The organism is Marilutibacter chinensis (assembly GCF_021725675.1).
GTDB lineage: Bacteria > Pseudomonadota > Gammaproteobacteria > Xanthomonadales > Xanthomonadaceae > Marilutibacter > Marilutibacter chinensis.
The window spans coordinates 915,861-973,531 of sequence record NZ_JAKJPO010000001.1; the positions used below are offsets into that span (position 1 = coordinate 915,861).

The 57,671-nt window shown below is 65.0% G+C and carries 43 protein-coding genes, 3 tRNA genes and 1 pseudogene (1 of these 47 only partly in view); 12 read left to right on the forward strand and 35 right to left on the reverse strand.

Annotated elements, in window-relative coordinates; genetic code table 11:
* A protein-coding gene (locus L3V18_RS03975; RefSeq protein ID WP_237053295.1) for a non-ribosomal peptide synthetase crosses the window boundary here: on the reverse strand, window positions 1-1,085 show its 5' portion. 4,006 nt of this gene lie to the left of the window's left edge; 1,085 of the gene's 5,091 nt are visible here — the first part of the coding sequence; the start codon lies at window positions 1,083-1,085; its stop codon lies beyond the left edge, outside the window.
* The gene (locus L3V18_RS03980) at window positions 1,082-8,527 is read right to left on the reverse strand and encodes a polyketide synthase (RefSeq protein WP_237053296.1); all 7,446 of its coding nucleotides are present in this window, start codon (window positions 8,525-8,527) and stop codon (window positions 1,082-1,084) included. The genes L3V18_RS03975 and L3V18_RS03980 overlap by 4 nt, the downstream gene beginning before the upstream one ends.
* 304 nt (window positions 8,528-8,831) lie before the next feature.
* On the opposite strand from L3V18_RS03980, the gene L3V18_RS03985 reads away from it, so the two are divergent.
* Window positions 8,832-9,446 (forward strand): J domain-containing protein, encoded by a 615-nt coding sequence (locus L3V18_RS03985; RefSeq protein WP_237053297.1) that lies wholly within the window; start codon window positions 8,832-8,834, stop codon window positions 9,444-9,446.
* On the opposite strand, the gene L3V18_RS03990 is transcribed toward L3V18_RS03985, so the two are convergent.
* Window positions 9,364-10,758 (reverse strand): TIGR03013 family XrtA/PEP-CTERM system glycosyltransferase, encoded by a 1,395-nt coding sequence (locus L3V18_RS03990; RefSeq protein ID WP_237053298.1) that lies wholly within the window; start codon window positions 10,756-10,758, stop codon window positions 9,364-9,366. The genes L3V18_RS03985 and L3V18_RS03990 overlap by 83 nt on opposite strands.
* A gap of 409 nt (window positions 10,759-11,167) precedes the next feature.
* On the opposite strand from L3V18_RS03990, the gene L3V18_RS03995 reads away from it, so the two are divergent.
* The 3 genes from L3V18_RS03995 to L3V18_RS04005 all read left to right on the forward strand — a co-directional run bounded on the left by L3V18_RS03995 (window position 11,168) and on the right by L3V18_RS04005 (window position 14,009).
* On the forward strand, window positions 11,168-12,103 hold the full coding sequence (locus tag L3V18_RS03995; RefSeq protein ID WP_237053299.1) for a methyltransferase, TIGR04325 family: 936 nt from the start codon (window positions 11,168-11,170) through the stop codon (window positions 12,101-12,103).
* Between the two features lie 9 nt (window positions 12,104-12,112).
* Window positions 12,113-13,324: an acyltransferase family protein gene (locus L3V18_RS04000; RefSeq protein ID WP_237053300.1), complete on the forward strand. Its 1,212-nt coding sequence runs from the start codon at window positions 12,113-12,115 to the stop codon at window positions 13,322-13,324.
* A gap of 106 nt (window positions 13,325-13,430) precedes the next feature.
* Window positions 13,431-14,009: a serine O-acetyltransferase gene (locus L3V18_RS04005; RefSeq protein ID WP_237053301.1), complete on the forward strand. Its 579-nt coding sequence runs from the start codon at window positions 13,431-13,433 to the stop codon at window positions 14,007-14,009.
* Between the two features lie 173 nt (window positions 14,010-14,182).
* Here L3V18_RS04005 and L3V18_RS04010 read toward each other — a convergent pair.
* The 10 genes from L3V18_RS04010 to L3V18_RS04055 all read right to left on the reverse strand — a co-directional run bounded on the left by L3V18_RS04010 (window position 14,183) and on the right by L3V18_RS04055 (window position 24,284).
* Window positions 14,183-14,259 (reverse strand) — tRNA-Arg (locus L3V18_RS04010).
* 303 nt (window positions 14,260-14,562) lie between these two features.
* Window positions 14,563-14,655, reverse strand: a tRNA-Ser gene (locus tag L3V18_RS04015).
* A gap of 64 nt (window positions 14,656-14,719) precedes the next feature.
* The gene (csrA, locus tag L3V18_RS04020; RefSeq protein WP_237053302.1) at window positions 14,720-14,920 is read right to left on the reverse strand and encodes a carbon storage regulator CsrA; all 201 of its coding nucleotides are present in this window, start codon (window positions 14,918-14,920) and stop codon (window positions 14,720-14,722) included.
* Between the two features lie 146 nt (window positions 14,921-15,066).
* On the reverse strand, window positions 15,067-17,727 hold the full coding sequence (gene alaS / locus L3V18_RS04025; RefSeq protein ID WP_237053303.1) for an alanine--tRNA ligase: 2,661 nt from the start codon (window positions 17,725-17,727) through the stop codon (window positions 15,067-15,069).
* 320 nt (window positions 17,728-18,047) lie between these two features.
* Entirely contained in the window at window positions 18,048-18,572 is a 525-nt protein-coding gene (locus tag L3V18_RS04030) for a regulatory protein RecX (protein ID WP_237053304.1), read from the reverse strand.
* A 103-nt stretch (window positions 18,573-18,675) separates the two neighbouring features.
* Complete coding sequence (gene recA, locus L3V18_RS04035; protein WP_237053305.1) at window positions 18,676-19,716, reverse strand: recombinase RecA; 1,041 nt, start codon at window positions 19,714-19,716, stop codon at window positions 18,676-18,678.
* A 46-nt stretch (window positions 19,717-19,762) separates the two neighbouring features.
* Window positions 19,763-19,963 carry a hypothetical protein gene (locus L3V18_RS04040; RefSeq protein WP_237053306.1) on the reverse strand — a complete coding sequence of 67 codons (201 nt, stop codon included), beginning with the start codon at window positions 19,961-19,963 and terminating at the stop codon, window positions 19,763-19,765.
* Window positions 19,963-20,619 carry a transcriptional repressor LexA gene (lexA, locus tag L3V18_RS04045; RefSeq protein WP_237053307.1) on the reverse strand — a complete coding sequence of 219 codons (657 nt, stop codon included), beginning with the start codon at window positions 20,617-20,619 and terminating at the stop codon, window positions 19,963-19,965. The genes L3V18_RS04040 and lexA overlap by 1 nt, the downstream gene beginning before the upstream one ends.
* Window positions 20,620-20,801: 182 nt before the next feature.
* Complete coding sequence (locus tag L3V18_RS04050) at window positions 20,802-21,302, reverse strand: CinA family protein (RefSeq protein ID WP_237053308.1); 501 nt, start codon at window positions 21,300-21,302, stop codon at window positions 20,802-20,804.
* 327 nt (window positions 21,303-21,629) lie between these two features.
* The gene (locus L3V18_RS04055) at window positions 21,630-24,284 is read right to left on the reverse strand and encodes a TonB-dependent receptor (RefSeq protein WP_237053309.1); all 2,655 of its coding nucleotides are present in this window, start codon (window positions 24,282-24,284) and stop codon (window positions 21,630-21,632) included.
* Window positions 24,285-24,716: 432 nt separating this feature from the next.
* Here L3V18_RS04055 and L3V18_RS04060 point away from each other — a divergent pair, with 432 nt between their 5' ends.
* On the forward strand, window positions 24,717-26,339 hold the full coding sequence (locus L3V18_RS04060) for a SulP family inorganic anion transporter (RefSeq protein WP_237053310.1): 1,623 nt from the start codon (window positions 24,717-24,719) through the stop codon (window positions 26,337-26,339).
* 9 nt (window positions 26,340-26,348) lie between these two features.
* Window positions 26,349-27,212, forward strand: a complete 864-nt coding sequence (locus tag L3V18_RS04065; protein ID WP_237053311.1) for a universal stress protein — start codon at window positions 26,349-26,351, stop codon at window positions 27,210-27,212.
* Between the two features lies 1 nt (window position 27,213).
* Here the strand turns inward: L3V18_RS04065 and arsJ are convergent, their stop codons facing one another.
* From arsJ to L3V18_RS04080, 3 genes are all read right to left on the reverse strand, one after another.
* The gene (arsJ, locus tag L3V18_RS04070; protein ID WP_237053312.1) at window positions 27,214-28,425 is read right to left on the reverse strand and encodes an organoarsenical effux MFS transporter ArsJ; all 1,212 of its coding nucleotides are present in this window, start codon (window positions 28,423-28,425) and stop codon (window positions 27,214-27,216) included.
* Window positions 28,422-29,441, reverse strand: a complete 1,020-nt coding sequence (locus L3V18_RS04075) for an ArsJ-associated glyceraldehyde-3-phosphate dehydrogenase (RefSeq protein WP_237053313.1) — start codon at window positions 29,439-29,441, stop codon at window positions 28,422-28,424. The genes arsJ and L3V18_RS04075 overlap by 4 nt, the downstream gene beginning before the upstream one ends.
* A gap of 169 nt (window positions 29,442-29,610) precedes the next feature.
* The gene (locus tag L3V18_RS04080; protein WP_237053314.1) at window positions 29,611-29,931 is read right to left on the reverse strand and encodes an ArsR/SmtB family transcription factor; all 321 of its coding nucleotides are present in this window, start codon (window positions 29,929-29,931) and stop codon (window positions 29,611-29,613) included.
* Window positions 29,932-29,973: 42 nt separating this feature from the next.
* Between L3V18_RS04080 and arsH the strand changes: the two genes are divergently transcribed.
* Window positions 29,974-30,762, forward strand: coding sequence for an arsenical resistance protein ArsH (arsH, locus tag L3V18_RS04085; protein ID WP_237053315.1), 789 nt, complete (start codon window positions 29,974-29,976; stop codon window positions 30,760-30,762).
* A 347-nt stretch (window positions 30,763-31,109) separates the two neighbouring features.
* On the opposite strand, the gene L3V18_RS04090 is transcribed toward arsH, so the two are convergent.
* Window positions 31,110-31,913, reverse strand: coding sequence for a M15 family metallopeptidase (locus L3V18_RS04090; protein ID WP_237053316.1), 804 nt, complete (start codon window positions 31,911-31,913; stop codon window positions 31,110-31,112).
* Between the two features lie 258 nt (window positions 31,914-32,171).
* On the opposite strand from L3V18_RS04090, the gene L3V18_RS04095 reads away from it, so the two are divergent.
* Window positions 32,172-34,127, forward strand: a complete 1,956-nt coding sequence (locus tag L3V18_RS04095; RefSeq protein WP_237053317.1) for a YadA-like family protein — start codon at window positions 32,172-32,174, stop codon at window positions 34,125-34,127.
* A 499-nt stretch (window positions 34,128-34,626) separates the two neighbouring features.
* On the opposite strand, the gene L3V18_RS04100 is transcribed toward L3V18_RS04095, so the two are convergent.
* Entirely contained in the window at window positions 34,627-35,271 is a 645-nt protein-coding gene (locus L3V18_RS04100) for an ankyrin repeat domain-containing protein (protein ID WP_237053318.1), read from the reverse strand.
* A 62-nt stretch (window positions 35,272-35,333) separates the two neighbouring features.
* Here L3V18_RS04100 and L3V18_RS04105 point away from each other — a divergent pair, with 62 nt between their 5' ends.
* Window positions 35,334-35,789 carry a GIY-YIG nuclease family protein gene (locus L3V18_RS04105; protein ID WP_237053319.1) on the forward strand — a complete coding sequence of 152 codons (456 nt, stop codon included), beginning with the start codon at window positions 35,334-35,336 and terminating at the stop codon, window positions 35,787-35,789.
* Here the strand turns inward: L3V18_RS04105 and mobF are convergent.
* The 11 genes from mobF to L3V18_RS04160 all read right to left on the reverse strand — a co-directional run bounded on the left by mobF (window position 35,779) and on the right by L3V18_RS04160 (window position 48,595).
* Window positions 35,779-38,607, reverse strand: a complete 2,829-nt coding sequence (gene mobF, locus L3V18_RS04110; RefSeq protein WP_237053320.1) for a MobF family relaxase — start codon at window positions 38,605-38,607, stop codon at window positions 35,779-35,781. The two genes, L3V18_RS04105 and mobF, sit on opposite strands and share 11 nt — an antisense overlap.
* 61 nt (window positions 38,608-38,668) lie before the next feature.
* Window positions 38,669-40,540, reverse strand: a complete 1,872-nt coding sequence (locus L3V18_RS04115; RefSeq protein WP_237053321.1) for a type IV secretion system DNA-binding domain-containing protein — start codon at window positions 40,538-40,540, stop codon at window positions 38,669-38,671.
* Window positions 40,518-41,282 (reverse strand): ankyrin repeat domain-containing protein, encoded by a 765-nt coding sequence (locus L3V18_RS04120; RefSeq protein ID WP_237053322.1) that lies wholly within the window; start codon window positions 41,280-41,282, stop codon window positions 40,518-40,520. Before L3V18_RS04120 ends, L3V18_RS04115 begins: the two co-directional genes overlap by 23 nt.
* Before the next feature lie 124 nt (window positions 41,283-41,406).
* Window positions 41,407-41,493 (reverse strand) — tRNA-Tyr (locus L3V18_RS04125).
* Between the two features lie 172 nt (window positions 41,494-41,665).
* Window positions 41,666-41,863: a hypothetical protein gene (locus L3V18_RS04130; protein WP_237053323.1), complete on the reverse strand. Its 198-nt coding sequence runs from the start codon at window positions 41,861-41,863 to the stop codon at window positions 41,666-41,668.
* Window positions 41,864-42,009: 146 nt separating this feature from the next.
* Entirely contained in the window at window positions 42,010-42,582 is a 573-nt protein-coding gene (locus tag L3V18_RS04135; protein WP_237053324.1) for a hypothetical protein, read from the reverse strand.
* Window positions 42,583-42,661: 79 nt separating this feature from the next.
* The gene (locus L3V18_RS04140) at window positions 42,662-45,592 is read right to left on the reverse strand and encodes a type IV secretory system conjugative DNA transfer family protein (protein WP_237053325.1); all 2,931 of its coding nucleotides are present in this window, start codon (window positions 45,590-45,592) and stop codon (window positions 42,662-42,664) included.
* A gap of 10 nt (window positions 45,593-45,602) precedes the next feature.
* On the reverse strand, window positions 45,603-46,178 hold the full coding sequence (locus L3V18_RS04145; RefSeq protein ID WP_237053326.1) for a hypothetical protein: 576 nt from the start codon (window positions 46,176-46,178) through the stop codon (window positions 45,603-45,605).
* A 66-nt stretch (window positions 46,179-46,244) separates the two neighbouring features.
* On the reverse strand, window positions 46,245-47,456 hold the full coding sequence (locus L3V18_RS04150) for a hypothetical protein (RefSeq protein ID WP_237053327.1): 1,212 nt from the start codon (window positions 47,454-47,456) through the stop codon (window positions 46,245-46,247).
* Between the two features lie 59 nt (window positions 47,457-47,515).
* A complete protein-coding gene (locus L3V18_RS04155; protein WP_237053328.1) occupies window positions 47,516-48,160 on the reverse strand; it encodes a hypothetical protein in 645 nt (214 codons plus the stop codon).
* A 33-nt stretch (window positions 48,161-48,193) separates the two neighbouring features.
* Window positions 48,194-48,595, reverse strand: coding sequence for a hypothetical protein (locus L3V18_RS04160; protein WP_237053329.1), 402 nt, complete (start codon window positions 48,593-48,595; stop codon window positions 48,194-48,196).
* Between the two features lie 769 nt (window positions 48,596-49,364).
* On the opposite strand from L3V18_RS04160, the gene L3V18_RS04165 reads away from it, so the two are divergent.
* Window positions 49,365-50,420: a hypothetical protein gene (locus tag L3V18_RS04165; protein ID WP_237053330.1), complete on the forward strand. Its 1,056-nt coding sequence runs from the start codon at window positions 49,365-49,367 to the stop codon at window positions 50,418-50,420.
* Window positions 50,421-50,422: 2 nt separating this feature from the next.
* Here L3V18_RS04165 and L3V18_RS04170 read toward each other — a convergent pair whose 3' ends face one another.
* From L3V18_RS04170 to L3V18_RS04185, 4 genes are all read right to left on the reverse strand, one after another.
* The gene (locus L3V18_RS04170) at window positions 50,423-51,622 is read right to left on the reverse strand and encodes an AlbA family DNA-binding domain-containing protein (RefSeq protein ID WP_237053331.1); all 1,200 of its coding nucleotides are present in this window, start codon (window positions 51,620-51,622) and stop codon (window positions 50,423-50,425) included.
* A gap of 17 nt (window positions 51,623-51,639) precedes the next feature.
* Window positions 51,640-52,209, reverse strand: coding sequence for a hypothetical protein (locus L3V18_RS04175; RefSeq protein ID WP_237053332.1), 570 nt, complete (start codon window positions 52,207-52,209; stop codon window positions 51,640-51,642).
* Window positions 52,210-52,244: 35 nt separating this feature from the next.
* On the reverse strand, window positions 52,245-52,841 hold the full coding sequence (locus L3V18_RS04180) for a ParA family protein (protein ID WP_237053333.1): 597 nt from the start codon (window positions 52,839-52,841) through the stop codon (window positions 52,245-52,247).
* Between the two features lie 98 nt (window positions 52,842-52,939).
* Window positions 52,940-53,458 (reverse strand): hypothetical protein, encoded by a 519-nt coding sequence (locus L3V18_RS04185; RefSeq protein WP_237053334.1) that lies wholly within the window; start codon window positions 53,456-53,458, stop codon window positions 52,940-52,942.
* Between the two features lie 440 nt (window positions 53,459-53,898).
* On the opposite strand from L3V18_RS04185, the pseudogene L3V18_RS19385 reads away from it, so the two are divergent.
* Together L3V18_RS19385 and L3V18_RS04190 are read left to right on the forward strand one after the other, a co-directional pair.
* Window positions 53,899-54,369, forward strand: a pseudogene (locus L3V18_RS19385) (type 4 pilus major pilin); the annotation flags it as partial.
* A gap of 996 nt (window positions 54,370-55,365) precedes the next feature.
* Window positions 55,366-55,986 carry a hypothetical protein gene (locus L3V18_RS04190; RefSeq protein ID WP_237053335.1) on the forward strand — a complete coding sequence of 207 codons (621 nt, stop codon included), beginning with the start codon at window positions 55,366-55,368 and terminating at the stop codon, window positions 55,984-55,986.
* Here the strand turns inward: L3V18_RS04190 and L3V18_RS04195 are convergent.
* On the reverse strand, window positions 55,967-56,743 hold the full coding sequence (locus tag L3V18_RS04195; protein WP_237053336.1) for an AbiU2 domain-containing protein: 777 nt from the start codon (window positions 56,741-56,743) through the stop codon (window positions 55,967-55,969). The two genes, L3V18_RS04190 and L3V18_RS04195, sit on opposite strands and share 20 nt — an antisense overlap.
* The gene (locus L3V18_RS04200; protein WP_237053337.1) at window positions 56,740-57,657 is read right to left on the reverse strand and encodes a hypothetical protein; all 918 of its coding nucleotides are present in this window, start codon (window positions 57,655-57,657) and stop codon (window positions 56,740-56,742) included. Before L3V18_RS04200 ends, L3V18_RS04195 begins: the two co-directional genes overlap by 4 nt.
* Between the last annotated feature and the right edge of the window lie 14 nt (window positions 57,658-57,671).

A 57,671-nucleotide genomic window follows, 5' to 3' on the forward strand; every position in this document is an offset into this window, starting at 1 on the left:
CGCGGAATCGCGAGCTTCCTGAGCAGGGTGCCGAAGGTATAGCGCTGGTGCTCGAACGCGTCCAGCAGGGTCTCCGCAGTCAGCTCCAGAGTCGTGGAAAACGCAGTGCCGCGCTCGACGTCCAGCCGCACCGGCAGGATGTTCACGCAATGCCCGACCAGCTCGTCGTGGCCGCCGTTGGCCTGCCCGGCCGCGGCGATGCCGACCACCAGGTCGGTCTGGCCGCCGAGCCGTCGCAGCAGGGTCGAGAATCCTGTCAGCAGCGTCGAGAACAGACTGGCGCCGTGGCGCGCGCCGAGCTTGCGCACCGCCGCCACGAGCCCTGCATCGAGCACGACATCCTCGCGTGCGGCGACGAACGTGCGGTGGCGGGGACGCGGACGGTCCAGCGGCAGGTCGAGAGTCGGCAACGGATCGCCCAGGCGGCCCAACCAGTACTGCTCGTCCTGCCGGCTCTGCGCGGACTGCATCCACGCCGCCTGCTCGGCGGCATACTCGGCGAAGGACTGCGCCGGCGCGAGGGCACGGTCGCGCTCCCCTGCGACGAGACGCCGGTAGCCTGAGGCGATGTCGCGCGCGATCACGCCGAACGACCAGCCATCGCAGACGATGTGATGCGCGGTCATGACCAGCAGATGGTCCCGGTCGTCGATACGGAAGATGTCGGCACGGAACAGAGGCCCCTGCTCCAGGTCGAACGGCGTCTCGACGGCAGTCTTGAGGTAATCCGCGATGCGGGTCTCGCGCACCTCGACATCCATGCCGCCCAGGTCGTGCGTGCCGACCTCGATCTCCATCCGCTCGGCGATGTAGAGTTCGTCGCCATCGGGGCCGACCGTCGCCCGCAACGATTCGTGCCGCTGCACCAGTTCCTGCACCGCCTGGCGCAGCGCTTCGGGGTCCAATGGGCCACGCAGCCGCAGCGACACCGATTCGTTGTAGGCCAGCGATCCCTCCCGCCCGAGCTTGTCCGCCAGCCAGACCTCACGCTGCGGCTCGGTGACCGGCACCACCCGCTCGAGCGCGGTCTGGGCGAACGGATCGTAGTCGACGGTTTCGAAGCTCGCCGATTCCTGGCTGTTCATGCACTCACCTTCAGGAACTTGCCCGGCGTGGCGGGATCGCGGACGAACCAGGCGGGTTTTCCGCTGGGGTCGCGTCCCAGGCGCGCGCCGGGGACGGGCGGATTGCCGGCGTCGAAGACGGCTTCGGGCTCCCGGCGCCGCGGAATGAATTCGGCCTCCTGCAGCTCGAGAACGGACTCCCTGAATGCATCCACGACCTTGGCGAAGTCCGTCTCCGAATGCGCCGTCGTGAAGAAACACGGAAAGTTGTCGAGAATGTGGACACCGCGGCTGCGCATCATCGCGAACAGCAGGTCCTGCAGCGGATGGTCCTCGGCGAACGCCACCTTCCAGAACGAGGTGTAGTGCTTGATCGCGATCGGCGCGCCGACCTCCTCGCAGAAGGCGTTCATCTCCTCGGCCATCGCGGCGGTTCGCGCGTTCAGCAGTTGCTGCAGCGACGGCCCGGCGTCGCGCAGGTGTTCAAGCACCGCTTTCGCCGCCGCCAACGCCAGCGGATGGCGGACGAAGGTGCCGGCGAAGTAGGTCACGCCGACGGTCGGGATCGAGTCGTCGCCGAACTGCCAGTAACCGCCGTCGAGCGCATCCATGTACTCGCGCTTGCCCGCTATCACGCCGATCGGGAAGCCGCCGCCGACCACCTTGCCGTAGCTGACCAGGTCGGCGTCGATGCCGAACATCTCCTGCGCGCCGCGGGCATGGGCGCGGAAGCCGGTCACCACCTCGTCGAAGATCAGCAGGGCCCCCGACCGTGCGGTGACCTCGCGCAGCTCCTTGAGGAACCCGCCGGGCTGGAAGTCCGGCCGCCGGCTCTGCACCGGCTCCACCAGCACCGCTGCGATCTCGTGCGCCCGCTCGCGGATGATGTCCAGGGTTTCCGGCGTGCCGTAGTCGAGGACGAGCACGTTCTCGGCGGTATTGCGCAGGATGCCCGGCGCCGCCGGAACTGATTTGAGCTTCTTGGTGCCGCGGACGATGACCTCGTCGAAGATGCCGTGGTACGAGCCGGTGAAGATGACCAGGGTGTTGCGGCCGGTCACCGTGCGGGCGATGCGTATCGTGCCCATCACCGCCTCCGAACCGGTGTTGCACAACGCCGCGCGCGCCGAACCGGTGACCTCGCAGACAAGTTTGGCGACCTCGCCGGCCAGCGGATGCTGCGGGCCGATCTCGTATCCCAGCTCGAGCTGCTGACGGACCGCATCGAGCACGAACTCCGGCTGCCAGCCGAACAGGTTCATGCCGAAGCCGTTGAGCGCGTCGACGTACTCGTTGCCGTCCAGGTCCCACACCCTCGCCCCCTGCGAGCGGCACACGACGATCTGGTAGGTGATCTCCTTCAGCAGCGGGCGGAAGCCGTTGACGACGCGCGGATCGGCCAGATGCGGGCGATGCGCCTGGGTGTACTCCTTCGAACGCTGCGTACGCGCGGTGTAGCGGCGGATGAAGGCGTCGAGGCGGGCCCGCTGGCGTCCGGTCAACTCGTCGGCGGAGTTGTGGATCCGCGCGATCGCACCGAATGCCTTCTTCACGTCGTAGCGGGTGTGCGCGAGCGCGACTTCCTCGTCGACGCCTTCGGCATCGGCGACAGCCGGCGGCGACGGCGCGACCTGAGCCGCCGGTCGCGATTCACCCGCGGACGCCTCGGTGACCGGCACCGGCGTCGCAGCGATCGCCGGAGCCTGCACGCCCAGCAGCGCCAGCTGCTGGGCCATCAGCTGCATCTGTTGTGCGATCACGTCACGGACAAGACCACTGCCAGAGGCGCCATCCGTCGACAGCATCGCCCGCGCCTGCGCCGGTACCTGCACGGACACCGGAACCGCTGACGGCATGGCGGCCGCTGATCCGCCCGGCATCGGCACCGGGATGTCGGCAGGCGCAGGCATCGGCGCCGGCTCGGCTTCCGGTGGCAGCAACGCGTCGAGAATCGCCGACAGCCGCGAGAGGCTGGAGCCCTCGCCCATCAGCTGACGGAACGCGATCTGCACCGAGAATGTCTTCTGCAGCTGCAACGCAACCTGGGTCAGCATCAGGCTGTCGAGACCCAGCTCCATGAAGTTGTCGTCGGGGTCGGCGTCGGACAGGTCGAAACCGGCGACATCCTCGATCAGCTCGCTCAGCCGCGTCCGCAGGCGCAGCGCGCGTGGCGGCGGCGCGCTTGCGGCGCTGCCGGTGGGCGTGATGGACACTTGCGTCTCCGTGGCCGCGGTCGCGGCGGTCGATGGCGTTTCCGCCGGGATTGGCATGGACGGATGGGGCAACGGCGGATCCGGCCGGCCAGGGTCACCGACCTCGTCGCGCCCGCCGGTCGGCGGTGCAGGCTCGGCAATCGCCGCTTCGATCCAGAAGCGCCTGCGCTGGAACGGATAGGTCGGCAGTCGCAGCCGCTGCCTGCGCCGGCGATGGTCGAAACCGGCCGGGTCGAGATTCACGCCGGAGCACCACAGCTGGCCGGCTGCGTGGAGGACAGCGTGGACCTCGGCCGCCGGATCGTCGGCCAGGCTCTCCACCGTGCGAAGGCCGCTCTCGCGTACTGCCGGATGCTGTCGGGCCAGACCGCTCAGGGTCCTGCGCGGCCCCGCTTCGAGCAGCACCCTGCCGGGCGCGGACGCGATCGTCTCCAGTGCCGCCGCGAACCGCACCGGCTCGCGCAGATGTCGCGACCAGTAGCGGCTCGATGTCGCCTCTTCATCGGCGAGCAGCGTCGCGGTAACGGTCGACACGATCGGCAGCGACGGCGGCGACAATGCGATTGCCGAGACTTCGGCCTCGAATGGCGCAACCACCGGATCCATCATCGCCGAGTGGAACGCATGCGAGGTGCGCAGCTCCCGGCACACCACGGCGTCGCCTTCGAGTTCGCTCCGGAGTCCGGCGATCGCGTCGTGCGGACCCGCGACCACGCAGGTGCCGGGGGCATTCTCGGCGGCGATCTGCAGCCCCGGTGGCAACCTCGCCGCGACGGCGTCGACGGACAGCCGGATCGAAAGCATTCCGCCGGACGGCTGTGCCTGCATCAACGCACCGCGCCGCGCGACCAGCCGCAGAGCGTCTTCCAGTGCGAACACTCCGGCCAGGGTGGCAGCGACGAACTCGCCGACGCTGTGACCGATCATCGCGACCGGCGTCAAGCCCTGCGCCATCCACATCCGAGCCAGCGCGTACTCGATCGCGAACGTCGCCGGCTGCATGACCGCGGTCGGCAGCAGGGCTTCGGGATCGTCGCCGAACATCTTCTCGCGCAGATCGAAGCCGAGACTTTCCGACAGCGCCCGCGCGCAACGGTCGATCGCGTCGCGGAACACCGGCTCGACCGCATGCAGCGCACGGCCCATCCCCGCATAGGTCGCGCCCTGTCCCGGGAACATGAACACCACGTCCGGCTCGCGCGCGGGCTTGCCGCGTGCGATCGCCGACTCCAGCTCCCTGCCGCGCAACTGCGCGACGGCATCGCCGGCGTCGCGACAGACCACTGCGGTGCGATGGGAAAAAGTCTTGCGACCGCGCGCCAGCGTCCATGCCACATCGGCCAGATTGATCTCCGGATTGCTTTCCAGGTGCTCCGCGAGCCGCGCGCACGACGCCTGCAATGCATCGGGCGAGCGTGCCGACAGCACGATCAGCTGCGGGCCGTCGGCGGGCTCGGCCGGCTCCGGCCGGGGCGCTTCCTCGAGTACGACATGGGCATTGGTGCCGCCGACGCCGAAGGAGCTGACACCCGCGCGGCGCGGTCCCGCCGATTCCCTCCAATCGTACGGCGCATCGTTGACCACGAACGGCGAGCCGGCGAATGCGATGTCGGGATTCGCCGTCCGGAAATGCAGGCTGGCCGGGATCCGTCGCTCGCTCAGCGCCAGCGCGGTCTTGATCACGCTGGCCGCGCCCGCGGCGATCACCATGTGGCCGACATTGCTCTTGAGCGACCCCACGCGGCAGAAGCCGCTATCGCCGGTGGTGCGCCGGAACGCACGGGTCAGGCCTTCGATCTCGATAGGATCGCCGAGCGGCGTCGCGGTTCCGTGCGTCTCGACATAGCCGACGCTGCGGGCATCGATGCCGGCATCGTCGTGCGCCATCGCGATCACCGCCGCCTGTCCCTCGCTGCTCGGCGCGGTGAAGCTGGCCTTGTGTCCGCCGTCGTTGTTGACGCCGATGCCTCTCACCAGCGCGTAGACGCGATTGCCGTCCGCGCGCGCGGCCGACAACCGCTTCAGCAGCACCACCGCGGCACCGTCGCTGAACACCGTGCCCCGGGCCTGCGCATCGAAGGTGCGGGTGCGGGCGTCCGGGGACAGCATCGCACCCTCCTGGTACATATAGCCGCTGTTGGGCGGACAGGTCACCGACACCCCGCCGGCGAGCGCCATCTCGCACTGCCCGGAGCGGATCGCCTGCACCGCCTGGCAGACCGCCACCAGCGAGGTCGAGCATGCGGTGTGCACGCTCACCGCGGGGCCGGTCAGGTTGAGCTTGTTGGCCGCACGCGTCGCGATGTAGTCCTTCTCGTTGCCGAGCATCACCTGGAACGCGCCGATCGTTCCCACCAGGTCCTGGCGCGGCGCGACGTGGCGCTGGTAATAGGTCCCGTTGTACATCCCCGCGAACACGCCGACCCTGCCGCCCGCGTCGTCGGGAACATGCCCTGCCCGCTCCAGGCATTCCCAGCACATTTCCAGGAATATCCGCTGCTGCGGATCCATCAGCTCCGCCTCGCGGACACCGATTCCGAAGAACGCGGCGTCGAACCGGTCGACACCGTCGATCACGCCGCGTGCGCGGACGTAGCGCGGATCCTCGCGCTCCGCTCGTGCAATCGACGGATCGAGCCGATCCGGTGCGAAGAACGTGATGGTGTCGCGGCCCTCGCACAGGTTGTCCCAGAACGCCTCGACATCCGCCGCTCCGGGAAAGCGCCCGGCCATCGCGACGATCGCGACCGGGTCGTCGGCATCCTTCCCCGCACCCGCCCCGGCGCTCTCATGCGCCGCGTGCGCGGGTTGCGCGGGTCTCGTTCCCGCGGTCCCGTGCCGGTCGCACCGGGCAGCCAGTGCAGCGGCCAGCCGGTGTGGCGTCGGGTGGCTGAACACCTTGGTGGTGGCGACGCTGCAGGTCGGTGCGTCCGGCGATTCGGGGGGATGGTCCGGCAGCGACCGGGTCAGCGTCTCGGCCAGGCGCACGGCCAGCAGCGAGCTGCCGCCGAGCTCGAAGAAGTTGTCGTGGCGACCGACGCCCTCGATTCCAAGAACCGCGCCGAACGCATCGCAGATCGCGTTCTCCACCGCGCCGACCGGGGGCTCGTAGGCGTTGGCGAGGTCCGGGCGCCGCGGATCCGGATCGGGCAGCCGTCGGCGATCGAGCTTGCCGTTCGGCGTCAGCGGCCATTCGTCGAGCGTGATGTAGCGAACCGGCAACATGAACTCCGGCAGGCTGCCGGCAAGGAATTCCCTCAGTTGCGACGGTGCTGCCGGCCGCTCCGACGGCAGCACATAGGCCAGCAGACGTTTCTCGCCGGATACGCCCGCCCGCGCCTCGACCGCGCAGGAGCGCACACCCGGATGCCGGGCCAGGGCCGCCTCGATCTCGCCCAGCTCGATCCGGTAGCCGCGGATCTTCACCTGGGTGTCGGCGCGGCCAATGAACTCGATCACGCCGTCCGCCCGCGCACGCACCAGATCGCCGGTCCGGTAGAGCCGCGCGCCATCTGCAAAAGGATCCGCTACGAAGCGTTCCTCGGTCAGCTCCGGACGCTTCAGGTATCCGATCGCCAGACCGGCGCCACCGATGAACAGCTCGCCTGCCACGCCCGCCGGAAGCGGACGTCGCTGCCGGTTCAGCACGCGGATCCGGGTACCGGCGATCGGTCTGCCGATCGGGATCGACGTTGCATCGCTGGCCGATGCCGTCCCGACCGGATGCGTGCAGGCGAAGGTCGTGCACTCGGTCGGTCCATAGCCGTTGTGCAGGCGAATTCCCGGCACGGCCTGCAGCATCCGCCGCACGTGCGGCACCGACAGCGCCTCGCCGCCGGTGAACAGTTCTTTCAGGCCGGCGAGGTGACGCGGGTCGTCGTCGACCACCGTGTTGAACAGCGCAGCGGTCAGCCATGCCGTGCTCACAGCGTGCCTGTCGATCGATCGCGCAAGCCCGGCCGCGGTCGGCAACCGCTCGTCATGCACTACCACGCAGCCCCCGTTGAGCAGCGGCCCCCAGATCTCCAGGGTCGATGCATCGAAGCCCAGTGGTGCCGCGTGCAACATGCGCGTATCCGGCCCCAGCGCGATGTAGTCGACGCCGCACACCAGGCGCAGGATCGCGCGGTCTGGAATCTCAACGCCCTTCGGCGTACCGGTCGAGCCCGAGGTGTACATCACATAGGCCAGAGAATCCGCACTGCGCAGGTCGGATCGATCGCCAGCCACGTTGGCGCGTGCTTCGCCGGAAGGCTGATGCATCGCATCGGCGACGACGCGCGGGACACCTTCCATCACGCCGGGAGGACCGCCATCCGCACCGACGACGACGGCAGCGACGTCGGCGTCTTCCAGCATGAAGGCCAGACGCTCCGGCGGATACGCATCGTCGAGCGGAAGATAGGCCGCGCCTGCCTTCAGTATTCCAAGCACGGCCACGATCGCGTCGACCGAACGCCGCATCGAGACCGCAACCACCATGCCCGGGACGATTCCGGCGCCGCGCAGCCGCGCGGCCAACGCATCCGCACCGGCATCCAGCTGCGAGTAGCTGAGTGTGCAAACGCCGTCGACGACCGCGGTCGCCCCCGGCTGGCGTCCGGCGACCGCCTGGAATACGGATACCACCGAAGCGGTGCCGCCCGCTGCCGCATCCGGATCGAAACCCGGCGGTCGTTCCCAGCTGCACTCGCCCGGCGTCGCGATGTCGATCGCATCCAGCGGCTGTCCCTGCAGCAACGCTTCCAGCGCACGCATTGCCGCGGCGGCCATCGTCTCGACCGCCTGCGTCGATAGCGGCGCCCGGAACGCGATCTCGAGCGCGAGAGCTCCGCCGGCGGAGAAGCTCCAGACCGAAGCCGTCGCGAGGTCATCGCCACCGGCGCCGCATCCGTCCACGACCCACGCACACGCGCATGCCGCGTCCACGTGCGCAAGTTGCGCGATCCCGTTGCCGGCACCCTCCTGAACGGCCTCGCCCGTCGCGATCGCGATCTCGCCCTGTTCGATGCCATCCGGGCCGATCCGGGTGGCCAGGACACGCTCGACCCCGCTCAACCGCCCCTCGGCCAGCGCGAGGGCGACGACCAGCAGATCGACGCGTGCGGCCCCGTCGAGCACGCCCAGCGGCGCGCGCAGCGGCTCCGGCAGCGGGATCCGGGTGCGCTGCCAGCCGGACTCGCCGTCCGCCGGCCGTCCAGGCAGCGCATCGAGCAGCGCTGACGCCTGCGGGAAGGCGCCGGCATGCATGGCCGGCTCACCCATGGCTGCCGGCGCCCTTCGTCATGGCATCCAGCGGTGGGATTCCGGACGGCGCGAAGTCGCTCGCATCCGCGGCAGCGGCCGCAGCGATCGGACGAAGACTCAAACGACGGATGCATCCGATCTGTTGCATGGAAGACCCTTGCATGACAACGACAGCAGATCCTGCGGCTATCCTCTGACAACGGTTCCCGATGGCGGATTCGGCCAGCCCGATGGATTCCGGAGCGACGGCTCAACGGAGTAGGATGTCCGGGCAATGCCGGTTGCGGCACGCTGATCGGGGGAGCCCATGAAGGCGGATCTGGCCGACATCTATTCGCAGCTCGACCTGCGGCCCGACTGCAGCCTGGAGGAATTCCAGTACGCGTATCGGCGCCGGGTCGCCCAACTGCACCCCGATCGTCGCGGCGGAGAGCTGTCCCCCGAGATGGAACACACCCTGCGGACGCTGATTGCGCTGCACGCCAGCGTCTGCGATTTCCACCGGCGCCATGGGCGGATGCCCGGCGCCCTGCCCCAGCCCGAAGCCGAATCACCTGCGCCATCGGACATCTTCTCGCCGGCGTGGCCGCCGCAAGAACCCGAGCGCAAGCGGCCTGGCCCGGTGCGGACCACCCTCACCCTGATCGCGCTGTTCGTCGCGCTGATCGTGCTGCTGGCGTCGTGGAGCTGGCTGACCTCGCGTACCGGCACCGGCGTGGGCTTGTCCGGCCCCGCTGGACCCGGTGCCGGGCGCCACGTCGCTGCCATGCAGGCGACCGGTCCGAACGGGATCGCCCCATATCCGCCTGATCTCCGCCTGATCTCCGCGGCCCCTTCGCCTACCTCGCACCACGCCGGAACAGCACCACCTCCACCGTCTGCAGCAGGATCATCACGTCGAACAGCAGCCCCTGGTTCTTGACGTAGAACAGGTCGAAGGTGAGCTTCTTCTCGGCGTCGGCCACCGACGCGCCATAGGGATACCGCAGCTGCGCCCAGCCGGTCAGGCCCGGCTTCACGCTATGGCGCAGGTGGTAGTAGCGGATCTCGCGATTCAGCATCTCGACGAATTGCGGCCGTTCCGGGCGCGGACCGACGAAGCTCATCTCGCCCCGCAGGACGTTGAACAGCTGCGGCAGCTCATCGAGCCGGGTCACGCGGATCCAGCGCCCGACCCGGGTGCTGCGGTCGTCGCCGCGACTGGCCCAGCGGGCTACGCCGTCGGATTCGGCATCGACCCGCATGCTGCGGAACTTGACCAGTTCGAAGGTCCTGCCGTTCTCTCCGACCCGCGTCTGCCGGTACAGCACCGGCAGGCCGGACTCCAGCCAGACCGCAAGCGCGACCAGCAGCATGACCGGCCATGCAATCAGCAGCAGCGCGCTGGCGGCGACCAGATCGAACAGGCGCTTGCTCAACCGGCGTACCAGCGAATGGTCGAAGCCGCCCGAGAACACCAGCCACGACGGATCGGCGACGTCGGGCTTGACGATTCCCGCCTCACGCTCGAAGAAGGTGGAAAGATCCGAGACCGCGATGCCGCGCTGTGCGCAGGCCAGCATGCTTTCCATCGGCAGGCAGCCGCGCCGCTCGTCCGGCGCGACCACGATCTCGTCGACGCCCAGCCGTTCGGCCAGATCCACCAGGCCGTGCGGCTCGTGGATCGACAGCGCGTCGGCGACCTTCACCGGCTGGCCCGGCACGGCGACGAAGGCAGCCACCACGAACGACTGCCGGTCCGCCGCCCGCCGCAGACTGCTGTTGATCTGGGCGGCGTTGTTGCCGGCGCCGAACACCAGCACCCGGCTCTTGAAGATGTCCGTGCCGGTGAGCCGGCGCGCCAGCGAGCGCAGCGCGACCACCCCGACGAAGCCGAAACCCATCGTCATCAACAGTACGCTCCTGCCGACGTGGGTGGACGGCACGAGGTAGTACAGCACCAGCAGGCCTATCCCGCCGAACGCGAAGGACAGCGCCAGACGCAGCAGGAACTCGGATCGCCGATGGCGCAGATAGGCCTGATACAGCCCGAAGCACGACATCGCGAGCACGATGAAGACCGCCACCAGCCACAGTCGCAGCTGCCCGCGGTCGAGGAATATCCGCAGGCCGTCGGGATCGTCGAGGAACCTGAGCCACACCGCGAGCTGTGCGGCGGCGACGATCACGAGGGTCTCCAGCAACCAGAGCAGGCGTACCGCCCGGCTGGTGCGGCTCTTCGAAACGGCTGTCACCTACGCATCTCCCACCGCTGACGGGTCGCCACGTCTGCCAGGTCGCTCCCGGACTCACGGTCCCGGCCGATCGCCCGCACGGCGTCGCCTCGCCATGCACGGCAGGGGTCGCGCGGCTGCCGCCGTCACGGTGAACGTCTTCGCGGCGCCCGGTAGCAAGGGAACACCACGTCTTGACATCAACGCAATACGGCGGCGTTCCGGCCACCGCCGCCTCCCTGCCTCCAAGTCCGCCATGCGGGCTGCGGACATCCGCCCCGCGACGGCGGAATGCATCGCCTGCGAGGCGCGCGTCGCCCCTCCGGCGAAAAGGCCCGGCCGCGCATCGCATGGCTCTCGGGCCAGAAACCGGAAAACCGGAATCGCGCCCTGTCCTGACGGGGACGCGGCCGACGTTTTTCCTTGGGAGATGAACTTCCGCACAGGCAGGTCCGAAGTGCCGCACGCCACGCTCACGGAAACCCGCTCCGGGCTGCGCAGGATCGCCGCCGAAGCCGCGCAACTGCCGGGATTGCGCCGGCTGGCGCAACCCGTCTATCGCCGCATGTTCCGGCGGCCGTTCCAGGAGGAGGCGTGCTACTACGGCATCTACGACAGCTATGCCGAAGCCGCATCCGCCGCCCCGGCCACCCTGCCGAAGTCGTACGACACGACCGCATCCGGGCGGATGTACCACGACCGGCTCGACCAGGTCAGGGTCAGCGACTATCCGATGATCCATTGGCTGTCGCGCCTGCTTGCGCTCGGCAACCGCTCGGTGTTCGACCTCGGCGGACACGTCGGGATCAGCTATTACGGCTTCTCGCGCTATCTCGACTATCCGCCGGACATGCGATGGACGATCCATGACGTCAACGCGGTGGTCGTCGCCGGTCGCGAACTCGCCAGACGCAAGGACGAGCGTGGCCTGCTCCAGTTCACCGATTCGCGCAACGGCGTGGACGGCAGCGACATCATGATTTCCTGCGGTGCGCTGCAGTACCTGGACTACACCCTGGCCGAGCTCCTGAAGCCGCTGCGAAAGCGTCCGGCGCACGTGCTGATCAATCTCACGCCGATGCACAGGCGGATGAACTTCTTCACCCTGCAGAACATCGGCTTCGCCATATGTCCGTACCGGGTGCCGGCGGTACCCGACTTCATTGCGGACATGGAGCGGCTCGGCTACCGGGTGGAGGACCATTGGGAATCCTTCGAACGCAGTCTCCACGTGCCGTTCTCTCCCGAGCACGATGTGGATTGCTACCACGGTTTCTACTTCCGTCTCGCCACTCCGATCGCGATGTCCGCGCACGCGGCAGGTGCAGCGGAGCTGCCGAGGCCGGCCGTCCAGGCGATGGGCTGAGGACCGCCGATGTCCGTGCCCGTCCTTTCGCCGGATCGACCGCACGAACATGCGATGACCGGGGATGCGCCGGACGCGCGCGCGTCGGCGAAGAGGGAACGGGTCAACGAGATCGACCTGCTGCGCTTCATCGCCGCGCTCGCGGTGGTCTTCTTCCACTATGCCTTTCGCGGCTATGCCGGTGGCGACCGGACGATCATGCCCTATCCGTTGCTGGAGTCGGTCGCCAAGTACGGGTTCAAGGGCGTCGAGCTGTTCTTCATGATCAGCGGGTTCGTGATCCTGATGACCGCGTCGAACGGAAGCCTGCGCTCGTTTGCGGTTTCGCGTTTTGCGCGGCTCTATCCCGCGTTCTGGGCATGTTGCACGCTGACCTTCGTCGCGATCGTGCTGTTCGGCGGCGACCGCTTCTCGGCATCGTTCTCGCAGTATCTGGTCAACATGACGATGCTCAGCGGCTTCGTCGGCGTACCGTCCATCGACGGCGTCTACTGGTCGCTGTTCGTCGAGCTGCAGTTCTACGCAATGGTCGCCGGCGTGCTGATGATCGGCAGGATCTCCCAGGCGCAGATGTTTCTGGCGCTGTGGCTGGCGGCGACGATCCTGCTCGAACTGTTCCCGGTCGCGCCGCTGCGCTTCCTCCTGATCACCGACTACGCCGCCTATTTCATCGCAGGCGCGGCCGCCTTCCTGATCTGGTCGCGCGGCAGCTCCTGGCTCCGCTACGGGATGATCGGGATCTGCTTCATTCTGGCGCTGCGCGATTCGCTTGGTGGAATCGAGGGCTTCGAGCGCCACTTCGACACCCGGATGAACGTCATCGTCGTCGTCGCGATCATCGCATCCTACTTCGCGGTGATGCTGCTGATCGCGACCCGGCGCACCGGTGCGTTCGGCCGGCGCCGCTGGATGGTCGCGGGCGCCCTGACCTATCCGCTGTACCTGATCCACCAGAACATCGGGTACATCATCTTCAACATCGCCTACCCCGCGTTCAATCCGCACCTGGTGTTCTGGGGCACGCTGCTGCTGGTCCTGGCGGCGTCGTATCTGGTGCACGCGCAGATCGAGCGTCGGTGCGCCGGAGCCCTCAAGCGGACCTGCAACCGCGCGCTCGATGGCGCGAGCCGATGGGTTTCGCGACTACGGACACAACTCTCGCCCACCGCGCGACTGCACCGGCGATTCGGCGACGAAAGCACATCCGGCAAACCGAACTGAGCCCGCAGCCAGCAGGAACCTGCATCCGGAAACCCTCGAAACAGCCTCTCCTCATGCATGGGACCGACGTCGACTGGTCCGCCCCACCCCTTCGGCGACAACAATCATGGCGTCCATCATTGAAGCACCCGAGGGCAAGCCGGAACACGACGTCATCACCCTGATCCGCAGCGACCTGTTCCGCCATGCCGGGCGAACATCCGCATCGGCCCTGTTCCATCACCTGCTCTGTAACCGCTCCTTCAGGTACTGCTTCTGGCTGAGGGCCTGCCGATCGCCATGGACGATCGTCAGGGTGATCGCAAAGCTGATGCATCGGTACCTGTCCAACAAGTACGGCATACAGATTCCGGCACGCACACGGATCGGGCCGGGACTCTACATCGGCCACCACATGGGCATCATCGTGAACTGGACGGCGACGATCGGCAGCAACTGCAACATCGGCCAGTTCACCACGATCGGATCGAATCACGACAACGCCGCGCGGATAGGCGACCGCGTGTACATCGGTCCGGGGACCTCGATCGTCGAAGGTGTGACGATCGGCGACAACGCCACGATCGGCGCCGGAAGCATCGTGGTGAAGGACGTCCCCGCGGATGCGACGGTCGCCGGCAATCCCGCGCGGGTGATCTCGTGGAAGGCACCTGCGCGCTATGTCCAGAATCCTTGGCGGGGCTGATTCCGCAGCGGCCACGCAAAGCACGACGAGGGTGCAGGTCGACGGCCTCCGGAATCAGGTCGGCATCGCAAGCATGCGAATTCGCGCATCGATCGCGTGCGCGGCAGGACGTTCCCTGGCCCGGAAAAGCAAAAGGGCCGGCGAAATTGATCGCCGGCCCTTCTGCATCTGTATGGCGCGCCCGGAAGGATTCGAACCTCCGACCCCCAAGTTCGTAGCCTGGTGCTCTATCCAGCTGAGCTACGGGCGCGTAGTCGAAAAATTATGACGTCAGTCGCCACCTTCGTCAACAATTTTCCTTCTCTTCTTTCATCAAACACCGGCCGTCGTCGTCGATTCTCGATCGCCGGCGACGCGGCCCTTCGAACGTCATCCCGTCGAGACCGATGTCCGTCCACTCCGGTCTAGGCCCGCGAACCGGTGGTAACAGACCCCGGCCACCGCAGCTGCGGTGGCCCGGTGACGCCACGAGGTTCCGTCGTCTGCAACGGCCTGTCCGAACCGATCACCGTCGGACATGGACAAACCGGTCAGGAGCCAGGACAGGAAGAACTGGCGGAGAGTGAGGGATTCGAACCCTCGATAGAGCTTTTGACCCTATACTCCCTTAGCAGGGGAGCCCCTTCAGCCTCTCGGGCAACTCTCCGCGACACGCAAGCCTGTGCGGGCGGAAAGCATAACGGCTCACCCTTCCCGCGGCAAACTTTTTCTCAGCTCGCCGCCTTGCCAGCATCATCCGGCGCGTTTTCGCCGCGCTGGATACGCTGATAAATCTCTTCGCGGTGCACCGCCACGTCTTTCGGGGCAGTGATACCGATACGCACCTGGTTGCCCTTCACGCCGAGCACGGTGACGGTCACCGTGTCGCCGATCATCAGGGTCTCACCGACGCGACGCGTCAGGATTAGCATCGAGAAATCTCCTCATGCCGACGCTTCCGCGCCGACGATTGCATCACTGCCGTCAGGAACGGGTGATGCTTCCGGTGAAAAACACAATTCACAATTATCCTATTGCATGGGGCTCGCCACAAGCGGCAAAAACCCCCATGCCCCACTCAGCTCAGGCGCTGTTCAACCCATGCCGGCACTCCGGCCAGGGCCGACGCCAGCTGCGGACCGTCCTCGCCGCCGCCCTGGGCCATGTCGGCACGCCCACCGCCCTTTCCATTGATCTGACCGGCCACGAAGCCGATCAGTTCCCCCGCCTTGACCCGTCCAGCCGCATTGCCGCTGACTCCGGCCACGAGGGCGGCCTTGCCCCCGGCGGTTCCCGCCAGAACGATAACCGCGTCCCCCAGTTGCTGTTTGAGACGGTCCACCGCCTCCCGCAGCGCCTTGGCATCGAACCCCTCCAGACGTTCCGCCACTACTCGGATTCCACGGACTTCGCTCGCTGAACCGGCCAGATCGGAGGTCGCCCCCGCCGCCGCCTTGGCCTTGACGGCCTCCAACTCGCGCTCCAGCTTCTTCTGGCGCTCGATCAGGGCCCTGAGCTTGTCGGCGACCTCGGCCGGCTGGCCTCCGAGCATCCGGGCGGCCTCGTCCAGGCGTGCCTCCTCCAGCGCCACGTGGTCCAGCGCTCCCTGCCCGGTCAGCGCCTCGATCCGGCGCACTCCGGCGGAGACACCCCCCTCGGACACGATCTTGAACAGTCCGATGTCGCCGGTCCGGCCGACATGCGTGCCTCCGCACAGTTCGGTGGAGGCGTCGCCCATCCGCAGCACCCGGACCTCGTCGCCGTACTTTTCGCCGAACAGGGCCAGGGCGCCGAAGTCGAGTGCTTCCTGCATGCCCATGTGATGGATCTCGGCCGCATGGTTGCGGCGGATCTCGGCGTTGACACGGCGCTCGATCTCGGCCAGCTCGACCGCCGACACCGGCTGGAAGTGGGAGAAATCGAATCGCAGGCGGTCGGGAGCGACCAGCGACCCCTTCTGGGTCACGTGCTCGCCGAGGACCGCGCGCAGCGCGGCGTGCAGCAGGTGGGTCGCGGAGTGGTTGAGTACGGTCGCCGCGCGGCGCTGTCCGTCCACGGCACCGAGCACGCGGTCCCCGCGCTTCAGCGTGCCCGCCTGGAGGCGGCCGACATGACCGTGGAACTGGCCCGCGAACTTGAGCGTGTCCTCGACGACGAACCGGGTTCCGGCCTCGTCGAGTTCGCCGGTGTCGCCGACCTGGCCGCCGCTCTCGGCATAGAAGGGCGTGCGGTCGAGGATCACCACGCCGGCCTGGCCGGCCTCGAGCCGGTCGACGGGGGTGCCGTCGTGCAGCAGCGCCAGCACTTCCAGGCCACCTTCGGTCAACTTGTCGTAGCCGAGGAAGGCGGTCGCCGGCAGCTGCGCGGCCAGCTCGGCCGGCAGACTGGTCGCGTTGCCGAACCTGCCGGACTCGCGCGCCTTGCGCCGCTGTTCCTCCATGGCGGCCTCGAACCCGTCCATGTCCACCGTCAGTCCGCGCTCGCGGGCGATGTCGGCGGTCAAGTCGACCGGGAAGCCGTAGGTGTCGTAGAGGCGGAAGGCGTCGGCGCCTGGAATGCGGTCTCCGGCACGGGCCGCGACTTCGTCGAAGATGCGCATGCCGGCATCGAGGGTCTCCGCGAAGCGCTCTTCCTCGGCCAGCAGCGCACGCTCGACGAGCTCGCGCTTCTCCACCAGCTCGGGATACGCATCGCCCATCACCTCGATCAACGGCGCCAGCATGCGGTGGAAGAACGGCTGCTTCTGTCCGAGCATCCAGCCGTGGCGCAGCGCCCGGCGGATGATCCGGCGCAGCACGTAGCCGCGGCCCTCGTTGCTCGGCAGCACGCCGTCCACGACCAGGAACGCGCAGGCGCGGATGTGGTCGGCGATCACGCGCAGTGACTTGTTGTCGAGGTCGGCGATGCCGGTCAGTTTCGCTGCCTCGGCGATCAGGCGCTGGAACAGGTCGATCTCGTAGTTGCCATGCACGCCCTGCAGGACAGCAGCGACGCGCTCCAGGCCCATGCCGGTGTCGACGCACGGTGCTGGCAGCGGCACCAGGGTGCCGTCGGGCTGGCGGTCGAACTGCATGAAGACCAGGTTCCAGATCTCGATGAAACGGTCGCCATCCTCGTCCGGCGAACCGGGAGGGCCGCCGGGGATCTGCGGACCATGGTCGTAGAAGATCTCTGTGCAGGGGCCGCAAGGGCCGGTGTCGGCCATCTGCCAGAAATTGTCGGATGCGTACGGGGCGCCCTTGTTGTCGCCGATGCGGATGATCCGCTCGGCCGGCACGCCGACCTGGTCGCGCCAGATCGCGTAGGCCTCGTCGTCGGTGTGATAGACGGTGACGGTCAGGCGCCCCGGATCGAGCTTCCAGACTCCCGTCAGCAGCTCCCAGGCCCAGCGGATCGCGTCTTCCTTGAAGTAGTCGCCGAACGACCAGTTGCCCAGCATCTCGAAGAAGGTGTGATGACGGGCGGTGTAGCCGACCTGGTCGAGATCGTTGTGCTTGCCGCCCGCCCGCAGGCAGCGCTGGACGTCCGCTGCGCGTACGTACCCGGGCTTCTCGCTGCCGAGGAACACGTTCTTGAACTGCACCATGCCCGAGTTGGTGAACAGCAGGGTCGGGTCGTTGGCCGGCACCAGCGGGGCTGACGGCACGATGGTGTGGGCCTTGCCCCGGAAGAATTCGAGGAAGTCGCTGCGGACCTGATGGGTACTGATCTTGCGGACGGTGTCGGAAGGGGTGCTCATGCCTGGCGCGGGATCTGGGGCTGGGCCGGGGCGCCATGCCCCGTCGCAGCCCACAGAATGGGGGCAGCGACCGGAGCAGGCAACCGAACGGGAAGCCCGATAGCCTAGCAGGCTGCGGGAGGCCGTGTATCTTCCGGTCATGCCGCCCGGCCATGTCATCCTTCCGCACGGCCCGCTTGCCCACCCGCGCGGATCGCCGCATGGCAACGTCGCCCCGTCGGAATCCGGCCCTCCCCCGATCCCCAGCCGTCCCGCGACTACTCCCGCCGAGTGCGACGTGGCAGGACGAGTCCGACCTGGTCAGGGACAAGGGCTGGCGGTCAGGCCAGCTCGTCGGGATCGAAACGCGTCGCGATGCGGATCTGCTCGCCGGTGAATCCCCGTCTGGCGAGCATGTCAGCGGCCTTCCGCCGAACGCTGAGGTCCGAAAGCGAATCGGCCACGCCATGGCGACGCATCACCAGTGACCGCGCCAACTCGACCCAGTCGCCGCCGAACGTCGCCATTGCCGCTTCGATGGCGTCGTCATCGAGTCCATGCACCGACAGCTCGGCACGGATCCGGATCGGGCCATAACCGGCGCCCGCCCGGCTGCGAACCATCTGCTCGGCGAAGCGGGCGTCGTCCTGCCAGCCTTCGCCGGCCAGGCGGTCGACCGCCGCCACCACTTCTTCATGCTCCAACCCGCGGGCGGTGAGCTTGTCGATCAGCTCCCGGCGCGAATGCTCGCGCCGTACCAGCAGGGCAAGCGCACGCTGGATCGGGGTCCGGTGCGGCCGCATCCTGCGCCGCCCGGCCCCATGGGCGTCCATCGCCCGGCCCGGATCTTCCTGATCCTCGTCCATCCGGTCGTCCATACAGGGTCAACCCCGCCCGGTCCGGCCGTCGGGGCCGGATCGGGCCGCTACCACACACCGCTTGCCGCGGCGCGGGCGGCGGATGCCGGTGTCAATCCTCGCCGTCGCTGGCATCGTCGTTCCCGTCGCGACTGGCTTCGGACGGCACGAACTGTTCACGCAAGGCGGATTCCAGCTTGGCCGCCACCTCGGGGTTCTCCTTCAGGTAGTTGCGCGCGTTCTCCTTGCCCTGCCCGATCCGCTCGTCGCCGTAGCTGTACCAGGCGCCGGCCTTGTCGACCAGCTTGGCGGAAACACCCATGTCGATCAGCTCGCCCTCGCGCGAAATGCCCTCTCCGTAGAGGATCTCGGTGATGACCTGCTTGAACGGGGGCGCCATCTTGTTCTTGACCACCTTGATCCGGGTCTGGTTGCCGATGATCTCGTCGCCCTTCTTGATCGAACCGATCCGGCGGATGTCCAGACGCACCGACGCATAGAACTTCAACGCGTTGCCGCCGGTGGTGGTCTCCGGGCTTTGGCCGGGCATCATCACGCCGATCTTCATGCGCAGCTGGTTGATGAAGATCACCAGGCAGTTGCTGCGCTTGATGTTGCCCGTCAGCTTGCGCAGCGCCTGGCTCATCAGGCGCGCCTGCAGGCCGGGCAGCTGATCGCCCATCTCGCCCTCGATCTCCGCCCGGGGGGTCAGCGCCGCGACCGAGTCGACCACGACCATGTCGACCGCACCCGAGCGGACCAGCATGTCGGCAATTTCCAGCGCCTGCTCGCCGGTGTCGGGCTGGGACAGCAGCAGCTCGTCGACGTTGACGCCGAGCTTGGCCGCGTAGATCGGATCCAGGGCGTGTTCGGCATCGATGAAGGCGGCCGTACCGCCGGCCTTCTGGCATTGGGCGATCGCCTGCAGGGTCAACGTGGTCTTGCCGGAAGACTCCGGTCCGTAGATCTCGACCACACGCCCCTTCGGCAGGCCACCGATGCCCAGCGCGATATCCAGCATCAGCGAACCGGTGCCGATGACTTCGGCCGCCTCGACCACACGGTCGCCCATGCGCATGACCGAGCCCTTGCCGAACTGCTTCTCGATCTGGCCCAGGGCGGCGGAAAGGGCGCGCTTCTTGTTCTCGTCCATCGTGGAATCCTTTATTAGACAGGTCGCTGAGAGGTATGGAGTGAGTCTAGAGGGCGGTGTTCGCAGAGATTGAGATTCGCCGTCCGGTGACCAGATTGGCGCCTGTCGCGGCGTCGATCACCCGGGAAACGCGGCAGAGTCCGCTCCGATCGCCACGCAGGAACGGGTAGGAAACTTCCGACACCCGTACGGCCGTGGTGGACGAAGCACAGCCGGGGGCCAGGGCATTGGCCACGATGCCGGACATCAACGGCTCGGCCTCACCAACCCGCAGTACAGGCCCTCGATCGCGAAGTCCTGCCCCGGCTGGACCTCGATCGGCGCGAAATCGGGATTGCGCGGCAGCAGGCGGATTCTTTCCCTGCCGAGCTTGAGCAGCTTGACGGTTATCTCATCGTCGATCCGGGCGACCACGACCTGCCCGGAACGCGCGTCGCGGGTCCGGTGGACGCCGATCAGGTCGCCATCGAAGATGCCCTCGTCCCGCATCGAATCGCCCTTGACCCGCAGCAGATAGTCCGGGGCAGGCGAGAAGAAGTTGCGGTCCAGCAGCACCACCTGGTCGGAGCCGATGTCGGCGCCGATCGGCACGCCAGCCGCGACCTGGCCGAGCACCGGCAACCGCAGTGCATCGTCGTTGGCGGCGGCGAGCCGGGAATCGGCAGGGTCGGACGCTTCCTCCATGCCGCTCGGCAGCCGGCACAGCCGGATACCGCGGGCACGTCCGGGAACGCGCTCGATCACACCGGCCTGCTCCAGCGCCTCCAAGTGGTACTGGGCGGCACGCACGCTGCTGAAGCCCATTGCCCGGGCGATCTCGGTCTGCGATGGCGGCATGCCCTCGGCCTCGATCCGCTCGGCGATCAGATGCCAGATGACACGCTGGGTATCGGTGATGTCCATATTAGTAGCAATACTACTAACGACATTGCGACCGAGTCAAGCGCGGCGCCGCTCCTTCGTTGCCGGCGCCGCGCAGGAGCTTCTGCAGGACCGGCGTTGGTCGCGATGAGGTATTCCCATGAAAGCCATCGCGGGGTACGCCGCTCCTGATGGTGCGTCCGGCACCGAGCGAGAGTCCCGAGTCAGCTCATCAGCTCGATCAGCCCGTGCAGGGCGGCGGCAACGGTCTGCCGGCGGATCGCGTCGCGGTCGCCATCGAAGTGGAACACCACCGCGGTCGGGTAGCCGCCGCGTCGCTTCCAGGCGATCCAGACGGTGCCGACCGGCTTGTCTTCGGTGCCCCCGCCGGGACCGGCGATTCCGGTCACCGCGACCGCGGCGGTGGCGCCGGAATGCACCAGCGCGCCGGACACCATCTCCATCACCGTCTCGCGGCTGACTGCGCCGTGCTGCTCCAGCGTGTGCGGCTGCACGCCAAGCAACGCCTGCTTGGCCTCATAGCTGTAGGCGGTCATCCCGCACTCGAACCAGTCGGACGCGCCTGGAATGTCGGTCAGGGATTTCGCGATCCAGCCGCCGGTGCAGCTTTCGGCCGAGACCAGGCGATGGTGCTGGGAGATCGCGGTCTGCGCCACCTGCTCGGCAAGCTGGTGCAGGGCGATGTCGGTGATGTCTGCGTTCATGGCCGCACTATACCGGCCGCCGGGCGCTGCACGACACCCGCGGCACGCGACCCGCCGGGCGCGAGGTCCCGCGGGACCCCAAGGCTATCGAAAGCTGGCTGTCGAAAGCCGCTGCAGCACAGCCGGAAGGCCGCACCGATGAAGCCACCGCGCAGGCGAACGACCTGTCGGGAGCGGTCCAGATCGATGCCGGACCCGCTGCTTGCGCGCACCGGCCAGACGCCGGCGGACATGGGCTCCGCTCCCCGCGTGGCGCGGGACGAGACCCATGGATGCGCCGAACCGGAGCGCCAAGAACCGGCGTTCTTCGGCGGCGGCCGGCACCCGCTAGTAGTGGACGCGCAGGGTCACGCCATACATCGCCGGCGCACCCGGGAATCCGTTGTAGGAGTTCAGCGGGTCGCCCGGCGTCGGCGAACCCGGCGCCTGCAGCGGAGCATCGAATGCGACCTGAATGTAGTCCTCGTCGAAGATGTTCTGCCCCCACAGCTCGACCATCCAGCGGCGGTCGCGCGAACCGATGCCCAGGCGCGCATTGAACACCGCGAATCCTTCCTGCACCTTTTCCGCGTCCAGGTCCGAACCGGTGTTGAAGTCGGACATGTACTTGCCGCCGAGGTTGAAGCGGCCGACCAGGCTGCCACCGAACTCCCATTCGTAGGTCACCGAGGCCGTGGCCGACCACAGCGGCGCGAAGCTGGCGCGGCTGCCGGGCAGCTTGTACAGCGGGCCCGGGAACACGAACTCGGCGGTCGGGGTCTCATCGCCGTACCGGGTGTCGGCGTAGGTCAGGCCACCCTGCAGCATCAGCCCTTCGACCGGCGTCTGCCACAGCACCTCGGTGTCGATGCCCTGCGAGACGACTTCGGGGATCGAGCGCACCACGAAGCTGGTGCCGAGGAAGCTGTTGAGCTGGAAATCGTCGTAGGTCTGGTGGAACAGGGTCGCGTTCAGCAGCAGGTTGCCGTCCATCCAGGTCGTCTTCGCACCGAGCTCGTAGCTGTCGACGAACTCGCCCGGGAACGAGGTATCGGCGACCGGCACGATGCCGGCGCCGCTGCTGGACAGGCCGTCGGCCGACTGCACGCGGTCGAGGTTGAAGCCGCCGGCCTTGTAACCGCGCGCCGCGGACGCGTAGGTCATCACGTTGTCGTTCCAGCGGTAGGCGGCCTTCAGCGTGCCCGACCACTCCTTCTCCTCGCGCTCCTGATGGGTCACGCGTCCGTGGTGCAGCGCGTTCGCCCACGGCAGGCACATGAAGCCGACCACCTGCGGTGCCAGCTGGCCGAGCAGCGCCGCCTGCTGTTCCGGGGTCAGGGCGCCCAGCGGCACCCCCCGGGCCAGCAGTGCCTGGGCCAGGCCGCCGGCCGGATTGGCCAGCGCGGCGGCGCAGCCCGGGCTGCCGTTCGGATTGCTGTAGACCGAGTCGAGCTCCTTGTCCTCGCGGGTGTAGCGCAGGCCCAGGGTCAGGTCGAGGGCGTCGGTCGCGTGCCAGGTGTTGTTGGTGAACAACGCGTAGCTCTTCGCGTTCTGCTGGTAGCGGTCGAGCGCGCCGAGCCCGGTGAACCCCGCGCCGAACGGCTGTCCGGTCACCTGCGAGAAGAACGTCGCCGGGTTGCTGGTGTCGATCGGCAGGCCGAGCCCGGCGACGCCCGCGGCAACGCGCTGGAACACCAGGGTCGAAAGATAGGGCTCATAGCCGGCGCCAACCCGGTAGGAATCGTTGCGCTCGAGGTCCTCGTCGGAATAGAACGCGCCGACCATCCAGTCGAAGGCGTCGGTCGAACCGGTCAGGCGCAGTTCCTGGGTCAGCGTCTCGAAGCCGGTGAGGGACTCGTCGCGATCGGCGTTGCGGTAGATCAGGTCGGCGGTGCTGAAGTCGAAGTCGAGGCCGTTGATCGCCTCCCAGTCACGCCTGGCGGTGATCGAGGTCAGCGTCGCGCCGCCGAACCAGGGCGTCTCCCAGTTGACTTCCATCGACAGGCCCTTGTCCTTGAAGTCCTGCTCGGTGCTGCGGTTGCTCCAGGCCTCGCGCCTGGACGGGTCGGCAACCGGGATCACGCCCTCGTCAGGCGCCAGTGCGTCGATGATCGCCGCGGTCGCACCGCGGACCAGGGTGACCGCGCTGCAGCAGTTCTCCTCGCGACTGGTGAAGTCCGCGATGAAGTTGATGTCGAGCGTATCGGTCGGCTCCAGCAGCAATTGACCACGGAGCGAGTGGAAATTCTGGTCGTAATCCTCGTCCTCGCGCCGCGGGCCGCCGCCGGTGTGCACGTCCATCCAGCCGTCGCGCTTGCGTTTGGCGGCGTAGATGCGCATCGCCGAGTTCTCGCCCAGCGCACTGTTGAACGTGCCGGCGACGCCGAGCGCGCCGTAGTTGCCGATCGTCAGTTCGCCGTCGACATAGGTGTTGTAGTCGGGGCGTCGGGTGATCACGTTGATCACGCCGGCCGAGGTGTTCTTGCCGAACACCGTGCCCTGCGGTCCCTTCAGCACCTCGATCCGCTCGATCTCGCCGAGGTCGCCGAAGCCGACGCCGTTGCGCGGCCTGTAGACGCCGTCGATGACCACGCCGACGGAGGACTCCAGGCCGGCGTTGTCGCCGACGGTGCCGATGCCGCGGATGCGCGCAACCGTCTGCACCTCGCTCTGCGTGCTGCTCACGGTCAGGCCGGGTACCAGGATCTGGACGTCCCTGACGTCCCGTACTCCGGTGTCCCGAAGCAGCTCCTCCGGCAGCGCGGTGATCGCGATCGGCACGTCCTGCAGGATCTCCTCGCGCTTCTGCGCGGTGACGACAAGCGCGGACAGCGTGGTGGCGCGCTCCTCTTCGGCCTGCACCTGATCGACGCGCTCCTCGCTGGTGCGCTCCTGATCGGTGGTCGCGGCTTCCTGCGCCTGGGCTTCGATCGCCGGCATCGCGGCGATGGCGCCGGCAATGGCCAGGGTCAACAGACTGATTACGGGCTTGCGGACGTTCATCACACTCCTCCCCCGAAGTGCATAGGTCGATGGTCAGCCAACTCCAGGCGCTCCCTCGCCACATCCGGCCGCCTGCCCGGACGATGCCCCTCTGGTCGGCATCCGGTCCCCGGCGACCCGTGACATGGCCGCTCCCGCGCCCCCCGGGCCATGACGCGCCATGCCGCAGGCCATACGGCCTGGAACGGAGCTGAAACTATCATGTCCGCCGGGCACCGTGTGCCGCATCGCAGCAGACGGGATCGGCCGCGGCCGCTTCCGGTATCATTGCCCGCCATGCATGCCCACGACGCCCCGGCCGGTCCACCCTAGCGCCCGGAGCGTTCCCTCCGCGCCGCCGTCCAGGCCGCGCGCATGACCGGCCGGTTTTCCGGCTGCGCCCTCCTTCCTCTCGCATTTTCATGCCGTGCCCTGGCGCGGTGGAACCCGTTCATGCTCAACACTCTTCGCCAGCAATGGTTCTCCAACATCCGTGGCGACGTGCTCGCCGGCCTCGTCGTCGCGCTGGCGCTGATCCCGGAGGCGATCGCGTTCTCGATCATCGCCGGGGTCGACCCCAAGGTCGGCCTGTACGCCTCGTTCTCGATCGCCGTGGTGATCGCCTTCGCCGGCGGCCGGCCCGGGATGATCTCGGCGGCGACCGGCGCGATGGCGCTGGTGATGGTCGACCTGGTCAAGGACCACGGCCTGCAATACCTGCTCGCCGCGACCGTCCTGACCGGCGTGTTCCAGATCGTCGCGGGCCTGCTGAAGCTGGGGGCGCTGATGCGCTTCGTGTCGCGCTCGGTGGTGACCGGCTTCGTCAACGCGCTGGCGATCCTGATCTTCATGGCCCAGCTGCCGGAGCTGATCGCGGTTCCGTGGGGGGTCTATCCGATGGTGGCGCTCGGCCTGCTGGTCATCTATGGACTACCGTGGCTTGGGCGCATGCTGTTCCCCGGCATCGGCCTGATCCTGCTGGTGATCGGCTTCGCGCTGGCAGCCGGCAGCGTGGAAGCGCGCCTGCTCTACTCGGTGACGGTGATCGGCCTCGGCGTCGCGGCAGTGCTGTTCCGGTGGACCCGCGACCTGGTGCTGCCATCGCCGCTGGTCGCAATCGTGCTGCTGACGGGGCTGGCGCTGTATTTCGGCCTCGAGGTTCCGACCGTCGGCGACAAGGGCGAGCTGCCCGACAGCCTGCCGGTGTTCCTGCTGCCGGACGTGCCGCTGAACCTGGAGACACTGAAGATCATCGCCCCGGTGTCGGCGACCCTCGCCGTGGTCGGCCTGCTCGAGTCGCTGCTGACCGCGCAGATCGTCGACGACCTGACCGACACCCCGAGCGACCGCAACCGCGAATGCGCCGGCCAGGGCGTGGCCAACATCGCCACCGGCTTCATCGGCGGCATGGCCGGCTGCGCGATGATCGGCCAGTCGGTGATCAACGTGAAGTCGGGCGGTCGCGGACGGCTGTCGACCCTGGTCGCGGGCGTCGTGCTGCTGATCCTGGTGGTGTTCGCCGGACCGTGGGTGAAGCAGATCCCGATGGCGGCGCTGGTCGCGGTGATGATCATGGTCTCGATCGGCACCTTCAGCTGGAGCTCGATCAAGAACCTGCGCACCCACCCGGGCACGTCGAGCGTGGTCATGCTCGGCACCGTGATCGTCACCGTGTTCACCCACGACCTCGCCAAGGGCGTGCTGACCGGCGTGCTGCTGTCGGGCATCTTCTTCGCGAAGAAGGTCGGACGGGTGCTGCACGTCGGCTCGGCCGCAAGCGGTGACGGTCGCGAGCGCACCTATACGGTGACCGGGCAGGTGTTCTTCGCCTCGGCGGAGCGCTTCGTGGCGGCATTCGACTTCAAGGAGGCGCTGGACCGGGTGGTGATCGACGTGTCCGGCGCCCACTTCTGGGACCTGAGCGCGGTCGGTGCGCTGGACAAGGTCGTGATCAAGTTCAGGCGCGAGGGCGCGCGGATCGACGTCGTCGGCCTGAACGAAGCCAGCCGTACCATGGTCGACCGGCTCGGCGTGCACGACAAACCCGATGCCGAGCGCCTGATGGGCGGCCACTGAGGACATGCGATGAGCTCTCTGATCAAGACCGATGGCCAGGTGCTGGCCGCCCTCGACCCCTCGACCTACGCCGACAGCGTGGCCGACCACGCCGGCTGGGCCGCCGCGAAGACGGGCGCGCCGCTGGTGCTGCTGCACGCGCTCGATCGCGACGGCGCCGCTCCCAGCAGGGACCTGAGCGGCAACCTCGCGTTCGGCAGCCAGGAGGCGCTGCTGGAACAGCTCACGACGGCCGACGCCGAACGCGCGAAGCTGGCGCAGGAACAGGGCCGGGCGCTGCTCGCCCATGCGGTCGATCATGTCGCCGAGCGCTTCGACCTCGAGGCGGACACCCGGCTGCGCCACGGCGCGCTGGTCGACACCCTCCTCGATGCCGAGGACGAGGCGCGGCTGTTCGTGATCGGCAAACGTGGCGAGCACGCCGACTTCGCCCGGGGCCATCTCGGCAGCAACCTCGAACGCGTGGTCCGCGCCGTGCACCGGCCGGTGCTGGTCGCCTCGCGCGCCTTCAGGCCGGTGCAGCGTTTCATGATCGCGTTCGACGGCAGCGCCACCGCCCGCAAGTGCGTGGAGATGGTCGTCGCCAGCCCGTTGCTCAGGGGCCTGCCCGGCGTGCTGCTCGCCGCCGGCGACAGTGCACCTGCGGGCATGGACGAAGCCGCAGCGCGGTTGCGCGAAGCCGGCTTCGCGATCGACACCGCGGTCGTGCCGGGCACCCCGGACGCCGTGATCGCCGCGCAGGTCGCCAGGCAGGCGATCGACCTGCTGGTGATGGGCGCGTACGGGCATTCCCGCATCCGCCAGCTGATCGTCGGCAGCACCACGACCCAGGTCCTGCGCAGCTGCACGATCCCGGTGCTGCTGCTGCGCTGAGCTACCGATCGCTGCCGGCATGCGCCGGCAGCGCCAGCGCCACCAGCGCCGCCACCACGACGAACGTCGCCGATACCCACAGGCAGGCGACCAGTCCGCTGCTCTGGTAGACCCAGCCCGACAACACGGTGCCGAGCAGGCGGCCCATCGCATTGGCCATGTAGTAGAAGCCGACGTCGAGCGAGACCCCGTCCTCACGTGCGTAGCTGACGATCAAATAGCTGTGCAGCGCCGAGTTGGCGGCGAACAGCACGCCGAACACGCCCAGCCCGATCATCAGGACCGTATGCGGGGAAGCATCTCCGCCGAGTTGCCAAGCCATCAGCATCGGCACCAGTGACAACACCGCCGCCCATGCGAACGCGGCCCCGCGTCCGGGCGGATGCCCTTCGCGCCCACGCACGAAGCGCGGCGCCGAGGCCTGCACGGCGCCATAGCCGATCACCCAGGCGGCGAGGAAGGCGCCCGCCTGCCAGTCGTCCCAGCCGAGCACGGCGACGAGGAACACCGGCAACGCGACCACGAACCACACGTCGCGCGCGCCAAACAGGAACAGCCGCGCCGCCGACAGCACGTTGACCGGCCGGCTATTGGAGAACAAGTGGCTGAATTTCGGCTTCGCCCTGGCCTTGCCGAGGTCGCGCCGCAGCCAGACCAGGCTGCCCATCCACACGAGCGCCAACGCAGCCGCCATCGCCAGCACCGCACCGCGGAAACCAAGCGAGGCCAGCAATACGCCGCCGAGGAAGAAGCCGACACCCTTGAGCGCGTTCTTCGAGCCGGTCAGCGCCGCCACCCAACGGTAGAGTGTGCCGCCCGCATCCGGCACCAGCAGCTTGATGCCGCTCTTGGCGCTCATCTTGTTGAGGTCCTTGGCGATGCCGGACAGCGCCTGCGCGGCCATCACCCATGGCACGGTCAACCACACCGAAGGCACCGCCAGCATCGACAGCGCGATCACCTGCATGGCGAGGCCGATGTTCATGGTCCGGTTGAGGCCGATGCGCGCGCCGAGCCAGCCACCGACCAGATTGGTGACGACGCCGAACACCTCGTAGAACAGGAACAGCAGCGCGATCTGCAACGCGCCGTAGCCGAGCTGGTGGAAGTGCAGCACCACCAGCATGCGCAGCGCGCCGTCGGTCAGGGTGAACGCCCAGTAGTTGCCGGTGATCAGCGCATACTGGCGCAGCGCGGCGCGGTCGCCGGTCATCGTCCGGTCGAGCCGACCTTGAGGGCCAGTTCCGCGGTGCGGTTCACGTAGCCCCATTCGTTGTCGTACCAGGCGTAGATCTTGACCTGGGTGCCGTTGATGACCCGGGTGGAGAGCGCGTCGACGATGCTCGAACGCGGATCACTGCGGTAATCGACCGATACCAGCGGGCGTGTCTCGAAGCCGAGGATGCCGGCCAGCGGCACGGCCCTCGACGCAGCTTCGAGCAGGCCGTTGACCTCTTCCACCGTGGTCGCGCGTTCGACCTCGAACACGCAGTCGGTCAGCGAGGCATTGGTCAGCGGCACGCGCACGGCAATGCCGTCCAGGCGCCCGCGCAGTTCCGGGAAGATCTCGGCGATGGCGGTAGCGGAACCGGTCGAGGTCGGGATCAGGCTGCTGCCGCAGGCACGGGCACGACGCGGGTCCCTGTGCGCGGCATCGACGATGACCTGGGTATTGGTCAGCGAGTGGATGGTGGTGATGCTGCCGTGGCGGATGCCGAGGCCTTCGTGGATCACCTTGACCACCGGCGCGAGGCAGTTGGTGGTGCACGAGGCGGCGGTGACGATGCGGTGCGCGGCCGGATCGAACAGGTGGTCGTTGACGCCCACCACGGTGTCGAGCACGCCGGCCTCCTTGACCGGCGCGGTGACGACGACACGCGGCACGCCCTGGTCGAGATAGGGCTGCAGCACGGCCTGCTTGCGGAACTTGCCGGACGCTTCGATCACGACGTCGCAGCCCGACCAGTCGCTGTCGGCAATCGCGGTGTTGCGGGTGACCGGAATGCGGCGCTCGCCGATCAGCAGGTCGTCGCCGTCGTGACGGGCTTCGTGCTGCCAGCGGCCATGGACGGAGTCGAAGTTGAGCAGGTGCGCGAGGGTGGCGGCGTCGGCGCCGGGGTCGTTGATGCGGACGAACTCGAGTGCGGCGAGGTCGTCGCGTTCGATCGCGGTACGCAGGGTCAGACGGCCCATGCGGCCGAATCCGTTGATGCCGGTTCTGATGGTCATGGATTTGTTTTCGGTTCGATTGGGTAGGGAAGCCTGCGGGCACGGGGTTGCGGGACACGCCGCAAGTGCATCCCTGTAGGGTCATCGTCGGCGCCCCTGCCTCCGAAGGTCCCGCAACCCCGTGCCCGCAGGCTTCCGGACAGGTTGTCGGCGCTCACGGAAAAGCAGTTCAACAACTTTTCTCCCTGGGGGCGCAACGTGATGTGTCGCCTCCGCAGCAGTTGCGGGTCAGGAATTCGATCAAGGCGTTCATGGTCTCGAAGCGGGCGCGGTAGCGGATGCTGCGGCCACGCTGCTCGCCTTCAACCAAGCCGGCAGCGGACAACTCCTTGAGATGGAAGGACAAGGTCGCTCCGGGCAATGACAGGGCACCGGCGATTCCGCCGGCCGGCACCCCTTCCGGGCCTGCTTCGACGAGCAGACGGAACACCGACAGCCGGGTGCTCTGGCCCAGTGCGGACAGCGCGAGGGTTGCATCTTCAATTTCCATATATCTAGAATAATCGAATATTCAGAACGGTAGCAATCCCCCATGACAGAGATGCGACTGCCCAACGTGACACCTGAAGCACTCGACAGTCCCAGCCCGGGCAAACTCGGCCTGGCCGGCGCCGGACACCCGCCACGCATCCTGATCCTGTACGGCTCGCTGCGGCCGGAGTCCTACAGCCGCAAGCTGGCGCTGGAGGCCGAACGGTTGCTGCAACACTTCGGCGCCGAAACACGGGTGTTCGATCCGCACGACCTGCCCATGGCCGGCAGCGTCGATACCGGCCACCCCAAGGTGCAGGAACTGCGCACGCTTTCGCTGTGGTCGGAGGGCCAGGTCTGGGTCAGCCCGGAACGGCACGGCAACATGACCGCGGTGTTCAAGAACCAGATCGACTGGCTGCCGCTGGAGGACGGCGGCGTGCGCCCGACCCAGGGCCGGACGCTGGCGGTCATGCAGGTCTGCGGCGGCTCGCAGTCGTTCAACGTGGTCAACACCCTGCGCGTGCTCGGCCGCTGGATGCGGATGGTGACCATCCCCAACCAGTCGTCGGTACCCCAGGCCTGGAAGGAATTCAACGCGGACGGGCGGATGAAGCCGTCGCCGTACTACGATCGCGTCGTCGACGTGATGGAGGAACTGTTCAAGTTCACCCTGATGGTGCGCGACCGCAGCGACTACCTGACCAACCGCTACAGCGAGCGGAAGGGTGACCTGGCGACGCGGATGCTGGCCGGCGCTTCCGGCGCGGTTGAAACGGCAGCCGCAGACAATACTCCCGCGCCGCCCCGCCCGCCCCTGCGCGGCAACAGTTGCTGCACCAGTTGCTGAAAGCGACGACTGGAGATCGCGGCCTTCGCCGCCCAAGCTCCCGGGGCATGCCGTTACAATCGACGGCCATGCCGGCGACGACCGCGCCCCGACCGACCCCACGAGCACGATGTCCAAGAGCGCCGACAAGACGCCCGAACACACCCCCCTGATGAAGCAGTAAGGGCGTGCGACTTACTTACGTCCCTATCCATCTGTTTTAATTAGGCTTCTCCTTCGCCATTTCGGGATGTTCGGCGTTTTGGCTACCCGTTGGCGACCCTTTCCCCAGCCTTCATTCCCTAGAACACACGCTCCTGACGACTGCCATTGAGGCGCGGATCAAGGTCATGAGTGGATGCACCCACTCATGCTTTCCACGGGGAACGGAAGTCCGTGCTCACCGGGCACTGTTGAGGCCCCTCGAACACGGGCATTGGCAAGGACCACCACGCGCTCCAGTCGAGACGCGACGTGGACACGCTCCACTCCCATGGGCGGCGGCACACGAAGCCGACGCACTCCTCAGCTGGCGTGATGGCCAGCGGGTCCAGACCAGGCCAAAGGGGCGGCAAGGGCTCGGGCACCACGGCCGCCACCCTTACCTCCTGCCCGGCCCTATAAGAACGAATAGAACGAATGGCCAGAAGGCAGGGCGCCCGAAGCTCGACGTGGGGCATGTCCTTGAAGTCGGTCCAAGCCCCACCCCACCGCAAGCCGGCCGCCTGGGCCAGTTCCCCGTAGCGCTCGTATCCCTGGCGAACGTGGTCGTTCTTGAGGTTCCAGCTGGGTCGCCCCCGCTTGTGGATGACCATGTCGGCGGCGAAGCCGTGGTTGTGGCAGCTTCGACCCGGGCCGACCTGAGTCACGCCCTTCTGGCTGGCCAGCAGCTCGGCCTGGCGTTCCTCCGACCGGTAGCCCTCGGCCAGTCGCAGGTCGTAGCCCTCCTCTTTCATCTGCTGCTGGATCCGTTCCAGCTTGGCACGAAGGTCGGGGTGGACGCCGTCCCACTGAGGAGCATCTGTGTGGCGGTGGAACAACCGCTTGAACAGCCCCGGCTTCTTGCCGTGGACATCGGCGATCGAGTCGGCAGGAACGTGGGCAAGAGCCGGCACGCCAACCGCAAGCAACAGGATGGACGCAAGCAGCGCCTCCATTGAACGAGATTTCATGAGTAGGCCTCCTTACTCATACGGGTCTACTCTTCATGCAAAAGGAAAATCGGAAACGCGCAAGGCCCCCTTGCCAATCCGAAATCCTTGTATAGAAAAGAAGAGGCAGGCCTTCTCCTTGCCTGCTGCTTCCCGGCCCGATGAGGTCTCCTGTCGGTCCCGTAGTCGGGTCGGGAAGCTCTTCTACCCCCCCCTTGCGCGTTTCCCGCTGCGTGTTACTCGTGAGTAGACACCCCTACTCGTCGGAGGACACCCACCATGAAACGCTCCCTCATCCACATCGCGCTGCTCGCCTGCCTGTTCTCGGGCACGGCGATGGCGCAGGTCCAGGTTGGCAACAACGCCACCGCGACCGCCCTCGAAACCACCGCCGTGGGCGACGGCGCCCATGCGGTCACGGACCTCTCAACGGCCATCGGTGCACGAGCCTTGGCAGATGGCGGCACGATTGACGGAAACCCCTGCGTGGGGGCTACCGCGGTTGGCAACGAAGCCACTTCCCAGGGCTGCAGCGCCACCTCGCTGGGGCACATGAGCCACGCGACCGGGCCGAGTGCGACCGCTGTTGGCGCGAGAGCCGAATCGATGGGCGTCAATTCATCCGCGTTTGGCGCAGGGGCTTCCGCCTCGAACAGCGGAACCGCCATCGGTTCCAATACTTCAGTATCCGGCACGTTCGGAACGGCCCTCGGATCAGGTGCTTCTGCAGGCGCCTCCCGCGGCACGGCCATCGGAGCAATGTCGAAAGCTGACGCGGATGGTTGCGTTGCCTTGGGTTCTGTCAGCGAATGCTCGAATTCGGATGAGGCCAGTGTTGGCAATGCGGAATATGGCATCTACCGCCGCGTGACCAATCTCGCCAACGGGATCAACGACACCGATGCAGCCTCCGTTGGCCAGCTGCGCACCATGGCCACCGCCATCGGTGGCGGTGCCGGCTTCGTCAATGGCGCGTTCGTGCCGCCATCCATCACCCTGTCCAGTGGTAACACCCACACCAACGTGACCGCCGCGATCTACGACCTGGACGGCCGGCTTCACACCCTGGAACAGAACCCCACCGGCGGCACCCAAGGTCCAGCTGGTCCCGCTGGCGCGAGTGCTTATCAGGTGGCCGTCACCAATGGCTTCGCCGGAACGGAAGCCGACTGGTTGGCGTCGCTGAAGGGTGAGCGGGGCGACGTCGGACCGCAGGGCCCAGCTGGGCAAGACGGACAAGGCACCGAGTCCAACCACTACTTCAAGGCGAACGGCAACGAAGATGGTTCGGACGATGCGCAGGCAGACAAGCTTGGCGGCGTAGCGGCCGGTCGCAACGCCGCTGCAGCAGGCTTCGGCGATGTGGCCATTGGCGAGGACGCTCGTGCTAACTCCGGTCCGGATGGGTCAGGCGCCGTCTCCATCGGCCCCCGCTCCAGCGCCACGGGTGGTGGAACCACCGCCGTGGGCGACCAAGCCACTGCGCAGGACCGTGGTTCCGCCGCTTTCGGCCGGGGCGCCACCGCACGCGACACCAGCCTCGCCGCTGGCATGGGCTCTGTGGCCACGGGTCACGTTAGCACCGCCGTGGGTCCGAACGCCCAGGCTTCCGGTCGCGCCTCCTCTGCCTTCGGCAACAACGCGCAGGCCCAGCAGGACAACGCTACTGCTGTCGGCTCTGCGACGGTTGCTCAGCGAAACGGAACCGCGGTGGGCGCCGGCTCGGCGGCTGGGGTGAACGGAACGGCTCTCGGTGTGAACGCCAGCGCCACGCACACCAACTCGGTAGCCATCGGCGCCAACACCCGCACCACGGGATCCAACCAGGTGGCCATGGGCTACCGCCAAGTCACCCAGGTGGCCGACGGCCGAGTGGCGCAAGGCTCCACGGATGCCGTCAACGGTGGGCAGCTGTGGAACCTCCAGCAGTCGCTGGATGACCGGTGGATCGAGATTGATCGGCGTTTCAACCACACCGACAAGCGCATCAACGGCTTGGGTGCCCAGACTGCCGCGATGGCCCAGATGGCTGCAGCTGGCGGCCCTTACGGTCTGGCCGTCGGAGAAGTGGCCGTCAACGCCGGTGTTGGCTTCTACGGCAACGAAGCTGCCATCGCCGTCGGTTGGTCCACCCGCCTGACGGAACGCGTCAACGTCAGCGCCGGCCTGTCCTTCGGCAGCGGCAAGACCAAGCCCATGGGCGGGGTCGGGATCTCCATTCGTTTGGGTCGATAAAAAGGAGGTGATCCGTCTCGGCAGGGGCCCTTCGGGGCCCTTGTTCGTGGCCGTGATTTCTTTAAATTCAATTACTTAAACTTGATTAGGGATGCTGGACAGCGTATAATCGGCTCCCAACGAACTCAGTGTAGGAGCCGGGCTGACAACCCCACCTGCAGTGACTGTCGCCGTCGTAGTAGCGCCGCTGTTTGCCATCGCCCTGGAAGCCGTCAGGGGATGTGTCAACCCCAACGCAAAGGATAAGAACCCATGCATTACTGACAGCTCGAGGAACGACATCATGGATAGAGAAGAAAATGGAATTGTAGTAACCCGCTTGAAAAAGCACCCCCTTTGCAGAGCTCTCGGCGTGGGCCTCAAAGTCAGCTACGACACGGCAATTGCTGTTGGAGCAAGCGCGCTCCTATTACTACAACTGGTCAGTGCACGGTGAGCCCCGCTCCCTGCTGACCCACACGAAAAGCCCGGGCTAGTCCCGGGCTTTTCTTTTATGCGGTTACAGCCGAGCACGGGTCGCCGGATCAGGAGGCGGCATCGCCCATGCTTGTGCCAGGCGCTCCGCCTTCTTGGTCGCTCGCCAGACCTGAAGAACTTCAAGCGTTTCCGAATCGTCAGCCAGGTCCAGGGCCCCCTCGCCGTCCTGATTGAACGCTTCTAGGTCCGCTCCGTGTTCAAGCATTAGCTGGCACATGGACGGCTGGCCCGACCGTGCCGCGGCCAGCAACGGCGTGTCCCCCGTCATTCCGTCGACGTCGTCCACGTCCGCCCCTGCCTCCAGCAGCAATTCGGCCACCGCGAGCGAGCGCCCCCAGACGGCACGCATCAACGGCGTGTCTCCGCTCGCGCTGCGCTCCAAGGGCAATGTCAGGGCATCCACTTCCGCGCCATTCGCAATGAGCATTCGGCAGGCATCGAGGTGGCCCCCGAAAGCGGCCAGGTGGAGCGCCGTCACCTGCTCAGCCATCGTGGACACCATGCCCTGATCGACCAGCACATAGCGGCCAGGATCCATGCCCAAATGCAGGAGCCGGCTCAGCTCGTCGGTGTCGCCCACGCGGGCCGCGCGCATCCATCGGTTGTCCAAGGCCTGCTCCCTCTCGAGGTCGATAAGCCACGGTAGATCGGCATCGGAAACGCGCAAGGGGTTGCCAGTCCTCGAATCTGATCTATTCGTGAGTGGGTCGTTTCACTCACGGAGAGACCATGACCCACCGCCACAACCTCGGACGCAGCGAGAAGTATCACGCCCTGCCCCGCACCCTTTACGCCCTGTTGTTCGACGACGGGGGCTGCTACATCGGCCAGAGCTCGAACCCGGAGCAACGCGAGAAGCAACACCGATCACGCCAGGGCGGCTGGCACCGTCCCTTCCAGTTCCATGTGCTGGGCGTGGTGACGGCCACCCGGGCGGAAGCCGAAGCACACGAACAGGCCTGGCGAGTGAGGGCGTCGAAGGAAGGCTGGCGTGTCTACGCCAAGCCACCTGGCATCGTCATCAACCCCCACCGTCGAGCAACGCCCCACGTGCGATGCCTGGCCCTCCAGTGCCGATGGACCTTGGGCACGCCAAGCAGGCGTCCCTCGGAACGCATCCGGTGGTGGCCGTGGATTCTCGCGGGAGCCAGCCTCTTGCTGCTCGCCCGATGCGTCATAGGGTAAGCACGGGCCCTTTCTGCTTTTCCACCGGCACCTGGGGTTTCGGCTTCAATCCTGCCAGCAATTCTTCGACGTCCTGGACCAGGTTGCGCACGGGAGCGGCCTGGGTCTCGGACAGTCCGACGCTCAGTGCCATCTCCTTATGGCGTTCGGTGCCCAGGCGTTCGGCCATGCGCTCCATGACGTCGTCCGTCGTATACATTCGGTAGCTGCCCTTGGTCAGGCGCGTGAACGCCACCAGGGCCGATTGCTGGTCGAGCATGCCCATGTTGGTGGCCAGGTGGTAGATCTCTGCCTTGCCTTGCCCTTGGGACTTGTGGACGGTCATGGCATACCGGTGGGCCAGCGCGTTGTGCTCGCTCGTGTTGAACCGCACGAGACGCCCGTTCTCCTTCGGGTTCGAGGCCTCGATGCGCACCACCAGGTCGTAGCCGCCCGCCTTGTCCTTACGGATGCTTTCCACGGTGCCTTCCGTGCCGTTTATGACGCCCAAATCGTTGTTCGTCGCCGTGAACATCACCCGGTCCCGACGGGACAGCGTCAGGTCTTCCCACTGCCCTTTCGCAATCGACCGGAACGTGAACTCTTCCTCGTCCAGCACACCCTGTTTCTGCAGACCCTTGCGGATGGCCATGTTGAGGGTGGCGACCTCGCCCCGGGTGTGGGCCAGCACCAGCTTCTCGTCCATCGGGGAGGGGTCTTTCAAGTAGTCGTCCACCAACGCCTTGATCGCCTGCTTCTCCGTGCCGAAGTCGTCGATGCAATTGCGCTCCTTGAGGTTGCGAAGGATCTGCGCACCCATATCGAGGGTTCCTTGGCGGCTGCGGTCCCCGCGGCGCATGTCCTTGACCCTCCCGTGGTGGTCCCGCTCGTAAAAGCTGTTCGCGGTGACCAGGTCACCGGCGTTCTTCTGCCGACGGATCTCGGTCAACTTCGTGTCGCCCAGGGCCATCTTTGCCAGCTCGAAGCCGTTGCCGGCCGCAATGGGCTGGAGCTGATCTGTGTCTCCCTGGACCAACAGCTTGCAGCCAATGCGCTGACAATAGGTCATCAGCTTTAAGGTATCGCCGGTGGCGATCATCCCAGCCTCGTCGAGCACGACCACGTCCTTCTTCGTCAGGGCCACCTTGCCCTGCCGCACCTGGGAGAAGAACTTCGCCACGGACATGCAAGGCATGCCGGACTCTTCCTCCAGCTTCTTGGCGGCCTTGCCACCGACTGCCAGCCCCATCAACCGCTTCCCTTCGGCTTCGAAGCACTGCTTGTAGACTTCAGCCACGGTCGTCTTGCCTGTGCCGGCCAACCCCGACATGACGCCGACACCTGCGGTTCCATAGGTCAGGTGACCGATGGCGGCCTTCTGCTCCTCGGTGAGGGTGAACCCCTTTCGCTTCTCATACGCGGCGATCTCCCGGTCAACCGTGGAGCGGAACAGCTTCAGGTCCGTCTCGTTCTCCCGCTCCTTCGAGCGGCGGATGATCTCGGCTTCCCATTCGACCATCCAGGTGGCGGCGAATCGGTCCTCGCGGTGCTTTCGCGCCAACCGATTGCCCCGATCGTCTTCGTGGAGGTGTTCGGCTTTCACGCGCACCAGGTCGTCCTGCTCGGTGAACTCCTTCACCATCTGCAGCACTTCCTCAGCGTTCTTCTGACCAGCGAACTCCATCCCGAGCTCCCGGACCAGGTCATGCTCGCAGAACATCGCCTCGTTCTCGTGCATGCGCTTCAAGACCTCGTCAAACGTATGCGGGTCCAGGTGTTGGCCTTTGGTCTGCTTGAGGGACTGGGTGGTGGGGACCAGATCCGGTCTTTCCTTGGCGATGTTGGCGAAAGTTTGCTGCCAGTCCTTGACCACCTGCTCGAACGGCGGTTCTTCCTTCTTCTTGCGGGTGGCCTTGCAGGCTTCGTCGTGACTGGCCGATGGGTGCTCCTTGACGTAGTCCAGGATTTCCTGGCGGCGGGTCTTCGTCTGGAGCACGAGCTCCCGGTCAATGCCGGCGATGGTGGTGAGAATCTGGCCCGTCTCGCGCTCCATCACGTCCACCTCGCGCTCCCGCTGGATCCCATAGCCCAGCGCTTTCATCGCGCTGTAGAGCTCGGCCTTGTAGAGATGATCGGCCGCATGGCGGTGACGGTAGATCTCGATGGCATCGAACGTGCCCCATTTGCCGTCCTCGCCCTTCGATATCCCGTAGACCAGGTGATGGGTGTGAAGGTCGGGTTCCACGTTCCGGTTGCTGACGTGATCGGCTGCGGTCCACACCAGGCCCTGCGTTCCGATGACTTCTTTTCCTCCCTTCTCCCGGCGGGTTTCCACCTTGCTCTCGATGTAGCCCATGGCCACGGCGCAGGCCTGGCGGTGGGCTTCCAGGATGGCCAGCTTCTCGCGCTCATCCGCAAGCGCAAAGGCCACGCTCACGTCCCCGGGGGCGGAAATGGTCAGATCGAACCCCACCCGATGGCCGCCCTGCCACTTCTCCATCGGCTTGCCATCGTCGTCCAAGCGCACGTTGCCCCAGCGATCCGTCTTGATGACCAGCTGGGGTTCCTCGCCCGCGTTTTTGCACAACGGCCTTCCGGTGGGTGAAAAGCCCTTGCCCAGCTGTTCCATCACCTCGCGTGTCACGGGTTGTCCATCGAGGCCCAGAACGGACGCAAGGCTGCCGCCCCAGTTGAGGGTCTCGCGGGGATCGGGCCCGCCTCCGGCGTAGTAAGCCACCGCGCTGTCGATGGACAGGCGCTCGGTGGCGAGCATGTAGTCGAACATGTTGCCGTTGCCCTTGTTGCGGCCGCGGGCGTCGATACGTGTGCAGTTAATCATGGGGCCTCCGAAACCGTGGGATGATCCAAGGTCCCAGAAATCGGAGAGTTGGCAAGGCCACTCAGCGCTTGAACAGGGCGTCGATCTCTTCGGGGGTCATGGCCAGAACGCGCTGGACGTCTTCGACGCCCCCCTGGGTGATAGGGAACGCAAACGCCCCGCCCGGCAACGTTGCCGACTGCGTCGCCTCCCCTTCAACGGGCCCAGCGGGCTTGGTGGTCCATGCGGCAGGCACCCGATCGTCTCTGACCTTTGGATAGCTCTTACCTGGGAAGGAGAGCAACAAGGGATCGTCGTGGGTATAGACGATCGCGTTGATGCCCCAACGCTCCGGCCCGTAAGCCTTCCCACGCCGAAAACCAAGGGCGTCGGTCAACTGCTCTGGGGACACCACGCTGCGGCTTTCCTCGTGGACCGTGGCCTTGTCATCATGTGAACGCCACGCCACTTTCTTCTTGCCTAACTGAGCCGCCAGTTTGGTTCGGGTCTCGCCCTTGGTCATGCAGTAGACGTGTGTGCCAACCATGCTGTTGAACGCTTGGGCGAGCTTGTCGCCGTAAACAAGTTCGATCTGGGAATGGTCTTGGACGCCAGCCACCACGACCACGCCGCGGCTACGCCCCTTGTCCAAGAGCGAATCGATGTTGAGCCGCCCCGCGCTTGTGAGCTCGTCCAGCACGAAGTAGATTCCCCTGCCCGCCTCGTTGTCTTCCAGGCTGGAATCGATCTCCATTACCGCAACGTTAATCATGGCGGAGATGTAGGCTTTAGTCAGGATCGGGTCCACACCCGCGTGAACGACCACCTGTTTGCGGCCTGTGTAATTGTCGCGAACCCATTGGGTCATTGAAAAACGTCGCTTTCCACGAGTTGGCCATGCGGTGGCCAGGTCATCGATGAGGCGGGTGAAGCCCCCCAGCGTGGACAACACGCTTGCAGTGGTCTGGCTCTCTGGGTTAACGACAAGGGCTGCGCCGCGGGGGTAATGGTGGCGCATGCCCTCGCACATGGCCGCCGCAGGTCGCCGCAACAGCTTGGCCAACTCTGGGAAACCCCAGGTGCCGTCCTGCGTGTTCTGCAGCTCACGCACGCAACCGATAAGGAGATCCTGGGCAGCCATGGTCCAGAACTTCGAATTCCCGTCCCCTTCCGGAATAAGCGAGGCGGCGAAGGCGGCAGCCTGGGTTGGAGTGCGCACATCGGCGGCCACGTCCCACGTCCAGGAGCGCGAATCGAATGGGCTGACGATGATCGGCCGCCCGAAGATCTTGGTGAAGGCTCCTTTGACGTCATAGAGGAACAACTTGGCCTGCTTCTTCGCGACCAACTGCTCCAACAACCCATTGATGATGACGGACTTGCCGGACCCACTGGAGCCGGAAATGATCACGTGCTTGGACCATTGCTTCTTCGGCAACACCAGGTCGGGATGCAAGGCCATGGAGAACGGATCTGCCTCTGCTTCTTTCGGCGTCAGCGAACGGCGCCGCGCCTCGGCAATGGCTTCCTGACCTTCCAACAATTTCGGTCCCGCTAAGTGCCAGGTGTTGCTCACCGGCTTGGCCTCCTTCAGGAACACACGGACGGCCAAGTAACCCGCCAACGCAAGCGAAACCCCGATGCGTGTCCAGGTGGCCACCGGGTGGTGATAGGACACCAGCTCGATGAACTCCCGCGCGGGAGCACGAGCCGAAATGCCAGCGGTTAGGAAGTGGTAGCCGGTCACCAAGCCGCCCTTCAAGGCATCCCCGGAGCGAATCAGCTGGCCATCCGGATTGGGGATGAGCCAGGCAATGCCCATGGCGCCCACGTAGACCACCCCGAACACGAACCCACTGCCCAGCAAAGCGCGGTGCCAGTAGCGAACCGGTTGCGAAGGGGCGACGTTGCCGGGCACCTCGCCCAGGGCGTCATAGGGCTTGGGCTTGCTCATGCCGGTGTTGATGCTGGTGCATGCGCGTGGGGGTGCGTCCACGCCAGCCGGGCTGCTGAGGGTTAGCGCCGTGGGCCATCAACTGCAGGCACACGCGGGCGTGCTTGTGGAGCGAGGCGAGGTGGAGCGGCGCCCAGCCCTGCCCGTTCAACGCCGACACGTCCGCACCGGCCTCCACCAAGGGGGTGACCAGGTGGGCATGGCCGAAGCGGGCTGCGTGGTGGAGCGGCGTGTTCCCGTTGAGGTCGGGCATGCGCACGCTGGCGCCCATGCCGATGCAGGCCAACAGCGCCGCTTCGTGGCCCGCTCGGGAGGCGCCGGTCAACCACGCTTGCCAGGGGCCATGATCCTGGAGGCGTTGCGCGTCGGCGCGAGCTGCCCGCGCTTCTTCAGCCGCCATGGACAGGTCATGGAACAACCCTGTGTGCTGGGCAGGGGTGAGGCGCGAAACGTGATCAGCGATGGCACTGAACGCCATGGGTTCGTTCTTGTCGCCCAGCCGCCGCTCGAACGCCCGGACCATTTCTAGGGTCGAGGCGTTCTCGGGAGCGTCGAAGGTCAAGCGGTGAAGCCCCCACCGGAGGTCCACCTGGGGAGCTCTCTCCGCGTCGCCTTGGCGCACCTGCCAGGTCAGATCACCACGTCGCCCCTCGACGGGAGACACGCTCAATACATGGGCACGGGCCAGGACGACGGAAGCGTGCTGCGGCTCGTTGCCGAACTCCCGCAGTAGGGCATCCACCAGAACTTCCGTTCGGTGGAGGCCCAGGGGGCGCAGTTGGTGTTGAAGAGATTCACGGGCGTCCATCCCCATGGTTGTAAAGGCGAATTGCCGGACGTCAAGCGAATGGCAAACATGCCAGGGATGGTGGGTCAGGTAGGACTTGAACCTACAAGGGACATTGCCATCAGTTTTACAGACTGCCCCGGCTGCATTACCGGACTACTGACCCTTATGAAGCTCCGCGGTTCTGCGCGATGATCAACCTGGGATGGGTGCCAAGATCGTCCAGACAAGCACCGTGATGACCCAGAGAGGGTGAAGCCAGAACATGAACTCGTCCCCATCGAACCGGCGGAGGCTCCGCCGGAGGTAGATGCGACAACGCCGGTAAGAAGCATTCATCAGCTAAGTGAGCATCGGGACAGAATTGCGCAGACAGCAGTGGCCACCGCGATCATGAGGACCACCTTGAACAGCACGGGCACGGCGAGCGGATAGAAGGTGAAGGCTGCGGCGAAGGCTGCGATGAGCACGAAGGCGGTCACCACCAGCGGAACCAGGTGGGCGAAGGCAAAATCTTTGAGGGCTTCAATCAACATGTCGGTCTCCTTGGTGATATTTATGGGTAGGTCGGTCTACTCTTTTTACACCTTCAGGTAACCACACCAGAACTGGGTGTCAAGTCGCAAAAATGCCCGATTCTGTGAAGAACCGGGCAGTTTTTGATACTCGTTGAGGCTTTTTCTTAGCGAGACTGACCGTATCGTTGACGCTCTGCTTCGCGGGCACGTTGCCGCTCAACCGACTCTTGCTTCTCGGCGTCCATGAAAGCCTCCCATTGCCCCCTTCCCTGCGACTGATGCTGGGTATGGGACTGGCCCTGAGACGTCCTCTGCGACCGCCAATCAGAAACCGATTGGGGAACCCATGATTGAGCAGCTTCGTTCTGAGCGGACTGGATGTGTTCCTCCTTTGCCTGAGCCGTCGTCGCAATCTGGCTCGGCAGCTCCTCCTTTCCCAGGCGTTTTGCTCCTTCATCGGCTTGCTTCAGCTCGCGGTCTTGAAGGGCTTCCTTGAATTGCTTCTTCTCCTCGGGAGATGCCGCGGCATAAGCTTCGTTCCGCTGCATCGTGGTGTCTTCGATGGTCTTGCTCAGTCCGCTGACCTTCTCCTCCCATGCAGAGCGCTCTTCCTTGTGAAAGCGATTGGGACGCCCCTGGAGGCGGAGTTCGTCCCGCTGGTCGCGGAGCGTAGTGAGTTGAAGGTCAAGGTCCATCAGGCGAGAGCCGGAACGTGGGGTGGTTGACTGTTCTTGCATGGTTGTTCTCCGTGGTGGGGAAAGGGATAGTTTTCAGATTGAAGACGGATCGGAAATGCGCAAGGGGGGAAGCAGCTGATTAGGCTGCCTCCTCCACCTCCGGCTCGGCGGGCGGGACCATGTCCTGGAATGCTCCAGGCTTGGACACCTTGATGAGATCCACGCGGCGAACCCCTGCGCGATTGAAGTAAGCGATGGCGTCGCCCTTCCCAGCCAAGAGGGAGCTAAATTCCTCCGGCTTGAACAACGGTTGGACTTCGCGCTTGCCGCCACTCGGAACCCGAACGACCTTGGACGTTTCAGCGTCAATCTCCGCCTGCGCCTTGGGACCGTGCCAGCGCATGGAAGAACCCGGTGGCTGATCCAGCGCCATCATCTGGCCTCCGCCCATCCGCTCGAAGTGACTCATGAACACCGCGTTGGGGTGATTGAGATCGTTCAGAGGCGAATTGAGCAGATTGGAGAAGCCTGCCTCGTAGTCCAAGCCCGTCGTGGGGGATTCGAACGTCGTGAGCAGTGCCGACCCCAAGCGTTCAGCCATGAGCGCGTAGGTCTCGTTCGTTGACCGGTAGCACATGATTGACAGGAATGAGTAGACAAACTGCCGCGCTGACCACACGTCCTTGAACTTCGCCACAAGGCCTTCATAGTTCTGTGTGGCGTAGACGCATGCCATGCCCAGGCTGCGTGCGATTGGCAACAGGTCGCGCTCCACCTTGCTCACGATGAGTTGGCATTCGTCTTTCAGGTCCCACATGGGCCGCTGGCCTTCTGCTTTCCACACGGCGGGATCCACCAAGGCCCGCTTCTGGATACCGCTGTAAACCCGCTGGGTCACCAGTGCGCCGATCAACAGGCCAGCGTCGCCGTGGACAGCGGTGGGCAAGCACACCCCGACGTGCTTTCCATAAAGGGCAATGGAAACGTCCACCCCTTCCTCCGTTGAATGCCAAGGAATGCCGTTGTTGTCCCGGAGGTGCTTGCCGCGAAGCAATACCCCCACCTTGGCACGCACGTTCAGCATGAAGCTGTTGCGGTGTTCCGGCTCCATGCCAGGCCACTTGTTCAGCAAGTAATCCAGTGATGCCGACAATAACGAACCAGGCATGCCAATGTCAGGATGGATGGAGTTGGGCTGGGTGGCCACACGGCTGCTGTAGTCCACTGCCAGCCCTGCATCTTGCGACAGCCCTTTGATTTCACCGGGGTCGAAGCCCAACCACAAAGCCAACTCCTGGAAGGCTGATCCAGCCACCCACTCCTCGCCCACCTTTCGAGGCTCATTTGCCAACGACAGCAGCTTGTCCAACGTGGCCGGGGTCCAGAACCAGGCCCGATCCCGCTCTGCCTCATCGCTCCACCGAGACAAGCGATCGCTCAAGTCGGCCAGGGAAGCTTCGATCGACGACACGTCATCCCCATTGGCCATGGCGTCGGCGCGGCGGCAAGCCAGATCATCGATGAGAACCTCCAGGCGTCGAGATTCCTGGATGGCGTGCTGGCGCATCGCCAGCTCGTGGTCCTTGAGCGCTTCATGGACGACAGTAACGTGGTCCATGTAGTCCCGTGCGCCGCTCTCCCACACCGCGTTCTTATCGTTGCGGTCGAATTCGCCACTGACACTATTGATGGCAATGCAAAGCTGTTGGGCGTCCAATCCTTGGAACGGTGCGAACCGGATGCCAGATTCGACAATGAGGTCCAACCATTTGCGCAACTCCCCAGCCAGCGCCATCTTGCCATCCGTGACCAACGTCCCGCCGTAACCGTAGAGACGGTGCTGCAAGAAGGCAGGAATTAGACCCGTCGAAGTCTTGCCGATGCCGCTCTCCCCGAAGAAGAGCAGATGCATCGTAAGGTCGAGCTCCGACAACACCATGGGCATCCCTGCATCGGGAGCCATGCCATAGTGCTTGCGGGTCAGCCAACCGGTGGCCTGGCCGAAGTTGATCAGTGGCGTCTTGTCCAAGAGCGCGGCTTCGGCCTGCTGAACGCGCGCACTCACGTGGGTGTTGGCCAGTGCGCCCTGAGTGCCCAGGTTGTATTTCTCGCCCTGCTGCCAGAGCTTGGCAGCACGCTCAAGAGCCTCCCTTTCGGTGTAAACCATCGGATACAACGACGCCAGGCCGAACCCCAGGAAAGCGCCCATGTCACCAGGGAGCACCAGGCAAATCGCACCGAGCACGGCTGCAGCCACTGTCCAGGCAACCATAGCTTTTGCACGCTCGGTGAAGCCCAGCCAAAATCCCTTGTGAACATCAGTGAGGGATTGGACAGCGCAAACCGCCAATCCGATCGCACCAAACGCCATCACGGCCATGCCAGCAACTAGCATAGAAAGCGTGTTGCCCTTCACGTCTGGAACAAAGGATTGACCAGAGGCGAACAGCAATGGGAGCACGAAGGTCAGAACAAACGCCTTCAGCGTGGCGCCCAAGCCTTCGCCTTGCTTCAGAGTCACCAAGTAGGGAATGGTCAGCGCCATGGCTACCAGGGTCAGCAGAAGCCAGCCCCCACCGGCAGTAGCCGTCAGGAAGATGAAGGCCGCCAACGCCGGCAGCGCGCCGAACATGAAACTGGTGGCGGTGCTGTCGCCGCCTTTGCCTCGATCCTGTGCAAGGACCATGCTTTCGTAGCGACGACCGCTCTTGGTCATCAGATGGCGGGGCGTGGTATCTCGCAGATCGGCTGGCGTTTCTGGCCACCAAAAGGAGAAGCGCTCAAAGGCGGGACCTTGAATGGACTCCGGAACAATCCAGCGCTGGGTGTGCTCGTTGTAGACGGCCCCAAGGTCCTTGACGTCCTCCTTGTCTTCGTCGGTGATGACGTTGACCAGCTCTCGACTGGGAATTCGAGAGGACACATCAAAGCGACCGACAACCTCTTCATAAAGGTCTTCGGCTTCCTGGCGAATAGCTTCTGCGGCGTCCACCTGATGCCGCCAGCGTCCAGGAACCACACGTCCGGCCAGTGACAACACATCAAAAACTGTAGGAATAGCAATGGTCATCGTGGCCTCCTTAGCGCGGGTTGTATTTGTTACAGGCTGCTGCCTGCTCGTTAGTGAAATCGCTCAGCCCTTGCGCAGCCGCTACGGTCAACTGCTGGCACTGAGTCAAACTCAACTCAAGAGGAGCTTTCTCCTTCTCCTTCTTCGCACCACTAACAAGACCAGTTAAGGTGGAGATGAGGCTCGAAGCGGTTACCTTCTGGGATTCCGCTGGGCTCAACAGAGCGGCTTCGGACGACTCACTCTTGTTGGAAATCGCTGACGCCAGCGCCACGCAGGCCAGCGTGAAAGTTAGCAAAGCCAAAGAGACGCCCTTGCTGATGTGGGGTTGGCTGGCCACCCTGATCTGGGTGGCATTGAGCTGACCGAGCTGCCACTGTTTGCGACTTTCAGGCGTGGAGCAAACTGGAACCCGATCGGAAGGGATGTAGTAGTAACTGTCATATACCCCAGCACCTACTTCGTCCCGCTCCAATCCAAGTTTGCTTGGCTCACCGAGGAAAAGCTTTCCATGGAGGTGAAGCCATCGGCTTCCGAAAGAAAGCTTGCGCTTCCGATACTGCTTGAAGAGTTGATCAAAGATCATGAGTGGGCCTCCTTAGAACTGACCTACTCACGAATAGCGCATTTCCACCGATGCGCAAGGGGGGGATCATTCGATCCCCGACTTCTTCGCCCAAGCATCCAAGTCCGCGTTGGCTTTCTGCTGCCAATCGCTCTTCGGTTCGGAAACCGGTGCTCTGACCTTCTTCGGCATCGTGGCTGGCGCACGCTGCGTTGACGGTTTGAGCTGGTCCTCTTTCCGCGCTGAGTCCGCCACCACGGGACCAACGACAGGCTCAGGCTTCTCAATCGTGGGTTCGGGCCTGGCCTGCTCTGAAAGCAAGGCTGGAGACGGCGCGATCACGGGGGCTTCCACCACCTCGGGCAGCTGCTCGGGAACCACCGGAGTGGCAACCGGTGCCACGGGAGCGGGAGCGCTCGGCGGCGGCTGGTCGTTCTTCTCTTGCAGGAAATAGATCGCCCCAGCGACCAATGCCACCGCCACCACGCCGCCCACGACCCAAGGCCAACGAAAGCCGGGCATGGATTGCAATGACGCTTGCGGTATCTCTGGAGGAGTGCCGTCGGGTGAGTTGCTAGGCTCCTCAACAGCACCGAGAGCCAACTCGCTCTGCCCGATGGAAACGTCATAGGTCACCTGAGGCTCTACGAGAGCCTCTGCTGGTAAATCCGAAAGGGCATTCAACTCCTGTGCCAATCCAGGCGCTTCCACGACCGGCTGTTGTTCAGTCAGGGCTGCGACAAGAACCGCTTCGCCCACCTCAACCGCATCAGCTTCGCCGGCAATGGCGGCTGGCTCATGGACGGACAACGCTTCGACCAAGTCCTCAGCTGCCATTTCCTCGAAAGGGGCTTTGTCCTCCATATCGTCGCCATTTACACGGACATGGTCCTGAGCCATTCCGTCCGCCACGAGAGAACCCGCCGTATCGGTCTTCAAGAAATTGGGCACCACATCGACCTTGGCCGGCTGGACCGTCAGGGTGCTCGACTTGGCTTCTGTAGGCTTAAGTCGTTCCTCCGCGGTCTTTGACCTTTTCGCGTTCAGTTGTGCCTTGGCTTCCTTAGCTTTCTCCGCTGCAGCAGCAACGCCCTTGTGGGTCAACTCGGCGGCACGCTTCCCGATCACCCCGGCCCAGTGACCGGCAGTCTTCAAGGCTTCCTTGGTGTTGTCGGACACCACCTTGTTGTCCCCGAGGGGGGATACACCCAACGTGTCGTCACGGGTCGTCTGAAGCTCGCGTTTGCGTTGCTCACGAGCCCGGTCCCGCATGCGCCGTTGCTTTTCAATATCTGACATAGCTTCCTCCGTGTTCGATGGGGGAGCCCGAGAGCCGATGGACCCTCGGGCCTCGGTTGTTACCGGACGTCCGGCACCGGCGTTACGACGATCACGGGCTCACCGCTGCCGCAGCGGTCGTCCACGGTCACCTTCGACAGCGCACCGCGTTTGGCCAGCTCAACGATGGGCACCTGGCAGGCGGCCTTGTCGGCGCCTTGGAACACGACCGTGAGCCCGTTGGTCGACTTCGTCAGCAAGCCGGCGAACTTGTCCAGGAACGCCTGGGTTTCCTTGTCCAGCCGCTTCATGTCTTCGGGGCTGTAGTTCAAACGCAACGAATCCAGGAAGGCTTCCTGCTTGCCTTCGACGGTCTCGGTCTTCGTGACAACTTCGGCCTTCATGCCAGCGGCACGCGCGGCCTCAGCTGCCTCCTCGGCGTGCTCACGCTGCTGCTTCAGGTAAGAGGCCGTGGCGCCTACGGCCGCACCCGCGGCGCACGCGGCAATGGCTCGGTCCTTCTTGCCGGTCAGGTAGGCCAAGGCGCCACCGGCGACGCAGCCAAAACCGCCGGCCTTGAAGACGCGCTTCTTATCGGTCTTTGGCTTCGCCTCGGAGGAAGCGGCCTGCTCCGACGGGTTGGACTGAGCCAGTGCCTGCAGCGGCATTGCCATGGGCAGGCAGGCGATCAGGCAAAGGGTGATGGGGAGGGTGGAACGTTTCATGGATGGATCTCCTAGTGGGGTTGGTGGGGGTGCTCAAACGTTGGGCTTGCTCACGGGAAGGCCCGCGCCACGCGTGGCGGGACTGCTTCTTGGAATGGCCGATGCGGTGCTCATCGACAAAAGGACATGGCGAAGCGCGTCTTCGTAGCGCTTAATGGCTTGGTCTTGCTCGGCCTTCATCTCGTCGCGCAGCCGCTTCTGGTCTTCCTGGAGAGACCGGCGCAGGGTCGCGTTCTCCTCGCGGAGCTGATCGAGCAGAAACTCCAGGTGGGCGTTTGAGTTCTCCAGCGCCGCCGTCAAGGTGACGCTCGCGTTGTGCCGCTCCAGTGCATCGCGCATGTAAGCGCTGAACGCCACCCCGCTCTCGCGAGCGAGACGGCGAGCCAGCTTCAGTTGCTCGCGGTCGAGGTTTACGTTTTGACGAACGAACGCCATTGGTCGAGTGACTCCGTTTCGGGATTACTCCACCGATACCTGGAATCCGCGAGTTGGCAAGGCCCCACCGCAGGAGCCTGAAAAGCAAGGGTGAAACGAGCTAACAACCGCCGACCTTGTCTCCTGACGCTTGTGACACGGTCGGGTCTTGATTGCATTGAGCTTTCGCCGTTCGTGACGCAGATTTTTGGCGCGAAGCGCACACCCACTTCAGTGCGTCATGTGTATGACGAGTCCAGGGCACCCTCCAGGCTTCTGCTTTGGTGCCTGGGCCGACACTGCTTCAACCGACGCGGAGCTGTTGCCGTTGCTTTTCGCCACCCCTTGCGATTCCCCAGTGCAGAGGTATTGGTAGTTCATCCCCAAACCGGTTCATCTCTTCCCACGTTCACGCCATGCCTTCCCAGACCCCACGCTCCCCCGCCCCTCTCGCCTTCCGTCGCCCCTCGCACGGAAAGCCAGTTGCGTTCGTTCGGCCACCCGTTTCTTCTCGCCGGCCAACCCTCGTCCGTGACCACCGCAACCCATCGGCGCCGCACTCGAAAACCGTTGAGGCATTCGTTTTAGTCAAACCAGTTGGGGGACGCTGGATTCACGGTGCGGGTCGCTTTAGTCAAATGGGAGCAGTCACCCTCGCAAACCGACTCGTGGCCCGAACTTCCGTGCGCCATTTCGTTTTAGTCAATCCGGTGAGGGGGCTGTTGAAGTGCTTGCGCCCCATCCATGACACCCCATTCCGGAGCGCTTGCCATTCGCTTGAGGCCACCCCATGACCACCTCAAACTTCCAGGCATTCGTCCAACGGCTGCTGGAGAAACACCGCGCCCGTGCTGCCGATAACCCCCGGTGGGCGCTCGACCTGCTGCGGCGACAAGACAACCCGACGTGTGCGTTCTGCTGCTCGCCCATCGACGTGAGCCGGCGGCAGTCGTGGGGTCTGTCACCCCTCGTTCCGTTCAACCAGGGCGGCCCCGTCGAACCGTCGAACCTACGGATGGCCTGCAAGAAGTGCGCGGTCGAACGCGGCGCGCGCGACCTTCTGGCCTGGGAAGAGCTGGCTGCAAAGGTGCCTGCCGAACACCTGAACCCGCTGAAGGAAGCCCGGTTGGGAGTGTTGCAACGCTCGGACAATCACCTGACCTCTGTGGGTCGCTACGCGAAAGACGGAACCGTGCTGGACCTGCTCCGTGAGCGCTGGAAGCATCCCCGCTTTCTCGTCTACGTCGAACGCCATGAGAACGGATGGTTCGTGGGTTGGCCGGTGGGCCAGCGGACCCTCACGACCCGCAACGAAGCCGCCGCCCTGCTGCGCCAGGTGCACCAAGCCCGATGGGTGGAGCACGGGGAGGTGGTGGGCTTCGACGTATCGGAAGAAGTTTTTCAAACCGCTGTCTGGCAGCTCATCGAGTTCCATGCCCTGGTCATCGACCTGAGCCCAGACGAAGCCGCCCACCGCGAGCGGACCGGTAAGAACAGCTGGATGGCGCGGTATCCGACCTTGCGCCAGATCCGCCAGCGGCGCAAAGGCGCCCACGAAACACCCTGGCCACTTGCCGTCAATGGACAGATCAGGGCATACAGCGAGAAGGCTGGCTCAGTGCGCATGCGGGAGAAGCGGCGAGCGTCAAGGGAGGCGGAAACGAAAGCGAGGTGGCTGGAAGCCCGGCACCGGTTGGAGCACCGGGACGCTGCGGTGGACGCCGGCCAGGTTCGGGAATGGCTTCCTGGGGAGCGGGCGGCCCTGCAGGCCGATGTAGACGATCTTGCCCACCAATGGCTTTCAGCGCGCCGTCTATTGCTCGGACGCGATGTGAAACCCCAGTAGCTCTAATCGGGTTTTGTTTCTTTGATGGACTCATAAATCAGTGACTTCAACCCGTCGAGATCGAGCGTTTCGCTCTTTCCTTGAACTTCAAAGATGTGCTCGAAGGTCAAAGGCGGATTGAGTTCCTGGGCGAGTATTCGGACCTTCAGAAGGTGGGGGCCAGTTGTTTCTGGAAGCACGGCTAAGACTTCATCCCCGAATGCTGACTCGCCCGGCAACAGACTGCCCAATCGGACACGGCAGATGTGATGGCCTTCCTTGGTGTCCACCTCCATCTGAGGCACGTAGTTCACGTGACGAGCTCCCGGAACCATACTCCGCAAACTTCGGTCTAGCATGCTCCATCCCGGCGCGGGCATCTCTGGCAGATTGTCTACGAGATCAAGTTCAACGCTCTTTTCACTTGGTCCACTCGCCGATATCTCCAGCTTTGCGCCGCTCAAGGCAAACTCTGAACGGTTGGTCACTTTCACCCGAAGAGTGATCAGACGGCTTTGCAGGAATAGGTGCTCAGCCGCATCTCTCCAGAAATCCGAATTGTCCTCGTGCGTTCTGAAGCTAAAAGGTGTCAGCTCGAAGGAGCTTTCAAAAGAACGATTGCCCGTGCTGTAGTCAGGATAGGGGGAGGATGACCCGTAGAATGTCAGCTGGAAGTTCTGAGCCAAGGGAAGGTTGTCGTCCCCCTTTAGCTCGAGGTCAATTTTGGCTGGCGCTCGGATGGTGTTGCTAGCCCCCATCATGGCCACTTCACGTGGGGAAGCTACACCAGTCGAACTTCCCCGCCGGATGTAAACGGTATCCTTAAGCAGCTTCCCGTAGGGCTTCTTCAGATAGAGGGGCCGTGGCTGCTTAGGTATAGCAAGGACTGCAACGTGCTTCCCGTCGAATATCCGCTCTTCATAGCGGAAGTCCAGCTTGCTTTCCAGCTTCTCATTAACGAACTGCTGGATTCTGGAATCATCGATTGCCCCCTCTGCAGGGACACCCACCACTTCAGCAGGGTGCGGTGAGTTCTCCTTGAAACCGATCAGGATGTAGGCGGTGCCGTCTCGGTGGGCATTGGCCATGGCCAGAATGTCTTTCAACAGCTCTGACTTCGCATCTTCCGTGGCGGACGCGAACGGGTAGCGATCGGCCTTGTAGTCCAGATCCGAGCCCTCGCCCTTGTATCGAAGCTGCTCCAATTGGTCGTCCGTGAGCATCGCGGGCCCTTCCCCTGTCAGTAGATCTTCCCGTTCCTGGCCTTGCCCCGATTCCTCACGGCCACCCTGGCGGCTTTCCGTTCCTCGGCGTGCGCGTCTGCCGGCGAGCTCACGACCAGGAGTGTCTTGCTCTTGATCAGCGTCGCGGCGGCATAGTCGGCCAGCGCGACCATCGCCGTGGTCAAAGCCACTTCTCTGCCCGCGTCCTCGGAGTCCTCGTAGCCAAACAACTTGGCGATGTTCTCCCGGAGTTTCGGTGGGATCGTCACCATCGCGCGGTGGTGGCGCAGGCCATCCTCGCGCCGACGGTAGTCGTGGAGGGTGACCGATCGCGGCATAACCATGTGGACCCGCTTGCCGGCGACGGTGCCCGCCCGCTGGCTATCGTCGTAGTCGAAGTAGGACTTCCGCTCGGGGTAGTCGCCCGGCCCCAGAAGGATGTGCTCAGGAATGCGCCCGATCGCCGGCTCGGCCTTCGTGCTCTGGCGCGACGCCTTGGTGTGAGTGACGTTCTTGACGTCATCCAGCGTGCGCTTGGCAGTTTTTTTCGTCGCCGCTTTCTTGGCGGGAGCTTTGCGAGTGGCCATGGGTAGGTCAGGGAGGGAAACCAATGGAAGGTCCATCATGCCGCAGCCCTCCCCTTGGCGTCACGCTTGAGGGTGTGGCGCACCTTCACGGCCAACCCATGGATTTCCTCCTGGGCTTTCAGGGCCCACCGGTCGGCGGCGTCGAACACCGTCTGGCCCTGCTCGTAGCAGTCCGCGATCAGTGCCCGGTCGCGCACAAGAACCGCCCCAGCCATCTTGGGGTGCTTCAGCCGGCGACGGTGCGAAGACCGCTTTTCGTTGGCCCTATTGGCGATGGGCAGGTAACGCTTGCCCTTCTTCTCCAGCACCTCCACCGTTCGCAGGAAAATGAGGAAGCTGGCACCGTCCAGCAGCGTGGGGACGAGGTAGAGGTCAGCTTCGGGGATCACCTCATTGTCCGGGAGCCTGGGCGGAGTGTCGGTGATCTCAATCTGGAACCCCGGTGAGCGCGAGCGGCCCACCGAAAATGGCGTCTCATCGGACAGGGCGGCAAAGGCGCTGGCCCCGCCCTGGGGGTCCCTGTCGTTGACCAGCACACGCAGCCTGGGGTCGCGGGCGTAGCACCCGGCCAGGTTGAGGGCCAACGTGGTGCGGCCGACACCGCCCTTCAGGGAGAAGCAGCACAAGCGCATGGAAAACTCCGTCTGTATGAGTAGGTAGGGGTAGCCCAACCGACTCTACAGAGAGTCAAATGCAACGCAAGTGCATGTTTTTGCAAAACTTTTAGCCGTTAAGCCGCCAGACTCTTTTCTTTGAACCCGGCGCACTTCTGGAGCGACCTCACGCCACCTCTGACGGGGGGAAGCGTTCTGTGGGTGATCATCGCTTCGGACGGTGACACGTGGAGATCAAAGGGCTGCTCAGCCATCCAGTCCTTCAACGCGGGCGGAACATCGCCTTCCAGTTCCTCAAAGATCGTTCGGCGCTGTTTGCCGATCCAGTATTCGGCGAAGGGGTCCGCGCCCGCGGCGGCCAAGATGAGGGCCATCTGGTTGAACCCGTAGGCCAAGTGGGGACTGCCGCGGTATGCCTTCCACCCCATGCAGGCCAAGTGGAAAGCGGTGATTCCCTGCGGGCTCACCGGGGCATCTAGGGACGGGAAGATGGCGTTGTCGTCCCCTGACGTCCAGGCGTCGATGCGGGCCTGATGGATGCGGCGCACCAAGTGGCGCAGCAGAAACGGGTTGTTGGCCTGGACCGCGGCGTGGAGCTCGCGGGCGAAGCGCTCTTTGGGGTTGAGGGCGCTCATTTCCACTTCGCCTCTTTTCGGCTCTTCTGCTCGAAGTGGGCTCTCTCTTTCGCCAGGCGAACCAGCCGATGGCGTTTCGAGTTGGGGATGTGGGCGGCTTCAACGAAGCCTCGGCAAGGCTCGTTGGCGGCGTTCATGAACAAGCCCGAGCGGGGTTGGAGCACGGCCAGTAAGATTTGGTGCATGGGGTGATTCCTGTCGGTTTAGGTTTGACCGTTTATGAGTAGGTCGCCCCACTCGTCTAATCGGCTTAACCCCATGCAACCACACCGACAGGTCGAGTCAAGGGGGTAAATCGCAGAAAGTCTGACTAAAAACAGGGGCTTGCCAAACCACCTTTGCATCGCATGCTGAAATGCATGAAGACACCTCCCTCTCTGCGCAGACATCCCTCCCCCTCTCGCCTTTCCAGCGGGGTTCGCTCAGCGCTGGGCTTCGGCATGCTGGAGACCTTGCTCACCCTGGCCGGGCTGACCGTGCTCTCCGTCGTTGCTTTCGCGAGTTATTCGCACGTGTCTGCTAAGTCCAAGGTCTCGGACGAGACCGATAACCTGCGCGAGCTGTCCACACGGGTGGAGAACTCCTTCGGATTGCTGGGCACCTTCGCGGGCGTCAGCGCCGACGCGCTCGTGCGCGATGGCCTCGCCCCCGAACGACTGACCCATGGGGAAGGTTTGTTGACCAACGCCTGGGGCGGTGCAGTGACAGTCGAGCCCTACACCGTGACCCGCTTCGGGGATGGGTTCTCTATCGTCCACCACCAGGTGCCCGCGCGCTCGTGCGCCGACTTCGTGGCCGTCAACGCGCGCGACCCGTGGGACGTCCAGGTGTCGGACGTGTCGGTGATCCGCATCCACGGGGGGCGCCTCGATCTTCAAGCATTGACGGATGCCTGCGCGGGCGGCGATGGCCGCATTGCGTTCGTCTACCACACCGGGCTGGTGGCGGGAGCTGCGGTGGCAGCCTCACCGCTGCAGCTTTCCCCCACCCCGACCTCAAACACCCCTCCCGGCTCTCCTCCCCTGGGCGGTCCCGTGGGCCCTGCAGGGCCAGTGGGTCCCGCCGCTCCCATAAGCCCGATCAATTCAGCTCCTTCCCTCCCCCCTCCATCGCCGGCACCGGTTGCGCCGCCGACGGCCACTCCCGTCGTTCCGGTCACACCGCCCGCGCCTCCGGCGACACCTCCACTCCCTCCGCCCACCACCGTGGCAGCATGCGTGGAGAGTTCGGAGAACCGAACGGCAAATTGCCCTGCGGGTTCAGTCGGCCAGGTCCACCAATCCCGCCGTCATCATTGCGGGCCCGACCCCTCGGTTTACGAAGCGTGGGCTGGAGCGACGACGGCAGGACCGTGGACGGACACCAGCAACACTTGTTCGCCTTGCCCGTCTCCAGAAAGCCGCACCGTGGCGTGTCCGAGTGGCCAGGTGGGCTCCATCGGTGAGCAACGATCGTTCGTCTGCTCGGGATTGGGCTCGTGGGGAGCCTGGACGCAAACCGACAACACTTGCACGGCCTGCCCGGCCCCTGAAAGTCGCGCTGTGGGCTGCCCTGCGGGCACGTTCGGTGCAATCCAGGAGCAACGCGCTTACGTGTGCTCGGGATCCGGCGCGTGGGGAAGCTGGACTTTGGCTTCCAACACCTGCGCGGCTTGCCCCGCACCGTTCAACCAGACGGAATACCAGTGGGTGCCTGCGTCTGCACCATGCCCCTCGGGCACCACGGGAACGCACACGTGGGAGGAGCTTCAATCCCGCACGCGCGCGGGCTCTTACAACTGCCCCGCCAGCACGGTTGCCATGCCCCCAGCATCCTTCACCGGCTGGACCGCCTGGGCCGACAACGGAACTCGACGAAACGAAGTGGACGCCTGCGTTGTGAGCCGTCCGCGGTGCGCTGATGGGTCATTGAAGATCCCAGCCTGGTTCGCCGCCAATTACACCGGGAACAGCGGAAGCAACAATGCCAGCTGGCCGGCGGACGTGTGGGTAAACCCCACTCCGGCAGAAGGCGCCAGCTTGGCCGCGGCCGAAGCCGCCGCGACGTGGACCTACAACGAATACCCGGGTTCGTCTCACCCCGGTGGCAACTACCCGCTCGACTTCAACCGAGATGGGTTCTACCACTCCCAGTGCACGTCCTACACGCACGAGGGCAACGTCAAGTTTGGTTACGCCGAGTCGTTCACGTGCGTGCCGTTCATGGGCATGCATTACTGCGACTACAGCTCGCACAACATCACGGTCTCCTACGAAGTGTGCCGCCTGGAGTGCGAGTCAACCCTGCGTGGCAAGTCCAACTATCCTTATGTCTGGCAGCGGGATGTCACCCCGCCCTCACAATCCTCGACCGTGTGCACGGGCCAACCGGGGTGCGTGGTCAACACCTACTTGCCCGCTCCCCCGGCTTGCACCAGCGACACGGCGGGCCAGGTCATCGAGAACGTGCGCTGGCACCATGCCTTCGGCTCTGGCCAGGTGGCGTGGCGCACGGTGCGCCTGACATGTATCACTTCGGTGACGGACTGAGGCCTGCCAATGTTCTCCACATGTCCGTGCCCTGTTTGGCATGGCCTTCAGCAAACTGCTGAGGATCCCAGTAGGTATGCGTCAACAATAGACCCAGCTCAGAAACAATTCCTTGGCACTTATCTGCAAAGCCGAGCACATCGCTGAAGGTGAGCCCAAGGACGTTTACGTTGAAGGCGCCCGGCTCTTCATCGAGCTTACGCATCTCCAGGTGGGCCACATACTTGTCTCGATACGTGCTGATCTTGATCGCCACGTGGTCAGCTTTCAAAGCAGGAATGTCCGCACTCAACTTTGCCCAACTCTTGTCGAAGAGCGCGTAATTTTTTCGCCGATCCTTATCTTTGAATCGCTTCATGAGGGCAGCAGAGCTTTTCGCTGAAAGATTGGGGAAACTCCCCACGTGCAACTTATCGAACATCCGGCCGTAGCTTCGTCGGTAGTGGTTCTTGATATCCGGATCAGCATTGAGCTTGCGCCAGAGATTGGGCAGGCTTCCTGTCTTGGCGCCGTTGTCTAAGAAAAGTCGGGCTTGGTCGCGGACCAAATCCTGAGCCAGCAGAGGCGCCACATGCCCCCATGCTCCGGCGCCAATCGTTCTGTCCAGCATTGCTTTCAGGCCGTCCTGAATCTCCGTGTCCTGGATGAGCGGCGACAGGATGTGCCGCCGCTCGTCCAGGATGTGGCACTCCTGGGTCAACACGCGAATGAAACCGTCGATCTGCCGGACCCGCTGATCCAGTTCGCCCTTGGTCACTTCTGCTCGGCCCCCAACGGAACCTGCTGAAACCGAACCTGCAGACGTTTGATCAGGGCTCGGGTTTCCGCGTTCGGCGCGCGCGTGCACACCAGGACCGCTTCCCCGTTAGGCACGAAACGCATGGCTTTCTGCTCCGCTCGGACGATCGCACGATACTTCACCGCCTGGTAGACACCCCGCTGCAGCTCGTCTTCGCTGCATCGGCTGGTTTTCACCTCCACGGCCAACCGCTGCTTACCGTTGTCGAAGTGTGCATCCAGCCGATCACCCGAGCTCAGCAACTTCTCGTTGTTGCCGGCGGGGAAGATCCCGTAATCCACGAACTCCTCGGGGTGACTGGCCACCCACGCCTTCAAGGCTTTGTGCTCGTCGCTTTCGGGCTTGCCGCCCTCCTGGACTTTCGGTAGCGGCAGCGGCGCGTCGGCCGCCACCTCGAGCAACGCTCCCGTTGCTGGGGTCAGCATCGTGGCGCCCAGGGCGCGGGCGACCCGGTCCCAGTCCGGGTAGGTGAAAACGTCTTCCATCGCCTCTCGCAGGTGGGCGCGTCGCTCGTCTTCGGTGTCCAGCTTCTTGCCGGCGAAGTAAGCCGGGGAGATGGTAATGGCGCCTTCCCCGGGGTGCTTGGTGGCCTTGTTGATCACGATCGCGTGGAGTGGTGGGATGGGCTCCTTCCATTGCTCGCTGAGCCACTGCAGGGCTTGGGCAACGCCCCCGGCCACGGTGCCGTAGAGGTCCTTGCGGGGTTTGATCTCGTGCCCGAAGGTGTCATGCAGCTCCTGGGCCAGATCGCTGTAGGAATGGGCTTCACCCTCCTGGGCCCACCGGATGAGGATGGGCAGCGCGTCTGGAATGACCTGACTACGCCAGCGAGTGCGTGCGAACTCCACCTTCGACCAATCAAACTTCTCCATTACCTACCCTTCCT

Excerpts from the sequence above, each read along its gene's own strand:
- L3V18_RS03980 (WP_237053296.1), bottom strand. The coding sequence starts at position 8,527 with ATGCATGCCGGCGCCTTCCCGCAGGCGTCAGCGCTGCTCGATGCGCTG.
- L3V18_RS03985 (WP_237053297.1), top strand. The coding sequence starts at position 8,832 with ATGAAGGCGGATCTGGCCGACATCTATTCGCAGCTCGACCTGCGGCCC.
- L3V18_RS03995 (WP_237053299.1), top strand. The coding sequence starts at position 11,168 with ATGAACTTCCGCACAGGCAGGTCCGAAGTGCCGCACGCCACGCTCACG.
- L3V18_RS04000 (WP_237053300.1), top strand. The coding sequence starts at position 12,113 with ATGTCCGTGCCCGTCCTTTCGCCGGATCGACCGCACGAACATGCGATG.
- L3V18_RS04005 (WP_237053301.1), top strand. The coding sequence starts at position 13,431 with ATGGCGTCCATCATTGAAGCACCCGAGGGCAAGCCGGAACACGACGTC.
- csrA (WP_237053302.1), bottom strand. The coding sequence starts at position 14,920 with ATGCTAATCCTGACGCGTCGCGTCGGTGAGACCCTGATGATCGGCGAC.
- alaS (WP_237053303.1), bottom strand. The coding sequence starts at position 17,727 with ATGAGCACCCCTTCCGACACCGTCCGCAAGATCAGTACCCATCAGGTC.
- L3V18_RS04030 (WP_237053304.1), bottom strand. The coding sequence starts at position 18,572 with ATGGACGAGGATCAGGAAGATCCGGGCCGGGCGATGGACGCCCATGGG.
- recA (WP_237053305.1), bottom strand. The coding sequence starts at position 19,716 with ATGGACGAGAACAAGAAGCGCGCCCTTTCCGCCGCCCTGGGCCAGATC.
- L3V18_RS04040 (WP_237053306.1), bottom strand. The coding sequence starts at position 19,963 with ATGTCCGGCATCGTGGCCAATGCCCTGGCCCCCGGCTGTGCTTCGTCC.
- lexA (WP_237053307.1), bottom strand. The coding sequence starts at position 20,619 with ATGGACATCACCGATACCCAGCGTGTCATCTGGCATCTGATCGCCGAG.
- L3V18_RS04050 (WP_237053308.1), bottom strand. The coding sequence starts at position 21,302 with ATGAACGCAGACATCACCGACATCGCCCTGCACCAGCTTGCCGAGCAG.
- L3V18_RS04055 (WP_237053309.1), bottom strand. The coding sequence starts at position 24,284 with ATGAACGTCCGCAAGCCCGTAATCAGTCTGTTGACCCTGGCCATTGCC.
- L3V18_RS04060 (WP_237053310.1), top strand. The coding sequence starts at position 24,717 with ATGCTCAACACTCTTCGCCAGCAATGGTTCTCCAACATCCGTGGCGAC.
- L3V18_RS04065 (WP_237053311.1), top strand. The coding sequence starts at position 26,349 with ATGAGCTCTCTGATCAAGACCGATGGCCAGGTGCTGGCCGCCCTCGAC.
- arsJ (WP_237053312.1), bottom strand. The coding sequence starts at position 28,425 with ATGACCGGCGACCGCGCCGCGCTGCGCCAGTATGCGCTGATCACCGGC.
- L3V18_RS04075 (WP_237053313.1), bottom strand. The coding sequence starts at position 29,441 with ATGACCATCAGAACCGGCATCAACGGATTCGGCCGCATGGGCCGTCTG.
- L3V18_RS04080 (WP_237053314.1), bottom strand. The coding sequence starts at position 29,931 with ATGGAAATTGAAGATGCAACCCTCGCGCTGTCCGCACTGGGCCAGAGC.
- arsH (WP_237053315.1), top strand. The coding sequence starts at position 29,974 with ATGACAGAGATGCGACTGCCCAACGTGACACCTGAAGCACTCGACAGT.
- L3V18_RS04090 (WP_237053316.1), bottom strand. The coding sequence starts at position 31,913 with ATGAAATCTCGTTCAATGGAGGCGCTGCTTGCGTCCATCCTGTTGCTT.
- L3V18_RS04095 (WP_237053317.1), top strand. The coding sequence starts at position 32,172 with ATGAAACGCTCCCTCATCCACATCGCGCTGCTCGCCTGCCTGTTCTCG.
- L3V18_RS04105 (WP_237053319.1), top strand. The coding sequence starts at position 35,334 with ATGACCCACCGCCACAACCTCGGACGCAGCGAGAAGTATCACGCCCTG.
- mobF (WP_237053320.1), bottom strand. The coding sequence starts at position 38,607 with ATGATTAACTGCACACGTATCGACGCCCGCGGCCGCAACAAGGGCAAC.
- L3V18_RS04115 (WP_237053321.1), bottom strand. The coding sequence starts at position 40,540 with ATGAGCAAGCCCAAGCCCTATGACGCCCTGGGCGAGGTGCCCGGCAAC.
- L3V18_RS04130 (WP_237053323.1), bottom strand. The coding sequence starts at position 41,863 with ATGTTGATTGAAGCCCTCAAAGATTTTGCCTTCGCCCACCTGGTTCCG.
- L3V18_RS04135 (WP_237053324.1), bottom strand. The coding sequence starts at position 42,582 with ATGCAAGAACAGTCAACCACCCCACGTTCCGGCTCTCGCCTGATGGAC.
- L3V18_RS04140 (WP_237053325.1), bottom strand. The coding sequence starts at position 45,592 with ATGACCATTGCTATTCCTACAGTTTTTGATGTGTTGTCACTGGCCGGA.
- L3V18_RS04145 (WP_237053326.1), bottom strand. The coding sequence starts at position 46,178 with ATGATCTTTGATCAACTCTTCAAGCAGTATCGGAAGCGCAAGCTTTCT.
- L3V18_RS04150 (WP_237053327.1), bottom strand. The coding sequence starts at position 47,456 with ATGTCAGATATTGAAAAGCAACGGCGCATGCGGGACCGGGCTCGTGAG.
- L3V18_RS04155 (WP_237053328.1), bottom strand. The coding sequence starts at position 48,160 with ATGAAACGTTCCACCCTCCCCATCACCCTTTGCCTGATCGCCTGCCTG.
- L3V18_RS04160 (WP_237053329.1), bottom strand. The coding sequence starts at position 48,595 with ATGGCGTTCGTTCGTCAAAACGTAAACCTCGACCGCGAGCAACTGAAG.
- L3V18_RS04165 (WP_237053330.1), top strand. The coding sequence starts at position 49,365 with ATGACCACCTCAAACTTCCAGGCATTCGTCCAACGGCTGCTGGAGAAA.
- L3V18_RS04170 (WP_237053331.1), bottom strand. The coding sequence starts at position 51,622 with ATGCTCACGGACGACCAATTGGAGCAGCTTCGATACAAGGGCGAGGGC.
- L3V18_RS04175 (WP_237053332.1), bottom strand. The coding sequence starts at position 52,209 with ATGGCCACTCGCAAAGCTCCCGCCAAGAAAGCGGCGACGAAAAAAACT.
- L3V18_RS04180 (WP_237053333.1), bottom strand. The coding sequence starts at position 52,841 with ATGCGCTTGTGCTGCTTCTCCCTGAAGGGCGGTGTCGGCCGCACCACG.
- L3V18_RS04185 (WP_237053334.1), bottom strand. The coding sequence starts at position 53,458 with ATGAGCGCCCTCAACCCCAAAGAGCGCTTCGCCCGCGAGCTCCACGCC.
- L3V18_RS04200 (WP_237053337.1), bottom strand. The coding sequence starts at position 57,657 with ATGGAGAAGTTTGATTGGTCGAAGGTGGAGTTCGCACGCACTCGCTGG.